Origin of the sequence: Paraburkholderia tropica (assembly GCF_914484835.1) — a bacterium.
GTDB lineage: Bacteria > Pseudomonadota > Gammaproteobacteria > Burkholderiales > Burkholderiaceae > Paraburkholderia > Paraburkholderia tropica_A.
Genome location: NZ_CAJZAR010000031.1, coordinates 57,129 through 110,046 on the forward strand (window position 1 = coordinate 57,129; position 52,918 = coordinate 110,046).

67 protein-coding genes and 4 tRNA genes (2 of these 71 only partly in view) are annotated in these 52,918 nt (G+C 64.4%); 39 read left to right on the plus strand and 32 right to left on the minus strand.

The features are described 5' to 3' along the window. Window positions 1-2: transfer RNA gene (locus tag LDO54_RS04355), tRNA-Leu, on the minus strand; it reaches 85 nt to the left of the window's first position. Window positions 3-211: 209 nt separating this feature from the next. Continuing rightward, window positions 212-298 (minus strand) — tRNA-Leu (locus LDO54_RS04360). A gap of 435 nt (window positions 299-733) precedes the next feature. On the opposite strand from LDO54_RS04360, the gene rnr reads away from it, so the two are divergent. The 4 genes from rnr to rpiA all read left to right on the plus strand — a co-directional run bounded on the left by rnr (window position 734) and on the right by rpiA (window position 5,894). After that, on the plus strand, window positions 734-3,208 hold the full coding sequence (rnr, locus tag LDO54_RS04365) for a ribonuclease R (protein WP_224006927.1): 2,475 nt from the start codon (window positions 734-736) through the stop codon (window positions 3,206-3,208). Window positions 3,209-3,351: 143 nt separating this feature from the next. After that, window positions 3,352-4,095, plus strand: a complete 744-nt coding sequence (rlmB, locus tag LDO54_RS04370; RefSeq protein ID WP_224006930.1) for a 23S rRNA (guanosine(2251)-2'-O)-methyltransferase RlmB — start codon at window positions 3,352-3,354, stop codon at window positions 4,093-4,095. 25 nt (window positions 4,096-4,120) lie between these two features. After that, window positions 4,121-5,026: an N-acetylmuramoyl-L-alanine amidase gene (locus LDO54_RS04375; protein WP_224006933.1), complete on the plus strand. Its 906-nt coding sequence runs from the start codon at window positions 4,121-4,123 to the stop codon at window positions 5,024-5,026. A 172-nt stretch (window positions 5,027-5,198) separates the two neighbouring features. Continuing rightward, window positions 5,199-5,894 carry a ribose-5-phosphate isomerase RpiA gene (gene rpiA / locus LDO54_RS04380; RefSeq protein ID WP_224006936.1) on the plus strand — a complete coding sequence of 232 codons (696 nt, stop codon included), beginning with the start codon at window positions 5,199-5,201 and terminating at the stop codon, window positions 5,892-5,894. A 271-nt stretch (window positions 5,895-6,165) separates the two neighbouring features. On the opposite strand, the gene LDO54_RS04385 is transcribed toward rpiA, so the two are convergent. Beyond that, on the minus strand, window positions 6,166-6,900 hold the full coding sequence (locus LDO54_RS04385) for a Crp/Fnr family transcriptional regulator (RefSeq protein WP_065063228.1): 735 nt from the start codon (window positions 6,898-6,900) through the stop codon (window positions 6,166-6,168). A gap of 892 nt (window positions 6,901-7,792) precedes the next feature. On the opposite strand from LDO54_RS04385, the gene LDO54_RS04390 reads away from it, so the two are divergent. From LDO54_RS04390 to LDO54_RS04400, 3 genes are all read left to right on the plus strand, one after another. After that, window positions 7,793-9,388 (plus strand): mannose-1-phosphate guanylyltransferase/mannose-6-phosphate isomerase, encoded by a 1,596-nt coding sequence (locus tag LDO54_RS04390; RefSeq protein ID WP_224006939.1) that lies wholly within the window; start codon window positions 7,793-7,795, stop codon window positions 9,386-9,388. 432 nt (window positions 9,389-9,820) lie between these two features. Next, the gene (locus LDO54_RS04395; protein ID WP_224006942.1) at window positions 9,821-10,543 is read left to right on the plus strand and encodes a FadR/GntR family transcriptional regulator; all 723 of its coding nucleotides are present in this window, start codon (window positions 9,821-9,823) and stop codon (window positions 10,541-10,543) included. Window positions 10,544-10,719: 176 nt separating this feature from the next. Further along, the gene (locus LDO54_RS04400) at window positions 10,720-11,697 is read left to right on the plus strand and encodes a Gfo/Idh/MocA family protein (protein WP_224006957.1); all 978 of its coding nucleotides are present in this window, start codon (window positions 10,720-10,722) and stop codon (window positions 11,695-11,697) included. Window positions 11,698-11,760: 63 nt separating this feature from the next. Here the strand turns inward: LDO54_RS04400 and LDO54_RS04405 are convergent, their stop codons facing one another. The 7 genes from LDO54_RS04405 to LDO54_RS04435 form a co-directional block, all read right to left on the minus strand. Beyond that, complete coding sequence (locus tag LDO54_RS04405; RefSeq protein ID WP_224006960.1) at window positions 11,761-12,420, minus strand: amino acid ABC transporter permease; 660 nt, start codon at window positions 12,418-12,420, stop codon at window positions 11,761-11,763. A 156-nt stretch (window positions 12,421-12,576) separates the two neighbouring features. Continuing rightward, window positions 12,577-13,374, minus strand: coding sequence for a cystine ABC transporter substrate-binding protein (locus LDO54_RS04410; RefSeq protein ID WP_224006963.1), 798 nt, complete (start codon window positions 13,372-13,374; stop codon window positions 12,577-12,579). A 165-nt stretch (window positions 13,375-13,539) separates the two neighbouring features. Next, entirely contained in the window at window positions 13,540-14,574 is a 1,035-nt protein-coding gene (locus LDO54_RS04415; protein ID WP_224006966.1) for a quinone-dependent dihydroorotate dehydrogenase, read from the minus strand. Between the two features lie 137 nt (window positions 14,575-14,711). Continuing rightward, window positions 14,712-15,482 carry an arginyltransferase gene (locus LDO54_RS04420; RefSeq protein ID WP_224006968.1) on the minus strand — a complete coding sequence of 257 codons (771 nt, stop codon included), beginning with the start codon at window positions 15,480-15,482 and terminating at the stop codon, window positions 14,712-14,714. Window positions 15,483-15,756: 274 nt separating this feature from the next. Continuing rightward, window positions 15,757-16,521, minus strand: a complete 765-nt coding sequence (gene aat / locus LDO54_RS04425; protein ID WP_224006971.1) for a leucyl/phenylalanyl-tRNA--protein transferase — start codon at window positions 16,519-16,521, stop codon at window positions 15,757-15,759. A 12-nt stretch (window positions 16,522-16,533) separates the two neighbouring features. Beyond that, a complete protein-coding gene (locus tag LDO54_RS04430; RefSeq protein WP_065063246.1) occupies window positions 16,534-17,079 on the minus strand; it encodes an NUDIX hydrolase in 546 nt (181 codons plus the stop codon). A 146-nt stretch (window positions 17,080-17,225) separates the two neighbouring features. After that, window positions 17,226-17,302, minus strand: a tRNA-Met gene (locus LDO54_RS04435). Window positions 17,303-17,517: 215 nt separating this feature from the next. Between LDO54_RS04435 and LDO54_RS04440 the strand changes: the two genes are divergently transcribed. After that, on the plus strand, window positions 17,518-18,015 hold the full coding sequence (locus tag LDO54_RS04440; RefSeq protein ID WP_224006974.1) for a heme-degrading domain-containing protein: 498 nt from the start codon (window positions 17,518-17,520) through the stop codon (window positions 18,013-18,015). Window positions 18,016-18,019: 4 nt separating this feature from the next. Further along, window positions 18,020-18,358 carry a DMT family transporter gene (locus LDO54_RS04445; protein WP_224006990.1) on the plus strand — a complete coding sequence of 113 codons (339 nt, stop codon included), beginning with the start codon at window positions 18,020-18,022 and terminating at the stop codon, window positions 18,356-18,358. A gap of 30 nt (window positions 18,359-18,388) precedes the next feature. On the opposite strand, the gene LDO54_RS04450 is transcribed toward LDO54_RS04445, so the two are convergent. Then, window positions 18,389-18,601: a hypothetical protein gene (locus LDO54_RS04450; RefSeq protein WP_224006993.1), complete on the minus strand. Its 213-nt coding sequence runs from the start codon at window positions 18,599-18,601 to the stop codon at window positions 18,389-18,391. A 208-nt stretch (window positions 18,602-18,809) separates the two neighbouring features. Here LDO54_RS04450 and LDO54_RS04455 point away from each other — a divergent pair, with 208 nt between their 5' ends. The 3 genes from LDO54_RS04455 (at window position 18,810) to LDO54_RS04465 (ending at window position 21,153) form a co-directional block, all read left to right on the plus strand. Continuing rightward, complete coding sequence (locus LDO54_RS04455; RefSeq protein ID WP_224006996.1) at window positions 18,810-19,094, plus strand: DUF1488 domain-containing protein; 285 nt, start codon at window positions 18,810-18,812, stop codon at window positions 19,092-19,094. Between the two features lie 40 nt (window positions 19,095-19,134). Beyond that, the gene (locus LDO54_RS04460; protein WP_224006999.1) at window positions 19,135-19,911 is read left to right on the plus strand and encodes a TetR/AcrR family transcriptional regulator; all 777 of its coding nucleotides are present in this window, start codon (window positions 19,135-19,137) and stop codon (window positions 19,909-19,911) included. Between the two features lie 69 nt (window positions 19,912-19,980). Further along, the gene (locus tag LDO54_RS04465) at window positions 19,981-21,153 is read left to right on the plus strand and encodes an enoyl-CoA hydratase/isomerase family protein (RefSeq protein ID WP_224007002.1); all 1,173 of its coding nucleotides are present in this window, start codon (window positions 19,981-19,983) and stop codon (window positions 21,151-21,153) included. Between the two features lie 120 nt (window positions 21,154-21,273). On the opposite strand, the gene LDO54_RS04470 is transcribed toward LDO54_RS04465, so the two are convergent. Then, entirely contained in the window at window positions 21,274-21,699 is a 426-nt protein-coding gene (locus LDO54_RS04470; protein ID WP_224007006.1) for a hypothetical protein, read from the minus strand. A 325-nt stretch (window positions 21,700-22,024) separates the two neighbouring features. Here LDO54_RS04470 and ssuD point away from each other — a divergent pair, with 325 nt between their 5' ends. From ssuD to LDO54_RS04505, 7 genes are all read left to right on the plus strand, one after another. After that, window positions 22,025-23,182 (plus strand): FMNH2-dependent alkanesulfonate monooxygenase, encoded by a 1,158-nt coding sequence (ssuD, locus tag LDO54_RS04475; RefSeq protein ID WP_224007009.1) that lies wholly within the window; start codon window positions 22,025-22,027, stop codon window positions 23,180-23,182. 65 nt (window positions 23,183-23,247) lie between these two features. Further along, the gene (gene ssuC / locus LDO54_RS04480; protein ID WP_224007012.1) at window positions 23,248-24,099 is read left to right on the plus strand and encodes an aliphatic sulfonate ABC transporter permease SsuC; all 852 of its coding nucleotides are present in this window, start codon (window positions 23,248-23,250) and stop codon (window positions 24,097-24,099) included. Next, complete coding sequence (locus tag LDO54_RS04485; RefSeq protein WP_224007015.1) at window positions 24,096-25,055, plus strand: ATP-binding cassette domain-containing protein; 960 nt, start codon at window positions 24,096-24,098, stop codon at window positions 25,053-25,055. Before ssuC ends, LDO54_RS04485 begins: the two co-directional genes overlap by 4 nt. A 100-nt stretch (window positions 25,056-25,155) precedes the next feature. Then, window positions 25,156-25,371, plus strand: a complete 216-nt coding sequence (locus LDO54_RS04490) for a TOBE domain-containing protein (protein ID WP_224007018.1) — start codon at window positions 25,156-25,158, stop codon at window positions 25,369-25,371. 129 nt (window positions 25,372-25,500) lie between these two features. After that, complete coding sequence (locus tag LDO54_RS04495) at window positions 25,501-25,743, plus strand: hypothetical protein (RefSeq protein WP_224007021.1); 243 nt, start codon at window positions 25,501-25,503, stop codon at window positions 25,741-25,743. 343 nt (window positions 25,744-26,086) lie between these two features. Then, a complete protein-coding gene (locus LDO54_RS04500) occupies window positions 26,087-26,791 on the plus strand; it encodes an SOS response-associated peptidase (RefSeq protein ID WP_224007024.1) in 705 nt (234 codons plus the stop codon). A gap of 205 nt (window positions 26,792-26,996) precedes the next feature. After that, entirely contained in the window at window positions 26,997-27,341 is a 345-nt protein-coding gene (locus LDO54_RS04505) for a hypothetical protein (RefSeq protein ID WP_224007027.1), read from the plus strand. Between the two features lie 307 nt (window positions 27,342-27,648). Here the strand turns inward: LDO54_RS04505 and LDO54_RS04510 are convergent. Both LDO54_RS04510 and dusA read right to left on the minus strand, forming a co-directional pair. Continuing rightward, window positions 27,649-27,724 (minus strand) — tRNA-His (locus tag LDO54_RS04510). A gap of 98 nt (window positions 27,725-27,822) precedes the next feature. Continuing rightward, window positions 27,823-28,854: a tRNA dihydrouridine(20/20a) synthase DusA gene (gene dusA / locus LDO54_RS04515; protein ID WP_290371062.1), complete on the minus strand. Its 1,032-nt coding sequence runs from the start codon at window positions 28,852-28,854 to the stop codon at window positions 27,823-27,825. A gap of 119 nt (window positions 28,855-28,973) precedes the next feature. Between dusA and LDO54_RS04520 the strand changes: the two genes are divergently transcribed. Beyond that, on the plus strand, window positions 28,974-30,050 hold the full coding sequence (locus tag LDO54_RS04520; protein WP_224007033.1) for a site-specific integrase: 1,077 nt from the start codon (window positions 28,974-28,976) through the stop codon (window positions 30,048-30,050). Here LDO54_RS04520 and LDO54_RS04525 read toward each other — a convergent pair. The 18 genes from LDO54_RS04525 to LDO54_RS04605 all read right to left on the minus strand — a co-directional run bounded on the left by LDO54_RS04525 (window position 30,035) and on the right by LDO54_RS04605 (window position 38,208). Then, window positions 30,035-30,295 carry a pyocin activator PrtN family protein gene (locus LDO54_RS04525; RefSeq protein ID WP_183038197.1) on the minus strand — a complete coding sequence of 87 codons (261 nt, stop codon included), beginning with the start codon at window positions 30,293-30,295 and terminating at the stop codon, window positions 30,035-30,037. The two genes, LDO54_RS04520 and LDO54_RS04525, sit on opposite strands and share 16 nt — an antisense overlap. Continuing rightward, window positions 30,292-30,666, minus strand: a complete 375-nt coding sequence (locus tag LDO54_RS04530) for a hypothetical protein (RefSeq protein WP_224007037.1) — start codon at window positions 30,664-30,666, stop codon at window positions 30,292-30,294. The genes LDO54_RS04525 and LDO54_RS04530 overlap by 4 nt, the downstream gene beginning before the upstream one ends. Next, window positions 30,653-31,279, minus strand: coding sequence for a DUF551 domain-containing protein (locus LDO54_RS04535; RefSeq protein ID WP_224007040.1), 627 nt, complete (start codon window positions 31,277-31,279; stop codon window positions 30,653-30,655). The genes LDO54_RS04530 and LDO54_RS04535 overlap by 14 nt, the downstream gene beginning before the upstream one ends. A gap of 12 nt (window positions 31,280-31,291) precedes the next feature. Beyond that, window positions 31,292-31,609, minus strand: a complete 318-nt coding sequence (locus LDO54_RS04540) for a hypothetical protein (protein WP_224007043.1) — start codon at window positions 31,607-31,609, stop codon at window positions 31,292-31,294. Then, the gene (locus tag LDO54_RS04545; protein WP_224007046.1) at window positions 31,606-32,358 is read right to left on the minus strand and encodes a PRTRC system ThiF family protein; all 753 of its coding nucleotides are present in this window, start codon (window positions 32,356-32,358) and stop codon (window positions 31,606-31,608) included. The genes LDO54_RS04540 and LDO54_RS04545 overlap by 4 nt, the downstream gene beginning before the upstream one ends. After that, a complete protein-coding gene (locus tag LDO54_RS04550) occupies window positions 32,355-32,726 on the minus strand; it encodes a hypothetical protein (protein ID WP_224007049.1) in 372 nt (123 codons plus the stop codon). Before LDO54_RS04550 ends, LDO54_RS04545 begins: the two co-directional genes overlap by 4 nt. 4 nt (window positions 32,727-32,730) lie before the next feature. Then, window positions 32,731-33,534, minus strand: a complete 804-nt coding sequence (locus LDO54_RS04555) for a PRTRC system protein A (RefSeq protein WP_224007052.1) — start codon at window positions 33,532-33,534, stop codon at window positions 32,731-32,733. Window positions 33,535-33,539: 5 nt separating this feature from the next. Beyond that, window positions 33,540-34,253: a PRTRC system protein B gene (locus tag LDO54_RS04560; RefSeq protein WP_224007055.1), complete on the minus strand. Its 714-nt coding sequence runs from the start codon at window positions 34,251-34,253 to the stop codon at window positions 33,540-33,542. Next, window positions 34,250-35,320, minus strand: a complete 1,071-nt coding sequence (locus LDO54_RS04565; RefSeq protein WP_224007058.1) for a PRTRC system protein F — start codon at window positions 35,318-35,320, stop codon at window positions 34,250-34,252. Before LDO54_RS04565 ends, LDO54_RS04560 begins: the two co-directional genes overlap by 4 nt. Next, window positions 35,317-35,499, minus strand: coding sequence for a hypothetical protein (locus tag LDO54_RS04570; protein ID WP_224007060.1), 183 nt, complete (start codon window positions 35,497-35,499; stop codon window positions 35,317-35,319). Before LDO54_RS04570 ends, LDO54_RS04565 begins: the two co-directional genes overlap by 4 nt. A gap of 4 nt (window positions 35,500-35,503) precedes the next feature. Next, window positions 35,504-35,890: a PRTRC system protein C gene (locus tag LDO54_RS04575; RefSeq protein WP_224007063.1), complete on the minus strand. Its 387-nt coding sequence runs from the start codon at window positions 35,888-35,890 to the stop codon at window positions 35,504-35,506. A 12-nt stretch (window positions 35,891-35,902) separates the two neighbouring features. Further along, the gene (locus LDO54_RS04580; protein WP_224007066.1) at window positions 35,903-36,427 is read right to left on the minus strand and encodes a PRTRC system protein E; all 525 of its coding nucleotides are present in this window, start codon (window positions 36,425-36,427) and stop codon (window positions 35,903-35,905) included. Window positions 36,428-36,462: 35 nt separating this feature from the next. After that, a complete protein-coding gene (locus LDO54_RS04585) occupies window positions 36,463-36,669 on the minus strand; it encodes a hypothetical protein (RefSeq protein WP_224007069.1) in 207 nt (68 codons plus the stop codon). A gap of 9 nt (window positions 36,670-36,678) precedes the next feature. Further along, window positions 36,679-36,825: a hypothetical protein gene (locus LDO54_RS04590; RefSeq protein WP_224007072.1), complete on the minus strand. Its 147-nt coding sequence runs from the start codon at window positions 36,823-36,825 to the stop codon at window positions 36,679-36,681. Then, a complete protein-coding gene (locus LDO54_RS04595; protein WP_224007076.1) occupies window positions 36,822-37,022 on the minus strand; it encodes a hypothetical protein in 201 nt (66 codons plus the stop codon). Before LDO54_RS04595 ends, LDO54_RS04590 begins: the two co-directional genes overlap by 4 nt. Before the next feature lie 3 nt (window positions 37,023-37,025). Continuing rightward, a complete protein-coding gene (locus tag LDO54_RS38875) occupies window positions 37,026-37,151 on the minus strand; it encodes a hypothetical protein (RefSeq protein ID WP_290371063.1) in 126 nt (41 codons plus the stop codon). A gap of 4 nt (window positions 37,152-37,155) precedes the next feature. Then, window positions 37,156-37,317: a hypothetical protein gene (locus tag LDO54_RS04600; protein ID WP_224007079.1), complete on the minus strand. Its 162-nt coding sequence runs from the start codon at window positions 37,315-37,317 to the stop codon at window positions 37,156-37,158. A gap of 132 nt (window positions 37,318-37,449) precedes the next feature. Continuing rightward, window positions 37,450-38,208, minus strand: a complete 759-nt coding sequence (locus tag LDO54_RS04605) for a LexA family protein (RefSeq protein ID WP_224007081.1) — start codon at window positions 38,206-38,208, stop codon at window positions 37,450-37,452. Window positions 38,209-38,279: 71 nt separating this feature from the next. On the opposite strand from LDO54_RS04605, the gene LDO54_RS04610 reads away from it, so the two are divergent. The 19 genes from LDO54_RS04610 to LDO54_RS04700 form a co-directional block, all read left to right on the plus strand. Further along, complete coding sequence (locus tag LDO54_RS04610; RefSeq protein WP_224007084.1) at window positions 38,280-38,594, plus strand: transcriptional regulator; 315 nt, start codon at window positions 38,280-38,282, stop codon at window positions 38,592-38,594. 163 nt (window positions 38,595-38,757) lie between these two features. Beyond that, on the plus strand, window positions 38,758-38,931 hold the full coding sequence (locus LDO54_RS04615; RefSeq protein ID WP_224007087.1) for a hypothetical protein: 174 nt from the start codon (window positions 38,758-38,760) through the stop codon (window positions 38,929-38,931). Window positions 38,932-39,149: 218 nt separating this feature from the next. Further along, entirely contained in the window at window positions 39,150-39,656 is a 507-nt protein-coding gene (locus LDO54_RS04620; RefSeq protein WP_224007090.1) for a phage regulatory CII family protein, read from the plus strand. Between the two features lie 28 nt (window positions 39,657-39,684). Next, the gene (gene dnaB / locus LDO54_RS04625; RefSeq protein WP_224007615.1) at window positions 39,685-41,052 is read left to right on the plus strand and encodes a replicative DNA helicase; all 1,368 of its coding nucleotides are present in this window, start codon (window positions 39,685-39,687) and stop codon (window positions 41,050-41,052) included. A 3-nt stretch (window positions 41,053-41,055) separates the two neighbouring features. Beyond that, a complete protein-coding gene (locus LDO54_RS04630) occupies window positions 41,056-42,090 on the plus strand; it encodes a helix-turn-helix domain-containing protein (protein WP_224007093.1) in 1,035 nt (344 codons plus the stop codon). Between the two features lie 11 nt (window positions 42,091-42,101). Further along, window positions 42,102-42,515 (plus strand): hypothetical protein, encoded by a 414-nt coding sequence (locus tag LDO54_RS04635; RefSeq protein ID WP_224007096.1) that lies wholly within the window; start codon window positions 42,102-42,104, stop codon window positions 42,513-42,515. Between the two features lie 190 nt (window positions 42,516-42,705). Next, window positions 42,706-43,026, plus strand: coding sequence for an HNH endonuclease (locus LDO54_RS04640; protein ID WP_436975501.1), 321 nt, complete (start codon window positions 42,706-42,708; stop codon window positions 43,024-43,026). 222 nt (window positions 43,027-43,248) lie between these two features. Further along, a complete protein-coding gene (locus LDO54_RS04645) occupies window positions 43,249-43,752 on the plus strand; it encodes a P27 family phage terminase small subunit (protein ID WP_224007102.1) in 504 nt (167 codons plus the stop codon). A gap of 77 nt (window positions 43,753-43,829) precedes the next feature. Then, window positions 43,830-45,467 carry a terminase large subunit gene (locus LDO54_RS04650; protein WP_224007105.1) on the plus strand — a complete coding sequence of 546 codons (1,638 nt, stop codon included), beginning with the start codon at window positions 43,830-43,832 and terminating at the stop codon, window positions 45,465-45,467. After that, complete coding sequence (locus LDO54_RS04655; RefSeq protein WP_224007108.1) at window positions 45,464-46,765, plus strand: phage portal protein; 1,302 nt, start codon at window positions 45,464-45,466, stop codon at window positions 46,763-46,765. The genes LDO54_RS04650 and LDO54_RS04655 overlap by 4 nt, the downstream gene beginning before the upstream one ends. 67 nt (window positions 46,766-46,832) lie before the next feature. After that, a complete protein-coding gene (locus tag LDO54_RS04660; RefSeq protein WP_224007111.1) occupies window positions 46,833-47,516 on the plus strand; it encodes a head maturation protease, ClpP-related in 684 nt (227 codons plus the stop codon). Window positions 47,517-47,584: 68 nt separating this feature from the next. Further along, window positions 47,585-48,847 carry a phage major capsid protein gene (locus LDO54_RS04665; protein WP_224007114.1) on the plus strand — a complete coding sequence of 421 codons (1,263 nt, stop codon included), beginning with the start codon at window positions 47,585-47,587 and terminating at the stop codon, window positions 48,845-48,847. A gap of 56 nt (window positions 48,848-48,903) precedes the next feature. Beyond that, a complete protein-coding gene (locus LDO54_RS04670; protein ID WP_224007117.1) occupies window positions 48,904-49,488 on the plus strand; it encodes a head-tail connector protein in 585 nt (194 codons plus the stop codon). Beyond that, a complete protein-coding gene (locus LDO54_RS04675) occupies window positions 49,485-49,814 on the plus strand; it encodes a head-tail adaptor protein (protein ID WP_224007119.1) in 330 nt (109 codons plus the stop codon). The genes LDO54_RS04670 and LDO54_RS04675 overlap by 4 nt, the downstream gene beginning before the upstream one ends. Beyond that, window positions 49,804-50,262, plus strand: a complete 459-nt coding sequence (locus tag LDO54_RS04680; RefSeq protein ID WP_224007122.1) for a hypothetical protein — start codon at window positions 49,804-49,806, stop codon at window positions 50,260-50,262. Before LDO54_RS04675 ends, LDO54_RS04680 begins: the two co-directional genes overlap by 11 nt. 9 nt (window positions 50,263-50,271) lie before the next feature. Then, a complete protein-coding gene (locus tag LDO54_RS04685) occupies window positions 50,272-50,868 on the plus strand; it encodes a phage tail terminator protein (RefSeq protein ID WP_224007125.1) in 597 nt (198 codons plus the stop codon). After that, complete coding sequence (locus LDO54_RS04690; protein WP_224007128.1) at window positions 50,861-51,094, plus strand: DUF2635 domain-containing protein; 234 nt, start codon at window positions 50,861-50,863, stop codon at window positions 51,092-51,094. Before LDO54_RS04685 ends, LDO54_RS04690 begins: the two co-directional genes overlap by 8 nt. Further along, the gene (locus LDO54_RS04695; RefSeq protein ID WP_224007130.1) at window positions 51,094-52,596 is read left to right on the plus strand and encodes a phage tail sheath C-terminal domain-containing protein; all 1,503 of its coding nucleotides are present in this window, start codon (window positions 51,094-51,096) and stop codon (window positions 52,594-52,596) included. Before LDO54_RS04690 ends, LDO54_RS04695 begins: the two co-directional genes overlap by 1 nt. A gap of 70 nt (window positions 52,597-52,666) precedes the next feature. Then, window positions 52,667-52,918, plus strand: partial view of a phage tail tube protein gene (locus LDO54_RS04700; protein WP_224007134.1) — the 5' portion only. It continues 96 nt past the right edge of the window; only the first 252 of its 348 coding nucleotides appear in the window; it begins with the start codon at window positions 52,667-52,669; its stop codon lies off the right edge, out of view.

The following is a 52,918-nucleotide window of genomic DNA, read 5'->3' on the forward strand; positions in this document are numbered from 1 at the left end:
GCACGTCTTCAAGCTAGACCGAGATTATAACGCGTTCCCGGCGTCTGTCAACCGATGTTTTCAAGAAAATTTCAAGAAAACGGTGCTTCGAGAAACATCTGCATCTTGCCGAGGGCAGGGCGCAGCCAGTTGAACTCAAAACCGCGCTGCCGTAGCAAGCGCTGACACTAAAAGAAAAAAGCCGGCATTAGCCGGCTTTTCTCATGAATCTTGGTGCCCAAGAGAGGACTCGAACCTCCACAGTGTTGCCACCGCCAGGACCTGAACCTGGTGCGTCTACCAATTCCGCCACCTGGGCAAGGTGTCGCTTACTACTTGCTGCTGCGCTGTGTCGTGCAGCAGAGAAACGAGATTCTAGCGTGTCCGTAGAGTCTGTCAAGCGGCTTTTGAAAAAATGTTTCAAGACGTCGTGGTCGGCGGTGTCGGCGAGCCGATCGGACACTGCCTTGTGCATGCATCGCGCGCAGCCGCCAGGCATCATCGTGCGCATGCGCCGGCAGCGAGTCTGCACAAGGCTGCACCGTGAATTGTCGCGTAGTGCGCGGGTGTTAGAATGCCTCGCAGCAGTCCCTGCGGAGCGGCGCGCGCGTTCGACGTTTCGACCCGGGGTCTGCGGCATCGCGCAACACTCGAACACGTAGATAGCAGCACTCGAAGACCGGGGCGCGGCACGACAGGCTCGGGCCACGCAAACTCCGACGTCCACGCAACGAGAACAACCATCGACAAGCCCTTGAGCAAATATCCGTACCCGATTCCCAGCCGCGAAGAGATCCTCGGCGTGCTGCGGACCAGCGAATCGCCCTGCACCGCGAACGATATCGCCGAGGCGCTCGCCATCAAGCGCCAGGAGCGCGAAGGGTTCTTCAGGCGGATCGCCGCGATGGAGCGCGACGGGCAGATCCGGCTCGACTCGCGCGGCCACTATCAGCTTGCGCATCCTTCCAATTTCGTCGCCGGGCGCGTGCAAGGCCATCGCGACGGCTTCGGCTTCCTCGTGCGCGACGACGGTCAGGACGATCTGTTCCTGCCGCAAGGCGAGATGCAGAAGGTCATGCACAACGACCGCGTGCTCGCGCGCATCGTCGGCTATGACCGCCGCGGCCGCCCCGAAGGGCACATCGTCGAGGTCACGGACCGCGCGAACCGCAGCGTCATCGGCCGTCTGCTCAACGAGAACGGCGCGCTGATCGTCGCGCCCGAAGACAAGCGCATCGGCCACGACATTCTGGTGACGCAGAATCCGAAGAAGGCCAAGGTCGGCCAGGTGGTCGTGGTCGAGCTGACCGACTTCCCGAGCCGCCATTCGCAGCCGCTCGGCCGCGTGGTCGAGGTGCTCGGCGACATCGACGATCCCGGCATGGAGATCGAGATCGCCGTGCGCAAGTACGGCGTGCCGCACGAATTCAGCAAGCGCGCGCTCGACGAAGCCGCGAAGCTGCCGGATGCGGTGCGTCCGGCCGATATTCGTTACCGCGTCGATCTGCGCGATGTGCCGCTCGTCACCATCGACGGCGAAGATGCGCGCGACTTCGACGATGCGGTTTATTGCGAGCCGATGCAGGTGGGCAAGGGCGAAGGCTACCGCCTGCTGGTGGCGATCGCCGACGTCTCGCACTACGTGACCCCCAGCGGCGGTCTCGACGTCGACGCCATCGAGCGCAGCACCTCGGTGTACTTCCCGCGCCGCGTGATTCCCATGCTGCCCGAGAAGCTCTCGAACGGTCTCTGCTCGCTGAATCCGCACGTGGATCGCTGCGTGCTCGTCTGCGACATGGTGATCACCGCGCGCGGCGAGATCAAGGCGTATCAGTTCTATCCGGGCGTGATTCACTCGGCCGCGCGGCTCACGTATACCGAAGTCGCCGCGGTGCTCAAGAACACCAAGGGACCGGAAGCGACGCGCCGCGCCACGCTGCTGCCGCATCTGCAGAATCTCTATGGCGTCTACAAGTCGCTGTTCGCGGCGCGCCAGAAGCGCGGGGCGATCGACTTCGACACCACCGAGACCTATATCGTCTGCAACGCGCAGGGCAAGATCGAGCAGATCGTGCCGCGTCAGCGCAACGACGCGCACAAGCTGATCGAGGAGTGCATGCTCGCGGCCAACGTCTGCGCCGCGGACTTCATGAAGCGCAACAAGCACCCGGGCCTGTACCGCGTGCACGCGGGTCCGAGCGCCGAAAAGCTCGAAAACCTGCGCACCTTCCTGCGCGGCATGGGCCTCACGCTCGGCGGCGGCGACACGCCGCACGCGAGCGATTACGCGGCGCTGATGGCGCATATCCGCGACCGGCCCGACGCGCAGATGTTGCAGACCATGCTGCTGCGCTCGATGCAGCAGGCCGTCTACAGCCCGGACAACATCGGCCACTTCGGTCTCGCGTATGAGGCGTACGCGCACTTCACGAGCCCGATCCGCCGCTATCCCGACCTGCTGACGCACCGCGCGATCTACGCGATCCTGCAGGGCAAGAAGTACCAGCCGGCCGCGCCCGAAGGCGTCGAACTCAACACGGCGCTGTCGCCGCGCGCCCGCGCGCTGCAGGCCGAGGACGAAGAGAAGCGCGGTCCGCGCCGCAATCGCGGCGGCAACACGGCGATCTGGGAAGAACTGGGCCTGCACTGCTCGGCCAACGAGCGCCGCGCCGACGAAGCCTCGCGCGACGTCGAAGCCTGGCTCAAGTGCTATTTCATGCGCGACAAGCTCGGCGAGGAGTACGGCGGGATGGTGAGCGGCGTGACGTCGTTCGGCATCTTCGTGCAGCTCGATTCGCTGTTCATCGAAGGGCTCGTGCACGTCACCGAACTGGGCTCGGATTACTTCCAGTACGACGACATCAAGAACGAGCTGCGCGGCGAACGCACGGGCATCCGCTACCGCTTGTCGGACCGCGTGCGCGTGCAGGTGAGCCGCGTCGATCTCGACGCGCGCAAGATCGACTTCCGCCTCGTGCGCGATACGCCGATCAAGGCCGGGATGAATCGCGGCGGTCCGGCGCAGCAGCATGATCGCGGCGCGCAGGACGGCGGCCCGCGCGTGCGTTCGATGCCGCAAGGCGACGACTCGCGCCGCAAGAAAGCGGCACCTGCGCCCACGGCGGCCGTGAAGGAAGCGCGCGCGGCGCGCGGCGCGGCGAAGACCGCGAAGAAGCGTCCGGCGTCGAAGTCGGCGGCCAAGAAGGCGCCGCCGCGCAAGAAGCGTTGATATCGCGTTGAAGCGGCGCTGAAATGGCGCCGACGTAGTTCCAGCAGCACCGCGCCGGTCACGACGACCGGCGCACTTATTTTTGTTCGCGGCGCACGCAGGAAGGCGCGCCGCGGGCCGTTCATCAGGGGTTGTATCCAGTCATGTCACGTCTCAAGGTTCTTTACGGTTTTCATGCGGTGACCGCACGTATGCGGCACGACGCGTCCACGGTCGAGGATATTTATTACGACACGACGCGGCGCGACCGCCGCATGCAGGAATTCCTGCACGCCGCGAAAGAAGCGGGCGTGCGCATCATTGCCGCCGACGAGACGCGCCTCTGGGGTCTCGCGCACACCGAGCGCCATCAGGGCGTGGTGGCGCGCGTGCACGACATGCCGCTCGCGCAGAACCTCGCGGAACTGCTCGACGGCATCCAGGGCTCGCCGCTCTTGCTGGTGCTCGACGGCGTGACGGATCCGCATAACCTCGGCGCGTGTCTGCGCGTAGCCGACGCCGCCGGCGCGCACGCGGTGATCGCGCCGCGCGACCGCGCCGTGGGCCTGAACGCCACGGCCGCGAAGGTCGCGAGCGGCGCCGCCGACACGGTGCCGTACATCACCGTCACGAACCTGGCGCGCGCGCTGCGCGAACTGAAGGACGCGGGCGTGTGGATCATCGGCACGGCTGGCGACGCGCCGACTGGCCTTTACCAGACCAAGCTCGACGGTCCTGTCGCGCTGGTGATGGGCGCCGAAGGCGAGGGCATGCGCCGTCTCACGCGCGAAACCTGCGACGAAGTCATGCAGATTCCGATGGCCGGCACGGTCGAGAGCCTGAACGTCTCCGTGGCGTCGGGCGTGTGCCTGTTCGAAGCCGTGCGCCAGCGCGCGGCGGCGCGCTAAGCGGCTGGATTCTGATCGACGCAGCATGACACTTCTGGGTTTTGCCCGGCGTTGTGCCGGGCGTGCCGCGCCGCTTGCCGCGCTCGGCGCGGTGCTGGCGCTCGCCGCCTGCGCGCCTGCCACGATGATCGACCGCGGCGGTTACGTCGCGGATACGCACTATCACGCGCGCAGCGCCGACTCGCGCATCCGCTTCCTCGTGCTGCACTACACCGAAGGCGACGAAGCTGATTCGCTCGAGGAGCTCACGCGCGAGAACGTGAGCGCGCATTACCTCGTGCCCGAGCATCCGCCGCTGCGCGACGGCAAGCCCGTCGTGCTGCAACTCGTGCCCGAGACGCAGCGCGCCTGGCACGCGGGCGTGAGCGAGTGGCAGGGCACGACCGAGCTGAATGCGGCGTCGATCGGCATCGAGAACGTCAATTCGGGGCCGCACGATACGCCCGCCGGGCGCACGTGGGCGCCGTGGCCGCCCGATCAGGTGGCGGCGATCATTTCGCTGTCGAAGGATATCGTCACGCGTTACGGCATTCCGCCGACGCGCGTCGTGGGGCACAGCGACATCGCGCCCCAGCGCAAGATCGATCCGGGTCCGGCGTTCCCGTGGAAGCAGCTTTACGACGCGGGCGTGGGCGCCTGGCCCGACGACGCGACGGTGCAGGCGGACCTCGCGGGCCGCGCGCCCGATGCGCCCGCCGACGTGCGCGGTCTGCAGATGAAGCTCGCGCGCTACGGCTACGAGGTGGCCACCGACGGCGTGCTCGACGAGCGCACGCGCCGCGTGTTCGCCGCGTTCCAGATGCACTTCCGGCCGAGCGACTATTCGGGCACGCCCGACGCGCAAACCGACGCGATCGCCCAGGCGCTGCTCGACAAATACGTCGACAAAACCGCGCCCGCGCTGCCTGGCGCGACGGAAACGGCGCCCTGACGCTGGCGGCGGGTCGTTCCGCACGCCGTTCTGGCGCGCGGAACGACGGCCCGAATGTGGCTCGAATGCGGCCCGAATGTGGCGCATCTGCGCCGATCCCCGCAGGTCCCGGCCCGCAACTCCGGTAAACTATGCGTTTTCGGCGTTTTCTCTCCTCGGGCAGTCCCCCATCATGACTCAAGACGAACTCAAGCAACTGGTCGGCCAGGCCGCGGCCGACTATGTGAACGCGAACGTGCCGGAAGGCGCCATCATCGGCGTCGGCACAGGCTCGACCGCGAACTGTTTCATCGACGCACTGGCCGCCAGCAAGGGCCGCTATCGCGGCGCGGTGTCCAGCTCGGTGGCGACCACGGCGCGCCTCGAAGCGCAGGGTTTCCGCATTTTCGATCTCAACGACATCGAATCGCTGCCCGTCTACGTGGACGGCGCCGACGAAATCGACGCCTCGGGCGCGATGATCAAGGGCGGCGGCGGGGCGCTCACGCGCGAGAAGATCGTCGCGTCGGTGTCGGAAGTGTTCGTCTGTATCGCCGACGCGAGCAAGCTCGTGGACGTGCTCGGCCAGTTCCCGCTGCCGATCGAAGTCGTGCCGATGGCGCGCACGGCCATCGGCCGCCGCGTGACGGCGCTCGGCGGCGTGCCGGTGCTGCGCGTGCAGAAGGACGGCTCGCCGTTCATCACCGACAACGGCAACGAAATTCTCGACGTGAAGGGTCTGCGCATCAGCGACCCGCGCACGCTCGAAGCGCACGTCAATGCGTGGCCGGGCGTGGTGACCGTGGGTCTGTTCGCGGCGCGCGGCGCCGACCTGTGCCTGCTGGGCGGCGCGTCGGGCGTCGAGCGCATCGAGTACCGCAAGGCTTGATCGTTTAGACCGGCTGGCCGGGCGGTGGCGTGGCGCGAATCACGCCGCCGTCCGCGTGGTGTTTTTAGCGGTTAAAACGGTGCGTCTTGCGCGTTGTTTTATTCGGCATCCTGATTAATGTCGCTATTGCGGATGCACGATCGTTGCGCCATCAACCAGCTGAAAATCTTGGGGGCGGGGAAAAAGGCGAAACGCGCCGTCCCGGGCACGTTCCGCGAAGTCCTTCGGTTCACACGAGAACCGCGCGCGGCTCGCGCCGCGCGCCCCTTCATTACTCCACCGTTTCAGCCTGATGCAGACGCGGCAGCAGGCGGTCGAACTCGCGGCGCACGAGGCCGTAGCACTCGCAGGCGCGGCCTTCGAGGCCCTTGCGGTCGAGGATGCGGATGCGGCCGCGGCTATGGTGGATCAGACCTTCGTCGTGCAGCTTGCCGGCCGCTTCCGTGATGCCTTCGCGGCGCACGCCGAGCATATCGGCGATCAGTTGTTGCGTGACCGAGAGGTCGTTCGAGGCCACGCGATCGACTTCGATCAGCAGCCAGCGGCACAGCTGTTTGCTGAGCGAGTGATGGCGATTGCAGGCGGCGGTCTGTGCGACCTGCGTGAGCAGCGCGTGCATGTAAAGCAGCATCAGGCGGCGCAGGAAGTCCGAGCGCGCGAACTGCTGCTTGAGGCTTTGCGCGCTCATGCGATAGGCGAAGCCCGCGCACTGAACCTGCACGCGGTTCGGCATGGTTTCGCCGCCCGTGAGGACGGGCACGCCGGTCATGCCTTCGCGGCCCACTGCGGCGATTTCGACGGAGCTGCCGTCTTCCATCGTCGAGAGCATCGAGATGATGGCCGTGGTCGGAAAGTAGACGTGATGGATGCGCTGGCCGGAGTCACAGAGCAATTGTTCGGTGCGCAGATGAACGAGTTCGAGATGCGGTGCGAGAGCTTGCCATTCGTGCGACGGCAGGGCGCCGAGCAGGTGATTGCCGTGCAGGTCTGATTGAAGGGTCAACATGATTTGGTCCTCGTGCGAAGCGGCTTTCGTCGCCTCATGTTTTTTCGTTCCGGCCGCCGCGCATTTTGTGTTTGCCGCTTCCCGTAGCGGCTATGCGTTCGGCTTGCCGGCCCCATAGTCCCGAGTCGTTCGCGAGATCGTTGTGTCTGCGATACGCCTGTGTGGCGCACCTCTCAAAGCAGGGTGTGTGCCAGAAGACCTCGAATCGTTCTGCCGCGTGGCTTCGCGGGCGATGCGGCGCAAGAACGGGTAAGGAAACGGGGCTTTTTGTTTCAATTCTGTACGACGCCCCTGCGCACGCCTTGCGACGTCCACGCATTTTGTGTCGGTGCAAGTCATTGAATTTATTGGTGGTTTTGTGCTTTCGGATGGGGGTGAAAAAAATGACTCCATGCTGAAACATGCACGCGAGGGAAAAGGGGGCGCGGCATCCAGGCGCAGCCGAAAGCGTGAGGAATTGATTCATTCGTGTTGCACCGCGAGGGCCGTGCGAGGAAACGTTCGCTCCTGAAACATGGCCTGTGTGACCCCGCGTCACGTTACGTGGGCTGGCGCACATAAGCGCCTGGCGGGCTGCGAGAAGCTCGTGGCGTCCGTCATTTTTCAGCTTCTTTCCGCCTTTTTTCGTGGGGTTTCGCCTTGATGCAAGGCGCATGGCCCGTGCGGCTTGCGTTGCACGCGCAACGGCCTTGCGTGATGGACGTCGTGCATTGCCGGTGTGCCCGCTTGCGCGCTCGCGGCGTTGCTTCGTCAGCGCGCGATCAGTGTGGGTACGCGTACAGAATCGCCCCGTGCGCTTTGTTCCAATGGAGTCCGAAAACGAGGGTGCGACATGCGCCCGGAACCAGACCTATCGGAACATTCGACACAATCGGAACGGGGAGCTTCGCGCATGAACCAGATCGTGACGCCGGCCGGCGTGATTGCCGCTGCCAATGAACCCGAAGTCGCGCTCGTCGTCCAGCCCGTGGTGCTGGCGGGCGGATCGGGCACGCGGCTGTGGCCGCTTTCGCGCGAGCACTGCCCCAAGCAGCTGATCGATCTGCTCGACGGCGAGTCCTTGCTCGAAGCCACCGTGCGCCGTCTCGACGGCCTCTATGCAAGCGCCGGCAGCACGGTGCGCAAGGCCGCGCCGCTCGTGGTGAGCAGCGAGGAACTGCGCCATATGACCGCCGACCGCCTCGGCCGCAGCGGCATGGCGGCGCGCGTCGTGTTCGAGCCGGTCGCGCGCAATACGGCGCCGGCGCTGACCGTCGCCGCGCTGGCCGCGCACGCGGCGCATGCGAGCCACACCGTTGCGGCTGGCGCTGCCGGTGCTGCCGGTTCGGGCGGCGCGGTCAGCGACAGCGACCCGATCCTCATCGCGATGCCCGCCGACCATCTGATCGCCGACCGCAACGCGTTCGCCGCCGCGCTCGAAGAGGCCGTGACCTACGCGGCGCGCGGCGCGATCGTCACGCTCGGCGTGCCGCCGACGCGCGCGGAAACCGGCTACGGCTACATCGGCGCGGGCGCGGCGCTCGGCGCGGGCGGCGCGCGCAAGATCGAACGCTTCGTCGAAAAGCCCAGCGCGGAGGTGGCCGAAGGCTATGTCGCGTCCGGCGATTACTGGTGGAACAGCGGCATCTTCGTCGTGCGCGCCTCGGTGTGGCTGTCGGCGATCGCGCATTGCCGCCCCGAGATCTCGGTGCATTGCGCGCAGGCCTTCGAGCGCGCGGCCGTCGACGCAGACGGCGCCGTGCATCTCGATGCCGCGACGCTCGCCGCTTGTCCGTCCGATTCGATCGACTACGCGGTGATGGAGTCCGTGGGCGCCGACGCGCGTCTCGCGGGCGTGGTCGTGCCGCTCGTCGCGGGCTGGTCGGACGTGGGCGCGTGGGACGCCGTCTGGCAGGTCTCGCAGAAGGACGCGGCGGGCAACGTCGCGCGCGGGCGCGTGCTGTTCGAGGACTCGACCGAAACCTTCGCGCACTCGGACGGCCGCCTGGTCGCCTGCGTGGGCGTGCACGGCGTGGTGGTGGTGGAGACCGCCGACGCGGTGCTCGTCGCGGCCAAGGATCGCGTGCAGAACGTCAAGGCGATCGTCGGCAAGCTCAAGGCGCAGCGCGGCGAGGAAGCGCAGCACCATCGGCGCGTGGAGCGTCCGTGGGGCTGCTACGACTCGATCGACCGGGGCGAACGCTTCCAGGTCAAGCGCATCGTCGTGAAGCCGGGCGGCGTGCTCTCGCTGCAGATGCATCACCATCGCGCCGAGCACTGGATCGTCGTGCGCGGCACGGCGCGCGTCACGCGCGGCGACGACGTGTTCCTGCTCTCGGAAAACGAATCGACCTATATCCCGCTCGGCGTGAAGCACCGCCTGGAAAATCCGGGCAAGACGCCGCTCGAAATCATCGAGGTGCAGTCGGGCGGCTATCTCGGCGAGGACGACATCGTGCGTTTCGACGATCAGTACGGCCGCGCGCCGTCGTCGGTCACGCGGAGCTGAATCCACGGTGTGAATGAAGCCTCGATGAAGTCTGCATGAAGAGGTCATGAGGACGGCGGCGGCGCTCATCGCTGCATATGCACAGACGAGCGCCGTTTCGCTGGGCCATAAAAAAGAGCCGCAAAAGAAGCGGCAAAAGAAGCAGCAAAAGAGAACGTAGGACGTTTAAGCCAATGCTTCATACAGAAGCCTGACAAAACGACGGCAAATAACTTCAAAACAAAACAATCGGGCAACCGAAGGGCCAATGGCAGTGTGCTTTCGAGTTCTGGATGGAGTTGGGCGTGAGTCGTGTGCTTTTCATGTCAGGAAATATCCTGGCTGGCGAAATATGCAATACGCATGGCAACGTACGCTTGAGTTCGACGAAGCTTGAGGGCCCGTGCACTAACCGGCAAACAGGGCGATAACGCCGCATCGGGGGGAGGGGTCATGGAACTGGGAAACAAAGAACGATCGCTGGTGAGCAAGGTCATGGATGGCCTGATCTCGGGCATAGTCGAGGAACGTTACGGCGCGATTCTGCCGCCGCAGGACGTGTTGTCGAAGGAGTTCGACGTCAGCCGCACCGTCATGCGCGAAGCGCTGTCGATGCTGCTCGCGCGGCACATGCTCGACGTGCGTCCGAAGATCGGCACACGCATACGGCCGATGCGCGACTGGCGCATGATCGACGAGGACGTGGTGAGCTGGCGTTTTCGCGCGAAGCCCGACAAGACGTTTCTGCGCGACGTGATCGAGTTCCGCGCGCTGATCGAGCCGGCCGCGTGCGCGCTGGCCGCCGAACGCGCGAGCGCGGCCGATCTCGCCGGCATCCGTGACGCTTACGAAGCGCTCAGCCAGACGAGTCCCGGCGACGCCGGCTGCCAGGCCGCCGACACCTTGCTGCACACGCGCATTCTCGCGGCGAGCGGCAATCAGTTTTATCAGCAGATGGCGGCGATCATTCGCGGCGCGCTGACGCTCGTGAATCCGATCGTTAGCGAACGCGACGGCGGCTGGGCCAACATCGTCGCCGGACACGGACGCGTGGTCGATGCCATCGAGCGGCGCGCGCCCCAGGAAGCGCAGGCCGCGGCCGCCGCGATGATCGAATTCACCGCCGACGAACTGAATCTCGCACTCGCCCAGGAAGCGATCGAGCAGCCGCGCTGAGCGCGCTTTTCGAACGAGACGATTCGCTTTCGTTTCACCCTGCACCCGGCCCCGTCATGCGCGGCCGGGTTTTCGCCTTGTGCAGCGCACCGCGCCAGATTGCTCTCTCGCGCGCGAGCCGGTATCGTGCTTGGCTTCGAACGCACGATACGGCGACAGAGGCAGGAGGGAGGCACATGAGCGAGATTCAGACGATCCGTTGGGGCATCGTGGGCGCGGGCCGCATTGCGCGGCGCTTCGCGCAGGGCGTGGAGCACGTGCCGGACGCGCGCGTGAGCGCGGTCTGGTCGCGGCGCGCGGCGCCCGCCGAAGCCCTGGCGCAGGAGTTCGGCGCGACGGCGTGCGAGAGCTTCGAGGCCTTGCTCGCGAGCGGCATCGACGCCGTCTATATCGCCACCATGCAGGACAGCCACGCGCACTACGCGATCGCCGCGCTCGAAGCCGGCTTGCCCGTGCTCTGCGAAAAGCCCGCCACCGTGAACGCGGCGCAGCTCGAACGCGTGCTGGACGCCGCGCGCGCCGCGCAGCGTCTGTTCATGGAAGCGATGAAGCCGCCGTTCTATCCGCTCTATCGCGCGTTGCGCGCGCATCTGGAAGCGGACCCGATCGGCCCCGTCGGCCTCGTGCGCGCGGGCTGCTCGGTCGCCAGCGTGCCCGCCGATCATCCGTCGTTGTCGTTCGAGCACGCGGGCGGCGCGCTGCTCGACATCGGCGTGTACGAGATGTTTCTGGCGGTGGACTGGCTCGGCGCGCCGCGCGAAGTGCAGACCGTCGGGCGGCTCGGCGGCACGGGCGTGGACACCTTCGCGAGCCTCAATTGCCAGCACGAAAACGGCATCGCACAGCTATTTTGCGGGCTCGATCTGCACGGCTACGGCGACGCGCTGCTGGCGGGACCGCTCGGCAACGTGACGATTCATGCGAACTGGTGGAATCCGGTGCGCGCGACCATCCGTTACGTCGATGGCCGTGTCGCGGAGCTCGACGAGCCCTTCGACGGCGGCGGCCTCAACTACGAGACCGCGCACTTCTGTGCGCTGTTGCGCGAGGGCGCGCTGGAGAGTCCGATCATGACGCACGAGACGTCGCGGCGCATGATCGCGATGGCCGATTCGGCGCGCGCGGCGCTCGGCCTGAAGTTCGACTGCGAGTGAGGTGAATGAGGTGAAAGCGCCGCGCCGCGCGAGCTTCGTTCGCGGCGCGCGCTTCACGCAGTCTCAGTGGCGCGACGGCAGCGCGAGGCGCTTTTCGTACCAGTGCTGGACCCATTCGAGGACCTGGCACAGGATCCAGTAGACCGCGGCGGCGGCGAGATAGAGCGGCAGCGGCTGATAGGTCGAAGCGATGATTTCCTGCGCGCTGCGCAGCAGCTCCGTCACCGTGATTACCGAGACGAGCGAGGTGTCCTTGATCAAACTGATCAGGCTGTTCGACAGGCTCGGCACGGCGATGCGCAGCGCCTGCGGCGCGATCACGTAACGCAGCGTCTGGCGGCGCGAAAGACCGAGACTGTAGGCCGCGAGCCATTGACCGTGGTGAATGCCGAGAATCGCACCGCGCATGCTCTCGGACAGATAGGCGGCCACGTTCGCGGAGAGCGCGATCACGCCGGCCGGCGTCGGGTCGAGCGAAATGCCGATGCTCGGCAATCCGTAGTAAATCACGAAGATCTGCACGAGCAGCGGGGTGCCGCGCATGATGCTCACGTACACGCGCGCGATCACGGGAAACGCGCGGTTCGTGCTGATGCCCATGAGCGCGAGCACGGCGCCGCCGATGAGGCCGAAGATCATCGACAGGATGGCGAACTTGATCGTCAGCACCGCGCCCTGCGCGAGCACCGGCAGCGACTGGATGATGAGCGTGTAAATGGGCATGTTGGAAAACGCGCGAGACGCGGGTTAGGGGCGCGGAACGCGCCGTGAAATAACAAGGGGCGGCATCGTGCGATGCCGCCCCGCGCGAATCACCTCACGCACGGTTGCCGCGCGTTCAGCACGATGCGCACGATCCGCACGATGAGCCGGACGCGCTTACTTCGTGACCGGCTTGGTCACGTCGATGCCGAACCACTTGTCGGAGATCTTCGCGAAGGTGCCGTCGGCTTCGAGTTGCGTCATCGCGTCGTCGATGGCCTTGGCGAACTTCGGATTGCCCTTCTTGAACGGAATGCCCGACGGGTTGCCGTTACCGACGATCGAACCCGTGCGCAGCGGCAGCTGCGAGTTCTTCAGCAGGTAAGCGAGCATCAGGCGGTCGTTGAGCGCCGCGTCCAGACGGCCGGCGGCCAGGTCGCGCAGATACTCGGGCGCGCCCGGGTAGGTCTTCACGTCGATGCCCGGCACCGACTTGGCCATGTCCATGTAGTTCGTGCCCAGACCCACGCCGAGCTTCTTGCCCTTGAGGTCGTCGAGCGAGTTGAACTGACGCGTGTCGTCCTTGCGCTGGATGAGCTGCGCCGCCGAGTACGTGTACGCCGGCGAGAAGTCGAGCACGGCCTTGCGCTGATCGGTGATGCCCACCTGGTTCACGATCACGTCGAACTTGCCTGCCTGCAGACCGGCGATGATGCCGCTCCACTCGGTCGTGACGAACTCGGGCTTCAGGCCCATCTTCGCGGCCACGGCCTTGGCGATGTCGACGTCATAGCCGACCAGATCGCCGTTGGGCGCCTTCGAGTTGAACGGCGGGAAGGTGCCTTCGAGACCGATGCGCAGCGTGCCGCGTGCCTTCGCCTGGTCGAGCAGGTCCTCGGCGTGGGCGCTCGCCGCGACGAACGAAACACCGACGAGAGCGACGGCAAGGAGCTTCTTCAGCAAGGATGCTTTCATTGTTTTCCTCTTGTGTTGCTGCGATGTGGCGGCGTTCCCGGCGCTGCATGGCGCGTGCCTGGCAAGGCGTTCGGGAAGCCGCTGCTTTCAGGCCGGGCGGCGCCTCCGATGCGCCGCACATAGCCAGAAATCATAGGTCAGAAACCGTGGGGCAGAAATATAGCCTCAGGCGCGGCCCGAGGCCAGCGCCCGCGCACATTCGGCGACGAGCGCCGGACCGCGGTAGATGAAGCCGGTATAGACCTGCACGAGCGCGGCGCCCGCGGCGATCTTCGCGCGCGCGTCCTCGCCCGAGAAAATGCCGCCCACGCCGATGATCGGCACCTGCTCGCCGAGTTCGGCGCGCAGCTTGCGGATCACCTCGTTCGATGCGTCGAACACCGGACGGCCCGACAGGCCGCCCGTTTCGGCCGCGTTCGGCAGCCCTTCGACGGCCGCGCGCGAGAGCGTGGTGTTGGTGGCGATCACGCCTTCGATCTTGTGGCGCAGCAGCGTGTCGGCGATTTCCTTGACCTGCTCGTCGTCGAGATCGGGAGCGATCTTGAGCGCGAGCGGCACGAGCTTGCCGTGCATGTCGGCCAGACGCTGCTGCTTGTCCTTGAGTGCCGCGAGCAGGGCGTCGAGTTCGCCGCCGCCCTGCAACTGACGCAGGTTCTTCGTATTCGGCGACGAGATGTTGATCGTCACGTAGCTCGCGAACGGATAGACGCGCTCGAGACAGAACAGATAGTCGTCGGCGGCGCGCTCGATCGGCGTATCGGCGTTCTTGCCGATGTTCAGGCCGAGAATGCCGCGATAACGCGCGGCCTGCACGTTCTTCACGAACTGCTCGACGCCGTGGTTGTTGAAACCCATCCGGTTGATGATGCCGCCCGCCTCGGGCAGACGGAAAATGCGCGGACGCGGATTGCCCGGCTGCGGACGCGGCGTGACCGTGCCCACCTCGATGAAGCCGAAGCCCAGCGCGGCGAATCCGTCGATGGCGGCGCCTTCCTTGTCGAGACCCGCGGCAAGACCCACCGGGTTGCGGAACGTGAGGCCCATCACGGTGCGCGGCGCATCGGGCACGCGCGGCGCGAGCAGGCCGGCGAGGCCGGAGCGGCCCGCCGCGCCGATCATGCGCAGCGAGAGATGGTGGGCGTCTTCGGCGTCCATGCGAAAGAGCTGGTCGCGGACGAACGGATAAAGGGTACTGAACACGGGAGGAAGGCGCGCGCGCCGGAAAATGGGAACCCGCTATTTTAGCGAGAAAGCCGGGCGAGGGAGACGGCCGAACGGGCGCGGGGCGCGCGCGGCGCCGAAAAACCCGCGCGCCAGCCCGTGTGCCGTAGCGTCTCCTAGACGCCGGGCACCGGTTCGAGCGCGCGCCAGACGCCGTCGAAGAGGCCTTCGAGCGGCTGAAAGCGCGCCTTGTACGCCATCTTGGGACTTTCGCGAATCCAGTAGCCGAGATAGACATACGGCAGTTGAAGGCTGCGCGCCTGCTCGATCTGCCAGAGGATGTTGTAGGTGCCGTAGCTCGCGTGCGGATCGTCGGGTTCGAAGAACGTATAGACCGACGAGAGCCCGTCGCCGAGGATGTCGATCATGCTGACCATGCGCAGCGTGCCGGGCTCGTCGGGCTGCTCCGGGTCGGGCTCGCGGAACTCCACGAGGCGCGAGTTGATACGGCTTTGCAGCAGGAATTGCTCGTACTGGTCGCGGCTGTCGCGGTCCATGCCGCCGCCCGCGTGACGCGCCGACTGATAGCGCATGTAGAGCGCGTAATGCGCTTCGTCGTAATGCAGCGGCGCGACGGTCGCGACGAGCGCGCCATGCTGTTTCCAGGTGCGCCGCTGCGTGCGGCGCGGCGTGAAGCGCTCGACCGGCACGCGCACCGGCACGCAGGCGCGGCAGCCGTCGCAATACGGGCGGTAGGTGAAGACGCCCGAGCGGCGAAAGCCCGCTTTCACGAGATCGGTGTAGACGTCGGAGTTGATCAGATGGCTGGGCGTTGCGACCTGCGAGCGCGCGATGCGCCCCTCCAGATAGCTGCAGGGGTAGGGCGCCGTTGCATAGAATTGCAGCGCGGAAAGCGGTGAAAGCGGCAGCTCGTTGGGATGCGTCACGTTGGCAGCTCTCGTAGCGGTTCGGATCGTCGCGGATCGGCGTGATCGCCGCGCGCGTGGGCGCAAGCGGTGGCGCAGGACGCCGGATCGCCGTGCCGGGCGCGCCGCAAAGCCGCGCAGTGTCTCGCTCTGCGGGCCGCGAATGCGACGTGTTCTGCTTGCATACTAACATCGACGCCAGGCCGGAATCCATCGAATTGCACGCGGCTGCGTGAAGCCGGGCGCGTGTCCGGTCCGCGAAACCGCCCGCACGAACAGACGACGCGGCGGCGTCTCAGACGGCCGGAACGGCGGACTCCGGCGCGCTGCGATGGCCGGTCCAGTCGGCGAGCACCTGCTTGTCGAAACGCCAGCCGATGGACGGCGCGGCCACGGTCTCGCGCACGTGCGCGATGAAACTTTTGCGCGCGATTTCGTGGCCGCCGAGCGAGGCGAGATGCGCGGTGTTCTGCTGGCAGTCGATCAGCGCGACGCCGTTGCGGCGCAGATGCGCGACGAGCGCCGCGAGCGCGATTTTGGAGGCGTCGGTCATGGCGGCGAACATCGATTCGCCGAAGAACATCGTGCCGAGCGACACGCCATAAAGACCGCCCACGCGCCGGCCCTCGAACCAGGCCTCCACGCTATGGGCTTCGCCGATGCGATGCAGCGTGGAATAGGCGTCGATCACGTCGTTGGTGATCCAGGTGCCGCGCTGGCCGCGGCGCGGTGCGCTCGCGCAGGCGCGCATGACCGCAGCGAAATCGTCGTCGACGCGGATTTCCCAGGCGGGATCGCGCAGCACGCGCTTGAGCGTTTTCTTGAACGACGGCGAGACCTTGAAGTCGTCCGGGCGCAGAATCATGCGCGGGTCCGGGCTCCACCAGAGCACCGGCTGGCCGTCGGAGTACCACGGAAAAATGCCGTGCCGATAGGCGTTGACGAGCCGCGAGGGCAGCAAGTCGGCGCTCGCGGCGAGCAGGCCCGGCGCGCCGCTCGTCGCGCCCAGGGCGCGCTCGACGGGCGGGAACGGTTCATCGGGCGAAAGCCAGGGCACCATGGCCGCGCCGACTCAGCCGTCGCGCAGCGAGCGCAGGACGTCGCCGGTATGCAGGCCGTAGCTGCCCGACTGGCGATCGGCGAAGAAAAAGCGCAGGGTCTGGCCGACCGTGGGGAAGGCAATATCGTCCCAGGGGATTTCGTGCTCCTCGAAGAGGCGCACTTCGAGGCTTTCCTCGCCCGCCGCGATGTCGAGATCGAGCAGACGCGCGAGATAGAACAGATGCACCTGATGCACGCGCGGCACGTTCAGCAGCGAAAAGAGGCTCTGCACCTCGACGCGCGCGCCGGCTTCCTCGAGTGTTTCGCGCGAAGCGGCCTCGGCAGTGGTTTCGCCCATCTCCATGAAACCCGCGGGCAGCGTCCAGTAGCCGTAACGCGGCTCGATCGCGCGGCGGCACAGCAGCACCTTGTCTTCCCAGACGGGCACGGTGCCGACCACGTTGCGCGGATTCTGATAGTGGATAGTGCCGCAATGCGAGCAGACGTAGCGTTCGCGGTTGTCGCCGGGCGGAACGAGCAGGCTGACCGCCTGACCGCAAGTCGAGCAGAATTTCATGGGCACGATAGGGGGATGGGTGATGCGAGTGTATCACCGCGGCGCGGGGTGACGGGGGAGGGTACGGGAGGGGAAAAACAAAAAAGGGTTACACGCGAATGCGTTGTAACCCTTGCTTGCTTCTGACGAATAAGCGTAAAGCTTATTGGTTGCGGGGACAGGATTTGAACCTGTGACCTTCGGGTTATGAGCCCGACGAGCTGCCAGACTGCTCCACCCCGCGTCCGTCAGAGAAAGCTATTATGAAGGCACATCGACTTGCTGTCAACAGCAAATAACGAAAAGCCTGCTAAACGGTTGCAGAAAGTTTGCGCCGCCTCGTCGGCGGATCGGCGAAAGGGCGCATCCAGACAAGTCCAGGTGCCTTCAGGCACAGCCAGCGCCCCAAACCGCCAGGCTAGAATCAGGGCTCAATTCCCTCTGCCTGACACGCCACATATGGACATCGCACACGATCTGCAATCGGTTGCCGCGCAAGAGCGCGCGCTGGTGTTTCCCCGTTTCGACGCCGATCGCGCCTGGCAGCTCGGCGCCTGTCTGCGCGAGCTCGCCGTCGCGCGTTCGCACGCGGTCGCCATCGACGTGCGCACGTTCGGCCACACGCTGTTCTTCTGCGCGCTGGCCGGCACCTCGCCCGATAACGCCGACTGGGTGCGCCGCAAGTCGCGCGTCGTCGAGCACTTCCGCCGCAGTTCGTATGCGATCGGCCTGCGCATGCAGCAGTCGGGCACGACGCTCGCCGAAAAGCACGGTCTGCCGCTCGCCGAATTCGCGACGCACGGCGGCGCGTTTCCGCTGACCGTCGACGGCGTGGGCGTGATCGGTTCGGTGACTGTCTCGGGGCTGCCGCAGCGCATGGATCATGAACTCGTCGTCGAGGCGCTGTGCTCGCAGCTCGGCGCCGACTACAGCCAGCTCGCGCTCGCGAAGGCCTGACGCGATGCGCTCGTCTCCCTGGTTTCTGCTCGCGATCGCCATCGTCGCCGAAGTGATCGCCACGTCCGCGCTGCGCGCCTCGAACGGTTTTTCGCGGCTCGTGCCGTCGGCCGTGGTGGTGGTGGGGTATGGCGTGTCGTTCTACTGCCTTTCGCTCACGCTCAAGAGCTTGCCCGTGGGCATCGTCTATGCAGTCTGGTCGGGCGTCGGCATCGTGCTGATCACGCTCGTCGCGATGCTGTTCTTCAAGCAGGTGCCCGATTTGCCCGCGCTACTCGGCCTTGGTCTGATCGTGTCCGGCGTGCTCGTGCTGAATCTGTTTTCGAAGATGCAGGCGCACTGATCCGCGCTTTTTTCTCCCATCGCGCGCCGCTCAGACTTCGGGCGGCTCGATGCGGATCCCACACCCCGCCACGGTCGCGCGGCTCGTTTCGCCTTCGAGCGTGGCGGCGTCCTCCCAGACGCTGATCGCGCGCGCCACGTCGATGCCGTGCTGCTGCGCGTAGCTGAACCAGCGGTTCGCCGCCTGCGGTTCGGGGATCTCGTGGTCGTCCACGAAGTATCGGCCGTTCAGATGCGGTGTCATGTGTGAGCTAGCCTGCTTGCGAAAATGAAAGGGCGCGAGCGGCGGGGCGCTTGCGCCGACACCGCAAATCGCGCGGATTTTTCGCGATTCTCGCACGCGTACCGTGCATCCAGGCGTCGAATCTGCTGTGCCGCGAGTAACATGAAGCGCTCTTCCGTTTTCCGCCGGAGCGGGTTTTCTTCTGCAAAATCGTCGAGCGGGGCTGCATATGGATATTCGATTTCCCGGTGACGCGCCAGTCTGGCGCGACGCCAATCTCACCGTGGTGTTTCCCGCGCTGGTCGACGGCGCGCGCGTGCCGTGCGCGATCTCCGTCGAGGCGCTCGAGGACCATTTCGGCGCGAACGCCGCCGTTCGCGGCGCGTGGATCGAGGCCTTCGACGCGGGCCGTCCGCGCATCGAAGCCGTGGCGCGCGCGCATCTCGAACTGAGCAACGGCACGCCCGTGCTGCTTAAAAGCGGGCATTTTCCGCCGGGCAGTCTGTTGTCCTGATCGTTTTCCCGCATCGTCTCACGTGCCGCGAATCGGGCAGATGGCCCTCACCGAACCGAAACATCGCCGCGCCGCCGCGCAGCGCCTCGAACTGCGCGAACGCATTCTCGACGCCGCGCGCCGCATCGTGTTGCGCGAGGGCGTCGCTGCGCTGTCGATGCGCAAGATCGCCGAGGCGATCGGCTATTCGCCCGCGTCGCTCTATCTGCATTTCGCGAGCCGGGACGATATCGTCCGCGCGCTGGGCCGCGAAGGCTACGCGAAATTGCTGGCCCATCTCGCGCACCTCGCGCCGCGCATCGACCCTCACGACGACCCGCATAACGACGATCCGCGCGCGCGTCTGCAGGCGCTCGCGCACGGCTATGTGAGCTACGGCTGCGGGCATCCGCAGGCGTACCGGCTGATGTTCATCGAGCCGGATCATGCGCCCGCGCGGGATTCGAGCCGCGATGCGCCGGCGGCTGGCGACGCCGATCCGCACGTCGAGCGCGCCGCGTCCGTTTTTGCGGCGCCGCTTCGGGCCTTGACCGAAGGCGCGCATCCCCATGTCGATCCCGCGCCGCTCGCGAGCGCGCTCTGGGCGATGCTGCACGGCGTGGTCGCGCTCGCGTCGCGCGATCCGGCGTTCGCGAGCGAGGCGTGGCGCAGGCAAACCGTCGATGCCGCGCTCGACGCCTGGTTCGGTCCGCAGGTTGCAGCGGGAGCGGCGCATCGCGATGGCGCTGATGTTCCGGAAGGCGCCGATAATTCCGAGACCCCCGAAACGCCAGTCGCCGCGCCAGCCCGCAAGCCGACGAAAACCGGCGCGACGTGATAGCCTCGCGAGGCGCAGTCGCGTGCCCGCGCGCCTCATTTCATCGTGCTTTCCGTGTTGCCGATCGCCATGTCCCAGCCCGCCTCGTCGTCGTCCCGTGATTTCGCCGATAACGATCGACACGTGCTCACGCGCGTCGCGAACCGCATCGGCTATATCGAACTCGACCGCCCGCAGGCGCTCAACGCGCTGACGACCGCGATGGTCGACGCCATGCAGGACGCGCTCGACCACTGGCGCGACGATCCGAACGTGCTCGCGGTCGTCGTGCGCACGGCGCATCCGCGCGCGTTCTGCGCGGGCGGCGATATCCGCTTTCTCTACGAGTCGTATCGCGCGGGCGATCAGGCCGCGCTCGACACGTTCTTCATCGACGAATATCGGCTCGATCACGCGATCTTCAGCTATCCGAAGCCCTATATCGCGCTGCTCAACGGCGTCGTGATGGGCGGCGGCATGGGCATTTCGCAGGGCGCGCATCGCACGGGCGGCCTGCGCCTCGTCGGCGCGGCCACGCGCATGGCGATGCCCGAAACGCGCATCGGCCTGTTTCCCGATGTGGGCGTGAGCTGGATGCTCGCGCGCACGCCGGGCGCGCTCGGCCGCTACCTCGCCGTGACGGGCGAGACGATCGACGCGGCCAGCGCGCTCTATGCGGGGCTCGCCGATGTGTTTCTCGACGAATCCGCGTGGCCCGCGCTGCTCGACACCTTGCAGAGCGAGACTTTCGTGACGGGCGCCGAGGTGGTCGAGCGGATCCGGCGCGCGGCGCTGCCCGCGCAGGAGGCGCAGCGGCGGGCGGCGGAATCGGCGCTGGCGAGCGCGCGTGCCTGGATCGACCGGCATTTCTCGCAGCCGGACGTGGCCGCGATCCTTGCCTCGCTCGAAGCGGTCAAGGACGCGAACACCGAAGCAGGAAAGGGCGCCGAAAGCGAATGGGCCGAGCAGACGATCGGGGCGATGCGCGAGCGCTCGCCGTTATCGATGGCGGTCTCGCTGGAAGCGGTGTCGCGCGCCGAAGGGTCGATGGCCGACGTGCTGCGCCGCGATCTCGATCTGACGCGTTCGAGTTTCGCGCGCGGCGACGTGATGGAAGGCATCCGCGCGCGCATCATCGACAAGGACAATCATCCGCAGTGGCGTTTCGGGCGTATCGAGGACGTGCGGGCCGCGGAGGTGAACGCGATGTTCGAGAGCCCGTGGAGTGTGACGGATCATCCGTTGCGCGCGTTGCCGGATTGAGGCGAGCGCGCACGCAGCGTTGCCGTGAGACGCGCGCGCGTGAGGCGCCGCTGACTTCACATACGTCATATGGAGCAGGTAGGGCACGTAGGGCACTTAAGCCACGTGCGCCGGCGAGGCTCAGTCCTCGTCGGTTTCGCTCATGAAAGCGCGCATGAACACGAGCGCGCCCCATCCCCAGACCGCATTCGACGCAAAGCCGGTGGCGAGGCGCGGCAGCATGTTGCCGCTCGGCCAGATGCCGCGCAGCGGATCGATTGCGAACACCATCGCGGCGGTCAGCACGAGGCCGCCGAACACGAAGGCCTGCACCCACGGCGCGGGCCGCGACGGCGACACGCGCAGCAGCCACGCCATCAGGATCGCCCACAACGCGCTCAAGATCGCATTGACGAGGAACTCGGGCAGGCCGAGCGGCGCGAACGGCTCGGTCGAGAAGCCGGTGATGTCGACGACCTGCGCCGCGTGCAGCAGCGCGAGGGTGGCTTCGCGGAAGAACAGCGACGCGAGAAAGCCGGAGACGAACGGCAAAATCAGTTTTTGCATGTGAACGGGCGAGAGTGGCTGAGGCCGCGCGCGGCGCGCATGGGGCGCGCACCGGTGACGCCGGGCACGAATAAGGAACCCATAAGGAACCCGTAAGGGCGCGCCGGACGGCCTGAATCGTTGTCGCGCCATTATATCGGCGCGCGCCGCGCGTCCGTATGCCGCGTACGCTAAAGCGTCGCGTAAAGCACGAAAGTGGAAAACCTAAGCTCAAAAAAATCGTTCGCAACCCCAGGGCCGATCCCTAGACTGAGTTCCCATGTAGACGGCGCGGCCGTCGTAATCCCTTTCGACTCACGTCTCGAACGATTAGCAGGAGCTTCGCATGAATGTGTTCTGGTTCATCCCGACCCACGGTGACAGCCGCTATCTGGGCACCACCGCTGGCGCGCGCGCAACGGATCTCGCTTACTTCCAGCAGGTTGCGGTGGCGGCCGATTCGCTCGGCTACGAAGGCGTGCTGCTGCCGACGGGACGTTCGTGCGAAGACGCGTGGGTCGTGGCATCGAGCCTGATCGCGGCCACGCGGCGCCTGAAGTTTCTCGTCGCCGTGCGTCCGGGCCTGTCGTCGCCGGGGCTGGCGGCGCGCATGGCCGCCACGTTCGACCGTCTGTCGAACGGACGTCTGCTGATCAATGTGGTGACGGGCGGCGACACGGCCGAACTCGAAGGCGACGGTGTGTTCGTCGATCACGACACGCGCTATGAGATCACCGACGAATATCTGCATATCTGGCGCAAGCTGCTCGAAGCCTCGCATACCAATGAGGCGATCGATTTCGAGGGCAAGCATCTGCAATCGAAGGGCGGCAAGGCGCTTTATCCGCCGGTCCAGCATCCGCATCCGCCGCTGTGGTTCGGCGGCTCGTCGCCGGCCGCGCATGAGATCGCGGGCGAGCACATCGACACCTATCTGACGTGGGGCGAGCCGCCCGAGGCGGTCGCGAAGAAGATCGCCGACATTCGTGCGCGCGCAGCGGAGAAGGGCCGCACGATCCGCTTCGGCATTCGCCTGCACGTGATCGTGCGCGAGACCGAAGAGGAAGCGTGGGCGGCCGCCGACAAGCTCATCAGTCATCTCGACGACGAGACCGTGGCGCGCGCCCAGGCCGCGTTCGGCCGCATGGATTCGGAAGGGCAGCGCCGCATGGCCGCGCTGCACGGCGGCAAGCGCGGCTCGCGCAAGGAACTCGAGGTCTACCCGAACCTGTGGGCGGGCGTCGGCCTCGTGCGCGGCGGCGCGGGCACGGCGCTGGTCGGTAATCCCGAGCAGGTCGCGGCGCGCATGAAGGAGTATGCGGATCTCGGTATCGAGACCTTCATTCTTTCTGGTTACCCGCATCTTGAGGAATCCTACCGTTTCGCCGAGCTGGTGTTCCCGCTGCTGCCGGGCCGCCAGGCGAAGCAGGTGGACGGTCCGCTGTCGGGTCCGTTCGGCGAGGTCGTCGGCAATCACTATCTGCCGAAGGCGAGCCAGAGCTGAGGCTCGATTCCCGCGTGTTTGATCCGCGCCGCGCGGCGGCGCGATGCAACAAGGAGGCCCTTCCGATGACTCAATCTGCTGCAAGCGCCGCGGTTTCCGCGAGCGTGGCGCCGCGCGGCGCGCGCGCCAATACGGCGCTGCTGCGCAAGGCGTTCGCGCGGCTCGCGCCGTGGCTCCTGCCGCTCGCGATCCTCGCGGCCTGGGAACTGGCCGCGCGCGTCGGCGTGCTGTCGACGCGCGTGCTGCCCGAACCGCTCGCCGTCGTGAAGGCCGCATGGTCGCTGATCGAGTCGGGCGAGATGTGGCAGGACGTGCGCGTGAGCACGTGGCGCGCGGTCTCGGGTTTCGCGATCGGCGGCGGCATCGGGCTCGCGCTCGGGCTGGCCACGGGCTTGTTCAAGCCGGTCGAAACCGCGCTCGATTCGACCATCCAGATGATCCGCAACATTCCCGCGCTCGCGATGATTCCGCTCGTGATCCTCTGGTTCGGCATCGAAGAGGAAGCGAAGGTGTTTCTCGTCGCGCTGGGCGTGTTCTTTCCGGTGTACGTGAACACGTTTCATGGCATCCGCTCGGTCGACCAGAATCTCGTCGAGATGGCGCGCAGTTATGGCCTCAAGGGTTTCGCGCTGTATCGCGAAGTGATTCTGCCCGGCGCGCTGCCGTCGATTCTCGTCGGCGTGCGCTTCGCGCTCGGCCTGATGTGGGTCACGCTGATCGTCGCCGAAACCATTTCCGCGCAGTCGGGCATCGGCTACATGACGATGAACGCGCGTGAGTTCCTGCAAACCGATGTGGTGGTGGTCGGCATTCTGCTCTACGCGGCGCTCGGCAAGCTCGCCGACTGGCTCGCCAAATGGCTCGAGCGCGTGGCGCTGCGCTGGCACCCCGCCTATCAACGAGGAAGCGACGCATGAACGCAAGTACCTTGACGTCCGGTCTGAGCGGTATCGCGGGCCGCGATCTCGAAGCGGAGATCGAACAGCCGCGCGTGCAGGCGCGCGAGGCGAACGAAACGACGCGTGAATTGGCGCGTCACCATGAGCGAGAAGCCGTGGCGACGGCGCGCACGCAGGCGCAGCCGCATGATCCGTCGGTCGAACTGCGCGGCGTGGGCAAGCGCTACGGCGATCGCGTCGTGCTCGACGATTTCAATCTCTCCATCGAGCGCGGCAGCTTTGTCGCGATCGTGGGCCGCAGCGGTTGCGGCAAGTCCACGCTGCTGCGCCTCGTCGCCGGACTGGAGCAGCCCGACGCGGGCCAGCTGACGCGCCGCGGCGAAGCGGGCGCGGCGCTCGACACGCGCATCATGTTTCAGGACGCGCGCCTGCTGCCGTGGAAGACGGTGCTGCAGAACGTGATGCTGGGCCTCGGGCGCGGCGCTCGCGACGATGCCCGCGCGGTGCTCGACGAAGTCGGCCTGCTCGCGCGCGCCGACGAATGGCCGGCGCGGCTGTCGGGCGGTCAGCGTCAGCGTGTGGCGCTGGCGCGCGCGCTGGTGCATCGGCCGAGCCTGCTGCTGCTCGACGAGCCGCTCGGCGCGCTCGACGCGCTCACGCGCATCGAAATGCACGCGCTGATCGAGCGTCTGTGGCGCGAACATCGCTTCACGGCGCTGCTGGTCACGCACGACGTGCACGAAGCCGTGGCGCTTGGCGACCGCATTTTGCTGGTCGAGCAGGGGCGTATCGCGCTCGATCAGACCGTGCCGCTCGAACGTCCGCGTGCCCGCGCCGATGCGCGCTTCGCGGCGCTCGAGGAAAGCGTGCTGCAACGCGTGCTCGGCAGCACGCCGGGCGCGGCGGCGCAGACGCCGCATGCGAACACGCGGCCGTTCGGACTGCATCCGACCGATGTGCGCTGGGCGCTTTGATCGCTTTGCATCCGCTGAATCCGTTGAATTTGTCGAGTCTTTCGAATCGTTTGAACCTCAACCCCCCGTCTTTTCAGAACGAACTTTTGGAGTCGAACTCATGAGCATTTCCGCCATCAACGTGCGCAACCAGTTTCGCGGCAAAGTGAAGGAAATCATTCGCGGATCCGTGGTGTCCGAAGTCGACGTCGACACGCCGTTCGGCGTGGTGACCTCGGTGATCACGACGCGCTCGATCGACGAACTCGACCTCAAGGTGGGCTCGGAAGTCGTCGCGCTGGTGAAGTCGACGGAGGTGTCGATCGCGCGTCTTTGAACGATCGGTGTACGACCTGTGAGCAACCCGTGAGCAACCCGTGAGCGCCCCGCGCGGGCGTCCGTGCGGCGGCGCCCCGTCGAGGCGGAAGTGCTAGGATGGATCGGCCAGCCACGACGGAGAACGATCATGGAGCCGAAGGGCATCGACATGGGCGACTACGAGGAGCGCTACAACGGCTACGACATCGAAGTGGCCGTCGAGCAGATTCTCACGGGCGTGAAGGCGCACTATCGCGTGCTCAAGGACGGCGCCGTGCGCCAGGATTGGCAGCTTGTCCATATCGAGCGGCTCTGGCCGACCGAGCATGCCGCCGCCGAAGCGGGTTTCGCCGCCGCGCGCGCCTGGATCGATAGCGGGGCCGCGGCGTAACGGCGTCCGCCGATCTCTCGATTTCCCGATCGCACAAAGCGGACGCGCAAAAAAATGCCGCGCCCGCAGGACGGGCACGGCCGAGAAGAAGTCAGGGCGACCAGCAACGCGAGCGATACTGGGGAGAGGGCCCTTGCCTTCGATCAGGCTAAAAAGTACCAAAACGTCGGTTCGCTGTATATAGGCAGATATTTCGAATCATTACTATCGGCGAGTCTTGGCCGATTGATCGTGGGCGCCTGTCTAGCTGTCTATCTTTCTGGCTGACGGGCGAATTCCGGCTTGCCGTGCTCCGATGCCGCACAGCGACTAAGATGGGCTGATCTGACGGAGAGAGCCGCCCATGTGCACGAACTACGCCGCCGCGCGCCGTGATCGACTGTTTCGGCATTTCGGCGTCGAGCCGCCAGACAGCCCGTGGCGCGACGAGATCTACAAGGACTATGCCGCGCCGATCATCCGCCGTATCGACGGCACGGCGCAGGCGAGTCTCGCGACCTTCGGCATGGTGCCGCGCAAGCATATTCCGCCCGGCGTGCGCGTATTCGACACGATGAACGCGCGCTCGGAATCCGTGGGAGAAAAGCGCTCGTTCAGCGGGGCTTGGAAGCGGCTGCAACTGTGTCTCGTGCCTTGCGAGGCGTTTTTCGAGCCGAACTACGAGAGCGGCAAGGCGGTGCGCTGGCGCATCGGTCTTGCATCGGGTGAGCTGTTCGCGATCGCGGGTCTCTGGCGCGAATGGGAGGAAGAGACGGGCAAGGTGTTTTCGTTCACGATGCTCACGGTCAATGCCGATCCGCATCCGCTGTTGAGTCGCTTTCACAAGCCCGGTGATGAAAAGCGCGCAGTCGTGATCGTGCCGCCGGGCGAGTATGAAAACTGGTTGGGAAGCCGCTCGATGGACGAGGCGCGGTCGTTTTTTACGCTTTATCCCGCGCAGTCGATGATGGCTGAACCGTTTCCTGCGCCGCCGCGTGTGGCGAAATCGGATGAGGGCGGGGTGGATTTGAAATCCGAAGCTGGTCTTGGCGACGCGGCTTCACACTGATGGGATAGGGCGTAGGCGCCGCGGTGTTTTCAGCTCTTGCCGTGGCGCTTAATCAATATTTGCTTAGTATGGCGAATAAAACTGCGCAGAGTGTGCTGAAGATGGCGCACCGAAATGCCTTGAGATCCGGACGACAGATGCACTCCGTGCAGCATCGTGAACTGCTGTTGTCGGCCATCGCTATGCCGCTACGCAGGAGGATGACATGGCGGTGAATGTACTGAACGCTGCCTCTAGCCTTCTCGAGTGTTTCTGTCACGGCGCTGTGGTTAAATCCCTCGCGCTTTCGCCGAGAGAGTCGATAAAGCAGGCGAGTTCGGCCGAAATATCACAAGAATCATTACTAATCGCCGGGGAGAGGATGGAGAGGATTGACCAGATGGGAACGGCCTACGAGGCGTGGGTTACTGCCCGCGAAAAGGTGGCAAAGGAACTGCCGCCGCTGATCCTTGAAAACCCGAATGACGATTTGATACGTGCATTGATCGCGCAGGAGGTTGTCGCTCATCGGCACTTCATTGCTGCGCGCGATCAGAAAAACGGCGCGTAAGCTGCGTGTGGAGCGCGCTCAGCGGTGACTTTGCGCGCGACGCGGAAGAGGTCATGCAAGTGCGCGAGCTCGTCCAGGCAAGTAGTTGAGATGCCGCCCGGAAACTTAGCGGGCGAATGCTGGCACGTTTCGCCGCAACCTTTGTTGATTTGCTCGCGTCGACAAATACCCTCGGTGGAGACGGCCTGTCATTTGTCGTCGAGTGAACGCAAAAAAGCCCGCAACGGTGTGCGGGCGCAATTCCGAATTTCGAGTCTTAAAAGCAAAAAGCCCAGTTCGATGAACTGGGCTTTTTGCTTGAATTCTTTGGGGTGGCTGATGGGACTCGAACCCACGACGACAGGAATCACAATCCTGGACTCTACCAACTGAGCTACAGCCACCACTGTTACTGCTTTCCTGCTAGCGCTGCTTTGTGAGCGGCGTCAATCAAGAAGCAAGATTATATACATACCCTAATGGGCTTGCCTAGCCCCTTTATTCAAATATTTTCAGAAGAAAGTTCGACGGAGGCGTCGAGCGGGGCGCGCAGATGCGAACGCGCCTCTTCGAAGATCGCGAGATCGCCTTTCTGCAGCTTGCGGCTGTCCGACAAAATGCGGCGCCAGCCGCGCGCACCCGCTTCGCCGCGATAGAGGCCGAGCGCGTGACGCACGATCGCGCCGAGATACGTACCGCGCTTCAACTCCGCCGCGCAATACTCGATGAGCTTCGCTTCGACTTCGTCGCGCGTCAGTGCCGGACCGCTCGCGCCGTAGAAGCGCGCATCGACATCCGCGAGCACGTAGGGGTTGTGATACGCCTCGCGGCCAAGCATCACGCCATCCACGTGTTCGAGATGCGTCGCCACTTCATCGAGCGTCTTGATGCCGCCATTGATGATGATTTCGAGATTCGGGAAGTCGCGCTTCAGGCGGTACGCGTAGTCGTACTTGAGCGGCGGGATTTCGCGGTTCTCCTTCGGGCTCAGGCCCTTGAGGATCGCGTTGCGCGCGTGGACGATGAACACCTCGCAGCCCGCGTCGGCGATGGTGCCGACGAAATCGCGCACGAATGCGTAGTCCTCGACTGCGTCCACGCCGATGCGGTGCTTGACCGTCACCGGCACCGACACCGCGTCGCGCATCGCCTTCACGCAATCGGCCACGAGCTGCGGCTCGTTCATCAGGCAGGCGCCGAACGCGCCGCGCTGCACGCGCTCCGACGGGCAGCCGCAGTTCAGATTGATCTCGTCGTAACCCCATTGCTCGCCGAGCTTCGCCGCACGCGCGAGGTCGTCGGGTTCGCTGCCGCCGAGTTGCAGCGCGACCGGCGCCTCGTCGGGCGTGAAGGCGAGGTGGCGCGGCACGTCGCCGTGGAGCAGGGCGCCGGTCGTCACCATCTCTGTATACAGCCACGTGTGCCGGGAAATGAATCGATGCAGCGAGCGGCAATGGCGGTCGGTCCAGTCCATCATCGGCGCCACGGACACGCGACGAGGTGTTGATTTCATTGAATTTTGTTGGCTATTCATAGACTTACAGGCGATTCTAGGTTGCGTGATTCGCGCTGCAAATCCGCGTTTTTTGCTGGTTTTTACCCCGAAGTGCTACGATGTTGCACCGGAAAACTTGATGTAGCACTGGGGAAGCAATGGGGACAATTTCGTCGCGCGCGCGCGCGGATGGAAGTATAGGCTACACCGCCCAGATTCGTTTGAAGGAGCGGGGTGTCGTAGTGTTTACGGAAGCCAGGACGTTTGACCGCCGCCCGGCCGCACAAGCTTGGCTCGACAAGCGCGAGCGAGAGCTTGCGCAACCGGGCGCGCGCGAATCGGTGAAGCAGGAGGATCCGCCGCTGGGTGACGTGATCGATCGCTATATCCGGGAATCGAAGCGCGATCTGGGGAGGACCAAGAAGCAGGTACTCGGCGCGATAAAGGCGGCGCCAATAGGCGAGTTGCGCTGTAGTCAGCTCAAGAGCCAGTCCTACGTGACCTTCGCGCAGAATCTAGAGGTGCAGCCTCAGACGGTCGAAAACTATTTGTCGCACCTAAGTCCCGTGGTAACGATCGCGCGGCCCGCGTGGGGCTATCCGATCGACGAGAAAGAGTTTGCTGACGCGCGCGTCGTTTTGAAGCGGCTGGGGCAGGTGGGGAAGTCCAAGCAGAGGGATCGCCGACCCACGGCGGATGAACTGGATCGAATTTTGCGCCACTACGCGGATATGGAACAGCGCGAGCGTGCGGAGATTCCGATGCAAAAAATTATCGTGTTCGCGATGTTCTCGACGCGCAGGCAGGAAGAAATTACAACCATCGAATGGCGCGACTACGAGCGCGACCGGGTACTTGTGCGCGACATGAAACACCCCGGGCAAAAAGTTGGCAACGATACGTGGTGCGACTTGCCAACTGAGGCTGCGCGCGTGATCGAGGCGATGCCCAAGGGAAGCGGCCCGATATTCCCCTTCAACCACCGGTCGATATCAGCGAGCTTTACTCGGGCGTGCAGCTTTCTGGCGATCGAGGATTTGCACTTCCACGATCTGCGTCATGAGGGAACCAGCCGACTCTTTGAAATGGGGTTGAACATTCCGCACGTGGCGGCCGTCACCGGCCATCGCACATGGAATTCGCTGAAGCGGTATACCCACCTTCGCCAAACGGGCGATAGGTGGGCGAAATGGAAGTGGCTTGACATTATTGCGCCACTTCAAGAGCACAGCTGAGTGCACTCCTTGACGGCCGCCGCGCGGCGGTCGTCAATGTACTTGGCGAGATCTTCAACGTGCACGCCCTTTGCGCCCTTTTGGGATGCTTCCATTCGCACAAGCGGCAGTCTGATTTCGCCAGCGGAAATTTTGCGCTGGAGCGTCGGAGACGTGAGCGGCGCAAAATAGTCACGGCAAACTACGTCGAGTGGAATCACAGCTTTTGCGCCGTACTGAGCGAGAAGCAAAAAGGTCGTGTTCATTTTGTGTCCCTCGTGGTGCGATCTGTTCTTGCGGCTGCGGCCTGTAAGGCGGCGAGGATTTCGGCGCCGCGAAATTTATAGGCCTGGCGAGTGGGAGCGTCACCAGCGACGCACCAGAGTTCATCCATTCGCCCGCGCGAACTGAGCGCCTTGAACGATTCGACTTCACCAGCTGCCTCAGCACTGCCAAGGGCTGATTGAACGATGCGCGAAACGGTGCGCATGGCAACGATGATTCGTTTCTTCGGAAGCGGGCCTGTTGTGCGAAGAAACTCAACGATGTCTGCGCGCAAAATGGCAAGGTCGCGGACCTGTTGCGTCTTCCCGTTTCGCGTCGCCGGGCTGTAGCGCCGCTTTTCAGTGCTCGCCATCGTGGTCACCTTCTATGGGAGCGCGGTTACCTTCGTTGCTCGCGTGCGCGCGGTCGAGGCGCTCGATCTCGGCAAGGATCAGTGCGCCTGCTTTGATGAGGTCGCGTCGCGGTGTGGTCGGCTTCCACCACGCCGGATCCCACGGCCAAAAAGCTGGCATGAACCGTTTCCCGGTGCGGAGCGGGACTGCTGCATTCAGTGCATATTGCGATGCGGCGCGCGCCATTTCGCCGGCGCTATGTTGATCGTCATGCGCTGGAGTCCAACCTTCTTCGCTGACCTGCCGCGTGCGCTCGGCGAGCACATCGCGCGCGGCGGCGGTGAGGCGCTCGCGATTCGCTGTGCCCGGCTTGAGCGGCATCTGCATCCAGTGAGTGACAGCCGGTCCGAGATGCTCAATAAACTCTCCTTGCTCGTCTTGCCAACGCTCGGAGGCTTCAAAGTGATCGCCGGAAGCGAGGCAGCCGATTCCGGTCCAGCGCCCGTTATGCAAAAGGACGTAGGCATCGAAGGGCGGAAGCCGGTCATTAACGCTGATCCACGATGCTCCCGCGCCTTCGGAGAGAGCTGCGCAAAGCTCGTGCATCGTCTGGTTCATTTTTTCCGTATTCATCGTTTTCTCGCTTCAGCTGTATTGCGTGCAGAACAAGACCGGCATGTTGAATCGGCCGCCGTCGGTGAGTGCGTAGAGGTCGTACAGATTTCCGTTGATCAGTCCGCGCGGTCGCTCGTTTTCATCGCAATCCCACATCCACATGCGCATCGTATTGGGGTCGAGCTCACCCCATTCGATCTCTTCGCCGTCGTCGTCCAGTGCGGCGCCGTCGACAACGGACTCAATGCCGGTGCCGCACTGGCCCTGATCAGCCAGAATCTGTTGCCACGACTCGGCCACAAAGATTTCCGACGTTTCTCCAATCCAGAAAAAGCGTGGCGTTTTCATTTCGGGTTATCCACAGGCAAGGGCCGCACGTGGCCGGTTTTGAGGTTGACGAACGCCCCGCACCAGCTGATGCGGCCGTGCCGGAAAAGCTCCCACAGGATCGCGAGGGCGGGTGTGACGATCGCCTGATTGATGAAAAGCTCCTGTCGCGCGAGTGCTTCGGCCAGGCCGCAACTCGGCGTGTCGTCCTCGGGTAGCGACGTGTCGATCAGTTCGGGCAGTACGTCATACGGCCAACGAAGCGGGGCGCTGTCTTTCGCAAGCCCAACGTTTTCGCTCATGCCGAGAATCACCTGCCCGTCGCTCGCGCGATTGCCTAGATCCATCACGTAGGCGCCCGCGCGTCGCAGCCACTTCGCCATTGCCGCGCGCGCCGCGATGCTGTCGACGCACAGCACGACGAGATCAAGGCCGCCTCGGATGAGTTCATCCGGGCCGGCGTGAATCGGGCGTGCGCACCAGTCGAGCCCAAAGAACGCATTGAGGCGGTGGACGAGCACGCAGCTTTTGTGTTGACCGACGTCTGCAGGGCTGAACATCTGGCGGCCGATATTCGACTCGCTGACCGTATCCCCGTCGAACGCGGTGACGTGCAGCCCGGAATGGCCGAGGTTGACGAGCGCGTGATTCAGGCGCGCGAGCCCCGTCAGCATTTGCGAGCCATTGCCGCCGCAACCTACCAGCGCGACATTGACTCGGCCGCGCGAGTCGAGGAATCCGGGCGGCGTGACGTGGAATGCGCCGCTCATGCAGCGCCTCGCGCGGCTTGGCCGATTTTCGCAGCGCACTCCGTCACAGCGCGGCGCACTGCACGTCGGCGCTGCGTGGTTTCGTCATCGTCCTTGCCGACGTAAACCTCGTCGAAAGCGAATTGGCGGGTCGCCGGGTCACTGCCGCCGCCACCCGCTGCGATGTGCATCGAAAAGTGCGTGACGTCGATGCGCAGAATTGACGAGAGTTCCGCCATGTCCGCGTCACGGTTGATCGGGTCGAAGAAGCGCCATGATCGGGCGCCGACTGCGCGCACGTGGATCGCTTCGACGTCTCGCACCCGATGGCGCCGGTGTTCAAATTTCGCGGCGCTGGCCGCGAGCTCGATCAGGGTCAAGAGATCCATTCCCTCAAGCCTCCGGCTGCTTGAAGATCGCGGACGCGGGCACTTTCAACGGAATGAACATGCCGAGCACGCAGAGCCGGAACGCGACGTCGGGTGCGCATCCATCGCCGAGGCTGCCGAACACGCCGGAAATCTTCACCTCGCCGGCGTCGTCGACGTCATCCGTTGCGCTGAAAAAGGCCGAACCGTTCCCGTGGCTGTGGAGGTCGATAGCGAGGCTCTCGTGCTCGGCGAGCGCCGGGCGCTCGAAGGTGATCGAGCCGGGCGTCGCGCTCGTAGCGAGGAGGGGCCGATACTGCAGCTTCTGCTTTTCAGCGTCCCAGACGATCCAGGCTGCGTATTCGTTAGGGAGCGCCGCGCGCGCTTCGGCCGCGAATGCCTGCAGCTCCTGCAGTGCGCTTCCAAGGCGGCCGAACGCGAACTCGACCTTCTCTTCCACCGTGCCATAGGGCGGCACCGGGCCCGCGGTGGGGATCGCACCGTCGCGCGTCCACGCGAGACGCTGGATGATGTGCAGCCACGGGCGGCGGATTTCCACGAAAACGCCTTCGGCCGTCATCAGGAACCGGTGGCCGATTTCCTTAAGGGCGGCAAACTTCGCGTGCTTCGGCACGGCTACCGTTGGCGCGCTGTCGAAGAGTGCGACATCGAGGTGCAGCTGCTCGTCATCCTCGGATGCCGCGATCGCGCGCGGTTTGGCGCGTGCGATTTCGTCGGTGACGCCCTTCGAGAATTGGTCGAGCGCTGCCGCAATGTTTTGCAGTCCTGCGTGTGCGGCGGTTTGGAATGCGTTGAGCAGTTGTTCCATGTTGGTCAGTCCTCGGTCGAGATGGTTTTGACGACGTCGGCGAGCGTGCACTTGGCGTCGATCAGTTGATGGAGAGGGAACGGCGAGCCGTCGAGCAGTTGCTTCCAGAGCCGCACGGCGCCGCCGCGGCCTTTGATCAGCTTGTCGGCGTTCGCATGCGTAAACCGGCTGCGGAAAAAGGCGTCCTCATACGGCTTGATGCTGTCGCTGTTGAGCGTGTCGGGAGTGACGACGTTGCCGACGCAGATGCGTCCGTCCTCCCACACGTTGAAATACGGTGCGCGGTAGAGCGCGGTTTGCGCGTCCGGACGGGCGTTATCGCGAAGCGCAAAGACGGACCAGTTACCGCGCGTCGCGGCGAACACCAGTGGAGGGTGCTGGCAGTCGCCCGACGCGTTACCGAGTTCGCCTGCATGCTGAAACCACACCCGGCGCGTGCACGCGGGCACCCACCAGACAAGCATGTTCGGTGCTAAATAGACGACGCGCTCGTGCACGAAACCGCGATAGCTGGTGCGGCGCGCTGCGAGATCTGCAAATTCTGCGAGCGCTTCCAGCGTGAGTGGGACGCCCGGCAGCAACGCAGGGCGATCGTCGACCACGCGTACAGCGTGCTGTGTTGCGTATACAGCGCCGTTGGCGCGGGCGCGATAGAACAGCAGCGCGGCGTCGATTTCGAGATCCGTGTCGGACTCGCACGCAATCTGGACGTCATTCATGCGAACACCCGTACGAGAGCGCGAGGTTGGATGAAGTCGCGGGAACCGAGAAGCTCCAGCACACGTTCGGCGGCGCGCGCGAGCAACGCGGCGGAGTGCATCTTTTGGAGCCACTCGCGCAGTGACGAGTGTCCTGAATCGTCGTTGAGGCGGATCGGCGTCACGCTCGCGGCTTCAATGTAGTCGCCTTCATAGGCGAAGCGCGCATAGTCATCGATCACGCGGCCGGTCGAGTCGTCGTCGGACCAGCGAACGATCAGCGTGAAGTCGACCAGGTCCGCACCAAGGTCGCGAGCTGACAGGTCAGGGAACGGACCGCAGAAGGTCAACGCCGTCCACAATTCGTCCATTGCGTCGACGAGCTCACTCGCGAAGTGATCGCCTCGCGCTACGCGATTTACCTGTGCTCGCGTCAGGACGCGTTGCGGATTGCCCGCCCACTCGGGCATCGTGCCGAACAGATCCTTGTGGCTGACGAATTCGTGATCGGTCAATATCTCTTCGCGCGTGCAGTCGTAGACGGCCTGCAATTCCTCAAGCGCATCTTCCTCAGTTGCGCAGCCTTGCCAGTAGGCGTACTTGCCCATGTCTATCATCTTGCTGGTGGTGCAGACGAGCGGCAGCATGTCGAGCACGTCATACAGCGCGGCGAGAATTGTTTGACCGAGGCCCGTACGCAAACCCTCAAGCCATTCGACCGCGGGCCCGACGCATACGATCGGGCCGCTGACCGGCCCATTCTTCGTGGTGATCAGTGCCCACGCGGTCGCGTGCTTGATCGCGTCTTGCGACCTCCAGTGGAAGTTGTTCGAGCTCCGGTTCTCTTCGATCCGAAGGTTCCACTGGAACAGCGAGAGCCGATCCGCCACTTCGCGCCAATGGCGGTTGAGTGCCTTGGTGCAGAGCGTCATCGTCGACGCGGGGCGCCGCGCGACATCGGCGTCGTTGATGAGGCCGTCGTCGAGCATCGCCAGCGCGAGTGGGCGCAGGAACGAGTCGGCAGCCGGCACGGTGTAGCGCGTCGGAATGCCTTCAAGATTGGGTAGCGCGAGAGCCTGATTGGTCATGGCAGCACCGGCATCTGGTTGTGAGGCAGTTGCATGCGGGTTCTGCGCGCGCGCTGAGTCGCCAGTCGATAAAGCTTCTCAGTATTGGGGTCGCGTGCGACTGCAGGAGCGAGCGTCGTGGCGCTCACTTCGCCGGGCGCGTGCCCCTCAAGTTCGGCGCGGAGTTGATCGAGCGTCATCGCGTCAGCCTGCGTAACGCGCATGCAGCGCTTTGATGAACGCAATTTCCTCGTCGAGCAGCGGGCACACGTGCGCACTCGCGATCTGATCGAGTTCGTCGAGATATGCGCGGATCGGCTGCGGAACAATGCTTCCTGCGGCGAGCACAGACTCAATCTGTGCGCGCGCGCCGAGCACCTGGTCCGTGCAACCCTTCGTGCCTACGGCGCGGCGGAACGTGTAGACGTTCCTGTTGCCTTTAACTTCGGGCCCCTCGATCTCCGCATTGACAATCTCGGGGTACGTGTTCGCGTAGAAGTCGCGGACCTGTTGCAGTGAGAAGTTCGGCGCAGGGTCGGTCAGGCGCGCCCCGTTGTAGACGAATTCGCGTGCGAGCGTTTCGATTTGCATGTTGGGCGCTCCTTAGAAAACGTCGAGGCCTTCGGATTGCGCGGGCGCTGCGGCGGGCTGTTCAACGGGCGGTTGCTCTTGCGTCGGCGATTCGGCGAGCGGCGGCGTGTCTTGCGCGGCCGGCTCGTCGATCCGCATTTGACGCGGATCGACTTCGGATGCGCCGGTGGCGTCGTCTCCGGATGCTTTTTCGCCTTCGGCTTTCTCGGCCCTCGGCGGGCGGCCGCCCTTGCGCTTGGAGCCGCCGGGTGCGGGAAGCGCAGGGGCAGCGGTGCCGTTGTTCGCGGCGCTTGCGGCACGCGCCTGATCGAGAACCGACGCAATGCTCGGTTCGTAGATCGACACGGCGTCGGCGAATTCGGCGTCGAGTTCTTCTGGGGTCGCGAGCAGAGAAAGCGGGTAGAGCGTCTTTTCGCCCTTGGCGTCGTCGTTGGCGCGCGGCATCACGTTCACGCGCAGCTGGTCGCCTTCGGCGGTGATCAGCAGGGTGAGCGTCGTTCGGCGCGCGAGCGGGTGCAGCGATGTGAACAGGGACATGTGGTCACCTCGTTTGGTTGGTGGAGCGGGGCGGGTTAGCTGTCGTAGTCGCCTGCGGCGCGCAATTTCGAGTCGGCGCGTGTCGCGGCGCGGCGGCGGTCGCGTTCTTCGCGAGCGCGTGCCGAGGTTTCGAGCGTCTGGACGATCTCCGGCCGCCGGATTGCGGCGTCAAAGTCGCCAGTCATCCTGAGCAGCTGCCATTCGGCGCGAAGCAAGTGCCGCGGGAGATGTCCTCGTTCCATGTTCGAACCTCAGGCGGATCGTTCGGCGTGCTGCGGTTGTACGGGCGCGGCCTCGGGGTCCAGCGCAACCTGAATCGCGGAGAGCGCAACGAGTGCGATCGGCGCGATGATCCAGATCAGCCAGAGGGGCATGGTCTTTTGCGGTTTGCCGGTCATGCCGCCCCCGGGCGTGACGCGCGGGAGCGCGCGACATTTGCCGTAAAGAAGCCGGTGACAGCGGCGATGAAGAGTTGCGCGCGATCGTTGGCATCGTCGGCGCGCGAGTGCGCGTCGGCGAATGCCGCCGCAGACGTGATGCGTGCCTCGATCGTGGCCGGGGTCAGCCGCTTGTCGTTGATGTGCGTGGTCGTCATCGCTCAGGCTCCGCAGAGCGGTGCGATGGACGCGGCCAGCATGTAGAGCACGGCCAGCACGGCGAACGCATGCCAGTCGCGCTTGAACGGCCAGCCGTTCGCGAGTTTTTCGAGTTGCTCGAGCGTCATCGCGTTACTCGGCGATGCGCACGACTTCGGTCACGTGGGTGCAGCCCGTGACGCGCATCGCGAGTTGAGCGGCGCTGACAGCGTCAGCGGCCTGGAGCTGGACGAACGGCGTGACCGGGCTCGGCTCGTCGCCCTTCATCAGGTAGAAACAACGGTAGCTGCGCATGTGTCCTCCGTAGTGGATGGACGCATGTTAGTAAAAACTAAACTGAAAGTAAAGTAAAAACTAAACCGAGGGCGCAGACGTGCAAACGCCCCGGCTCGGCGGGGCGTATTACTTACTGTGTGCAGTGATTACTTAACGACGACGGTACCGGCGGTGCTCGACCATCGTTGCGATGATGCGCATGTGGTCGCGCTCGCTGTGCATGATCGGGAAATCGTCGTTTAGGGGGACGAGCTCGAAAACCATCTGGCCGTGGTCGTTGGTCCCGCGCGGACGGTACTTCTTGAAGGTCGCCTCTTCATGTCCGTTTTTTGCAACAACGAAGTCGCCGGGTAGGGGTTCCACTCGCGGATCTACGATCACGCGGTCGCCCTCAAAAAAATCCGGCTCCATCGACTTTCCCCGTATTTCCAGCCCGAAAGCACTCTCAGATACTTCGACATCGGTCATTATTGTTTCAAACCCTTGCCCGAGCGCATACGGATCGATTGCCTCCGTCATCAGGCCGGCTTGAACGTAGCTGATTACGGGAACCCGGCGATGATCGACGGGTGTCGGTCCGATGTTCGCATCGAATTGCTTTGACATCCGGCCGCCATTATCGGTCTTCATAAGGGCGCCCGTTTGCTTAATGTAACCTAGTTTTTCACCATTCGTCGGCGATTCGACAGCATTGTCGAGTGCTTCCCCGCCGATGGCGATGGCGTTGCTGTCGCTATCGAGATAGCCGACGCCCATCCGATATTGATCCTCGATGCGTCGCGCGGCGCGCTCGCCAAAAGAGGCGTTCGCGTTCAAGAGCTGTGAGAAGTAGCTCTTTTCCTTCTGCGGCGTGCCGTTGAGCGCTACCCACTTACGCAGCTGGGTGCGTCGCTTTTCCTGTATGTCCATTGTAGTAGTTTAGAGAACTATAAATTAGTATTCACTTGACCAATGGTTTAGTGATAACTAAACTCGCCGGCATGGACCTCAAAACCTACCTCGCCACTGCCGAGCGCGGAACGGCCACCAGACTGGCCGCGTTTCTGCACGTCTCGCCGTCCTATCTCTCGCAGATGGCGCACGGCACTGCTCCAATCTCCGAAAAGCGTTGCGTTGCGATCGAAAAGTGGACGCAGGGCGATGTCCGTAGACAGGACTTGCGGCCCGTCGATTGGCGAGAAATCTGGCCCGAACTCGACCCGGACTTTGTTGCGACGAAACGGTTGGCCTCGAGTGACGACACTCAGCCGCCGGTTGGTAGGCCTCCGCTTGACTGCGGCGAAAGCAGCAAATGAAGAAAGCGCCTGAAACGTTCGTCGTCGCGTCGCTGCTGCGCCGAGAGGGTGATGGCGACTTTCACGCGCCGTGCCGCAAGTCGTTGTCCCGCAACCCTGTTACGCATGGTGTACCTCCGCGCGGCGGATTCCGTGCGCCTGCACAACATCGAGAGGCGTTTTTATGAAACGGCTGTTTGCCCGACTGTTGCTCACGCTGCGGCGGCCTGCGCTCGAGTTGCACGACGAGCAGGGGCTGCGCGCTGGCGCCGAGCAGGCGCGGATCGATGCGCTGCAACCCGATCGGCTGCCGTGGCGAATTAACGAGGGGCGGGTGACGCTCGACCGAGTCGATTGATCGAAGCGCGAATGGGTGCGCTCGCCTACGCGTTCTAGTTGTTCTTTGCGCCATGCAGTAAGTCGGTGTGTGCCGTTTGGCGCCATTGTCGCATGGGCGTGTGTCGATTCATTTTTGTTGATCATCGCTGGCTCGGTGGGTTGTTGCTTGCGTGAATCGTAGGCGACCTGGGAGCCGGTTAACAGCATGAAAAGTAGTTATCCACAAGGGGATAGAACGTGACGTCGAGATATAGCGAGACTGCATGGACCGATGTGCTTTACACGTCCGTGCTCAAGACGCCGGGCAAGGTGGAGGAGGCCGCGCGCTTTCTGACCGAGCGCCGCGGGGTGCGCATCGGCGCCGAGTCGCTTCGCTTGAAGTTGCGGGAGGTCGAGGGCGCCCGGATTTCGGGCGAGATGTTCGAGCTGCTCGTCGAGTGGATGGTCGAGAAAAACCAGCCGCACGCACTGGATGCCGTGCATGCGTTCAATGCCCGCTTTGGCTTGATCGCCTCTGAAACGGTGGCCGACCCGGCTCGCGATGGCATTGGCGCGCTCGTCAATGCCGCGCTCGTCGTCAGCAACCGCACGGGCCAACTGGCTGACGAGATCCGCAAGGCGGCCGAGGACGGCAAGATCGAGCCGCGTGAAGTCGAGTCGATCGAGCGTATTGCGCGCGAAGGACAGCGACAGATCGAGCGCGCGGTGCAGACCGCGCACGCGCTCGTCGACGCGCAGCACTAACGACGCCTTTACGAATGCCGGGGGTTTAATGGGCGCCAGCTACGAAGCTGAAGCGCAAGGGGTCATTGCGTCCGTCGAATCCGAGCAGGCAGTGCTCGGTGCGTTGATGCTCGACAACAGCGCGTATGACCTGATCAGCGCCACGGTTACGGCCGAGGATTTCACCGTAGGTGAACACCGTGCGATCTTCAATGCGATCACACACCTCATTCTCGCGCAACGGCCCGCTGACGTCGTTACGGTCTATGAGCGGCTGACGTCGACGGTCGCGAAGGTCGAGCAGCCGCTGCGCTATCTCAACGACCTCGTCGGCTCGACGCCGAGCGCGGCGAACATCGTGCGGTACGCGGAGATCGTAAGTTCGCGCGCGCAGCTGCGCGGCGCGGTGCGCGTCGGGCGGCAACTGATCGAGAACTGCCACAACACGGCCGGGCGGCAATCATCCGAAATTCTCGACCAGGCGCTCTCGGGCATCCAGCGCCTGACCGAAACCGCCGCGCGCGGCGCTGACGAATTCCAGCCGATGTTGCCCGCGCTCACGCGCGTCATCGAGCGTATCGACGAGCTGTTCAACCGCGAGGACCGCGGCGGCATCACGGGCACGTCGACGGGCTTCGTCGATCTCGACGCGCGCCTTGACGGCATGCACGGCGGCGAGTTGATCGTCGTCGGCGGTCGTCCATCGATGGGTAAGACGTCCTTCGCGATGAACATCGCAGAGCACGTCGCCATACGGCTCGGTTTGCCGGCCGCGGTCCTCTCCCTCGAAATGCCCACAGAGCAGTTGACGATGCGCATGCTGGCGTCGGTGTCGCGAATCAACCAGCAGCGCCTCCGTACCGGTCGCCTTGAGGACGACGACTGGCCGCGGCTTACGCACGGCGTGCAGACGATGGCGGATGCGCAGATCGACGTGCTCGACAGTTCCGCGATCACGCCGTCTGCGTTCAAGGCGCGCCTGCGCCGCCTGCATCGCGAGCGCGGCCGGCTCGGCGTGATCGTGATCGACTACCTGCAGCTGATGTCGGGCGATAGCGCCGGCACCGAGATGCGCGCGAGCGAGGTCGCGGAAATCTCGCGTGCGCTCAAGCAGATCGCTAAGGAGCTCGATGTGCCGGTTATCGCGCTCTCGCAGCTTAATCGCGGCCTGGAGCAGCGTCCGAACAAACGTCCGGTCATGTCCGATCTGCGCGAGTCGGGCGCGATCGAGCAGGACGCCGACGTGATCCTCTTCATCTATCGCGACGAAGTCTACAACCCGGACAGTGCCGACCGCGGCACTGCCGAAATCATCATCGCCAAGCAGCGTAACGGCCCGATCGGCACCGTTCGCCTGGCGTTCCAGAACGCAATTACCCGGTTCGAAAACTTCGCCGAACCGGACACAGGTTATTGACGCATGAGAACCATTTCACCGTTTTTCACGTGGCGCCGCGCGATGGCGCGCAGCGAGCTGCCGTCGACGACGAAGCTCGTGCTGTTCGTGATCGCCGAATATGCCAACGCCGTTGACGAGATCGTGTGGCCGTCTGTCGAGACGATCGCCGAGCTCGCGAGCCTCACCGAACGCAGTGTCGGCACACACCTCACCGTTGCAGAGCAATCCGGCTGGCTGACCCGCTGGAAGTCGCGCAAACGCGGCCGGAAGTGGGCGCATGGCCACTATCGCCTGTCGATCCCCGAGAGCGCTGCGCGTACGCAGATGGACATGGCCGAATTCGACCTTGCAGCCAGTGATGCTGTGGATAACCTCGAACTGGAAGGAGATTCCGGTAAACCGGCCCAAAACCGGAAAGAGGAACCATTTTCCGGTAACGCCCAAAAAGCAGGCAGCGTACCGGAAGCACGTTCCAATTTTGCTCAAGAAATGAGCAGCGAAAGCGAAAGTTACCGGAACGACGTTCCTACTAGTAAACCAGTTAACAGAAGTACGTATACAACCTCCCTCTCTCATACCTCAGTGGTTAGTACCACGGGCGGCGATCAGAGAGAAAAACATGTGAACGAAGAGCGCTCGCTCGCGCTGTGGATGCTTGAGCGGATTCGCAAGCGCATGCCGGATCTGGCACAGCCCGATATCGGCGAATGGGCGGCTGAACTCGCAGCGATGATCCGCGACGACGGGCGCACGGCACACGAAATCGCGCGCCTCTTTGCGTGGGCTGACGTCGATCGCTTCTGGGCCGCCATCGTGATCGCGCCCGCGCGGCTGCGCAAGAACTGGGACGAAATCCGTCGACGGCGCAACGCGGCGATAGAAGCGAAGCGCGCGACCGGCGCGGCGAACGGTGCTGCGGCACCCGCTGCTGACGATCGCCAGTGCGCTCACGAAGAAAACGGCTGCCGCTGCGCGCGCAGAGCGACCACCATCATCGGCGCCGGGCTGTCCCGGCGCGGCTACTGCCGGGACCACATCGGCTATCACGAGGAATGAGCGAGGACCGCATGAAACTCGAAGATCGTTTGATTAATTGGGCGAGATGCCAGCGTGTGTCGCCGAGCGACGCTGGTGGCTTGGGGCTGACCGCCAACATCTATTTTCGCGATACAAGCGTGCCGGGCAGGACGATCGACGCGTCACTTGATGTTGAGGACGCGAATCGCATTGAGGTCGCGCTGCGAGGGATCATGCCGATGGATCGGCAACTGTTGCGGATGCACTTCGTGTGGCGCAAGCCGCCGTTCGTCATCTGCCGTCGCCTCGGTTTGCGCGTTCGACCAACGACGATATTCGATTTCGCGCTTGCGCACGCAGTGCGCGCAATCGAGGAGAAGCTTGCCGCGCCGCGCCGCGAGTTCGTGTCGATGCAGTCGATCATTGACAGCATGAACGAAAAGGCACTTGCGGAAACGAAATAGCTCGCATACACTCCGCTTCACAACTTGATTCCGGTTTCTACCGAGTGTGTGCGGCCCTGCCGGGTATCAGCACGCCAAGCGTAAGCCGAACACCTAAAGCCTCGAAGCGAAAGCCTCGGGGCTTTTTGCATTGGGTCGCGTCATGCCGAAGAAAGCACCAACGAAATGCCGGCATCACGGCTGCTGTCGATTGATCGATGAGCCGGGCTTCTGCGAGGCGCATGCGAGCGAGACAGCAGGCTGGAATCGAAACCCGCATCGCGGCTCGCGCCACGCACGTGGCTACGGTTCGAAGTGGGTCAAGCTGCGCGAAAAGATTCTCAAGCGGGACAACGGGCTTTGCCAGCCGTGTCTCGCGCTCGGTCGCGTGGCTGCGGCGCGCCACGTCGACCACATCGTGAGCAAGGCCGAAGGCGGAACCGACGACGAGTCGAACCTCCAGTCGATCTGCGTCGCGTGCCACAAGGCAAAGACGGCCGACGAAGGTGCGCGCGGGCGCGCCCGGCGCTGAGCAGGCGCGCGAGCACGAAATTTCGACAATTTTTCAGGACTGCTTAAATTTTAGGCAGGGGGGCGTGTTTTTTCCAGGCAAAACCGCTTCGGGACCGAACGCCCAGCCAAATTTTTTCGTGGCACGTTTTTCAGAGAGGGGGGGGTTAAAAACGCCGCCCGATAGAGCCGCTCAGACAAGGCGAGATGAAGTTTTTGTCGGCTCACGCACAGGAAAGGCTCTATGGCTTCGAATGAATCGAATACGCCGGCCCCGGGTGGCGTGGCTGCGCGACCTACCGTGGGCAACGTCGGAAAGGTGATTGAGTCGCCGCCGCCTCCGCCGGGCGTGCACTTCGAGTCGTCGCACCGCAAGGTGTGGGACTACCTGTGCCTCGCGCTGCGCGAAGAGGGTGTGCCGCACAAGACGGCGGGCGTGATCCTCGCGATTGTGTGCGTCGACTTTGTGCGCTGGGTGAAGGCCGAGCTTCAGCTGCGCGACTTCGAAAAGATCAACAACGGATCGTTCATGACGACGACGCCGAACGGGCACGTCCAGCCGCATCAACTGTACTACGCGGCGAAGGGCCTGAAAGACGGATTGCTCAAATGTCTGCCGGAAGCCTGCCTGACACTGCCATCGATGCTGATCGCGAAATCGAAGATGGAGGATCCGAATCCGCAGGACGATTTGTTCGATCAGATGCTGGAGCATGCACGGTCGCACCCGAGCGTCTCGCACGCCTGACGCCCGGCGACCTGCATGAGTGGGATGTCGCCTACGGCCTGCCGGTTTTGCGCGGCGATGTCGTTGTCGGCGAGTTCGTGTTCCTCGCTGTGCTTCGGCATTACGAGGATCTGGTCGATGGCCCGGCGCGCGCCCTGCTGTTCAGCGCGGCGCACGCATGGCACTGCATCAACTGGATCGAATCGCAGTTCCTGCACATCAAGGGCGCGAAGGCGGGTACGCCGCTCGTGCTCGATCCTTGGCAACGTTTCTGGACCGCGGTGCTGTTCGGTTGGCGTCGCGCGGATACGGGGCGGCGCCGCTTTCGAACGGGCTATGAAGAGGTCGCGCGCAAGAACGGCAAGTCGACCTGGAAAGCGGGCATTGCCGATTATCTGTTTCTGATGGACGGCGAGATCGGGCCGGAGGTGTACACGATCGCGACGACGCGCGAGCAGGCGATGAGCGTGTTCAAACCGGCGCTCGACAACTACAAGCGGCGCGTGCGGCGTTCGCGTAAGTTTGCAAAGTTGGTCAGGGTCTACGACGGCACGAATCAGGAGCGCATCGCGCTCGGCAGCGGCATCTTCAAGCCGCTGCCGGCGAACGCCGATTCGCTCGATGGCCTGAATCCGCATGTGTGTATCGTCGACGAGCTGCATGCGCACCCGACGCGCGAAGTGTGGGACGTGATGGAGTCGGCGCTTGGCGCGCGGTTGCAACCGTTGATCTCGGCGATCACGACTGCCGGCTACATCCTCGACGGCATCTGTACCGAGATCCGCGCGTACCTCGCGCTGATCCTGAAGGGCAAGAAGGTCGACGACAGCTTCTTCGGCTACATCTACACGCTCGACCCGAAAGACGATCCGCTCAATCCGGACGTCTGGGTCAAGGCGAACCCGAGCCTCGGGAGCGCCAAGACGCGCGAGTACATGGTTGCGCAGGCGGCGAAGGCCGCCGAGCTGCCGAGCGCGAAGGCGAATTTCCTGACCAAAGACCTGAACGTCTGGGTCAACTCGGCGTTGAGCTGGTTCGATATCGCGGTCTGGGATCGCGGAGGCGAGCCGTTTGTCGTGCGCCGGCTTGCAGGCCGCAAGTGCTATGGCGGCCTGGATCTGGCGAGCACGCAGGATTTGTGCGCGTTCGTGCTGGTGTTTCCGCCGCCCGACTTCGATGGCGACACGGTCGAAGCGCAGGACGAGGACGGTGAGTGGTTCGTGGTCGCGCGGATCTTCGCGCCGCAGAGCAAGGTCGACGAGCAGTCAAAGAGCGATGCCGCGCCGTACGCGAAGTGGGCGGCAGAAGAGTGGTTGACGGTGACCGAGGGCGCGGTGGCGGATTACGGCGCGGTGCGTGACGCCATCGTCGAGGCCTGCGATGTATTCGACGTGCAGGACATCGCGTTCGATCCGTGGAATGCGACGCACGTTGTGAGCGAGCTGCTCGAACGTGACGTGCCGATGGTGCAGCTGGCGCAGAACATGGCGGGCCTGTCGCCGGGCGCGAAGCTGCTCGAGCGGCTCGTCTACAGCGGCGCGCTGCGGCACGGCGGTAATCCGGTTTTGCGCTGGTGCGCGAGCAACGTCACGCTGCTGATCGACACCAACGAAAACATCCGGCCGAACAAGAAAACGTCGAACGGGCGCATTGATCCGATCGTCGCGACGTGCATGGCGCTCACTCGGGCACTCACGCACGAGCCCGATCCCGAACCGGAAATCTACATCCTATGACGCATAACGCGAACAGTGCGGGCCGCGCCGATCCGGGCGGCTCGCGCATCCTCAATGAGTGGAACGCCCAGCGCCAGGCGCAGCGTGTAAATGCGCAGGGCACGGTCGGGCCGGTGCCCGTGAGCGAGATCACGCGCGGCAGCGAAGCATATAGCTGGCTGACCGGCGCGCCGGGCCGCGGGCGACCGATCAGCGAGCGCGGCGCAATGAGCGTTGCGACCGTGTATTCGTGCGTGTCGCTGATTGGCGGCGCGATCGCCGCGACGACGATCGAGGAATTCGAATCGGTCGGACTGGATACGCTGCCGGTGAAATCCGACTTCTGGTATCTGCTCAACGAACAGATGCACCCGCGCTGGTCGGCGGCGGTCGGCTGGGAGTTTGGCATTCAGGGGCTGTTGCTGCATGGCGATATGTTCATGCGGATCCGGCGCGTGACGCCGTGGTCGTCAAAGATCGAAGCCTTCGAGCCGTACCACCCGCTGGCTGCGTTTCCCGACATCGTCGACGATCGCCTCGTCTACACGCTCTGGAACGAGACGACGGGGACGATCGAGGTTGTCGATCAGGACGACATGATCCACGTTCCCGGCCCGGGTTTTGACGGGCGGCGCGGCATGTCGCAGATCCGGCACGTGTTGCGTCAGCCGGTCGGCATGTCGGCGGCGGCCGGCGAACTGATCGAAGCCCTGGTGAGCGACGGTCTGCGACCCGATCTCGTGCTGAAAGCAGAGGGCAAGCTGGATGAAGCGAAGGTCCTGCTGCTGCGAAAGCAGTGGATGGAGCGCTACTCGGGGCTGAACAACAGCAACGCACCGATTGTCCTCGGCGGCGACATGGACGTGAAAGAGATCAGCATGTCCGTCGCTGACGCGCAGCTGATCGAAAGCCGCAAGCTGACTGATGACGACGTCTGCGGGATTTTCGGTGTGATGCCCTACATGATCGGCCGGCCTGAAAAAACCACGACGCTCGGTTCGAGCGTCGAGCAGTTCGGCATCAGTTTCGTGAAGTACACGTTGCAGCGGCACATGGTGAAGATCGCGCAGGAACTCAACCGCAAGGTCGTGCGCAGTGGAAACCGCGGCGTGCGCCATGACGTGTCGTCGCTTGAGCGCGGTGACACGAAATCGCTCTACGAAACGTTGCGCCTTGCGCGCGGTCGCGCTGGCGAGCCGGGAATCATGACGCTCAACGAGGTGCGCCGCCGCTTGAACCTGCCGACTGTGCCGGACGGTGACACCATTTTTCAGGGAACCAAAGATGCGCAAAAACCAGATCCTGCAGCTGCTCAATGACAACCGCGGGCGCGCGCAGGGTTTGCGCGTTCAGGCGTCGGCCGACGCCACCGAAGTCACGGTTTATGTGTACGACGTGATCGTTACCGACGACTGGTGGGGCGGCGTGTCCGCTGCCGCGTTCGTGCAGGCGCTTGCGTCGATCACTGCCGATGTGATCCATCTGCGCATCAATTCGCCGGGCGGCGATGTGTTCGCGGCGCGTGCGATGGAAACGGCAGTGCGCGGCCATTCGGCAAAGGTCATTGCACACGTTGACGGCGTGGCGGCCAGCGCCGCGAGCTTCCTGATGCTCGCGGCCGACGAGGTCGAGATTACCGATGGTGCCTTCGTGATGATTCACAAGGCCTGGTCGTTCGCGATGGGCAATGCGGACGAACTCAAAGAAACCGCGAACCTGCTCGACGCCGTCGATGCATCGCTGGTTCGCACCTACGCGAAGGAGACTGGGCAGGATGAGGCCGACATTGCAGCGTGGATGGCCGCTGAGACGTGGTTTTCCTCGGCCGATGCCATTGAAAAGGGCTTTGCGGACCGGCTCGCCGGTGGCGACCCGGGTGCGAATGCCTCCGCGTGGAACCTCTCGGCGTATAGCAACGCGCCGGCGCCGACGCAGCAGCGCACGCCGCCGGCAGCGCCTGCACCTTCGGACGCTGCGCCGCCGGCGCCGAGCGCGAGCAGCGAACCGGTTTTACGCGTTCCCGATCTGGCCGCGATGAAGCGCCGGCTCGACCTGTCGCACCGTCTCTGACGCTCTCCCGCGTCGAATCCCGGGGCCGCTTTCGAGCGGCCTTTTTCTATTTCATCAGTGGAGCATTTATGGCTATTGCACAAGGCATTCAGGCATTGCGGGAGCGTCGCGATGCGCTCGCAAAGAACCTCAACAACCTGCTCGAAAACCATCCGGGCGACAAGTGGGGCGCCGATCAGCAGAAGACCTACGACGACGGCATGAAGGAAATCGACGACGTCTCGGCCGAGATCAAGCGTCACGAAGGCCTCATGGCCCGCCTCGCGGCCGACGCGCTGAACGGCAACACCGATGGCCTGCGCAACGCCGTCACGAAAACGCAGGGCGCGCACAACGAAGGTACCGCCTCGTTCCGCGCGTATCTGGCCGGCGGCATCGCGGCAATGTCGGCGGAAGATCTGTCGGCGATGCGCGCCCGCCAGACGCCTGACGTCCGGGCGGCGATGTCCACGACGACGGGCACGGAAGGGGGTTATACGGTCGCGACCGAATACTACCGCCAACTTACCGAGGCCATGAAGCAGTATGGTGGCATTCGTGATCTCGCGACGACGATCCGCACGGGTACTGGCGCGCAGATGAATTTCCCGGCCGCCGACGCGACGGCCGAAGAAGGTCAGATCGTCGGGCAGAACGTGAAGACGGACGCGCTGGATACCGGTTTCGAGAACATCACGCTCGACGTCTACAAGTATTCGTCGAAGTCGATCGCGATCCCGTTCGAGCTGATCCAGGACAGCATGTTCGACATCGACGCATACATTCAGGCGCTGCTCGCGATGCGCGTCGGCCGGATCACCTCGCGCCACTTCATGACCGGCACCGGCAACGCTCAGCCGATGGGGCTGATGGTTGCTGCTGCGGTCGGCAAGACGGCGGCGTCCGCGACCGATTACACCTACGACGATCTCGTAGATCTGGAGCACAGCGTCGATCCGATCTATCGCGCGCGTCCGAAGACGGGCTGGGCGATGAACGACGATTCGCTGCGCGCCGTTCGCAAGATCAAGGACGAGCAGGGCCGCCCGATCTTCGTGCCGGGCTACGAGCAGGGCAACCCGGGTGGCGCGCCCGATCGTCTGCTGAATCGCCCGCTCACCATCGTGCAGGAAATGGACTCGGCCGCTGCGGGCAAGAAGCCGCTCGCTTTCGGCGACTTCTCCAGCTACTTCATCCGCGAGGTGATGGACCTGACGATCTTCCGCATGGTCGACTCGGCGTACACGCTGAACGGTCAGGTCGGCTTCGTCGGCTTCAACCGTCAGGGCGGCAACCTGATCGACGTGGGCGGCGCGGTCAAGACGTTGCAGATGGCGGCCGCAGCGGGTTAAGTGCAGTAACGGGCGGGCCGCCGCGAAGATGGCTCGCCCAGTTTTTGAGGATTCCTATGTTGCGCGGCGAATTCTTTCCGGACGTGGTCGGGGCCGACACGCCCGAGGTTACGGAGGTGCCAGCTGAAGAGGCGCTCACGCTTGAGCAGGCGAAGCTGCATCTGCGCGTTGACGGCAGCGCCGACGATGAGCTGATCGAAGCGGCGATCGTTGCCGCGCGCGAGGCGCTCGAAAAGGAGCTCGCCCGGCCGCTGCTGCCGCAGACCTGTGTCGTGCGGCTCGACGAATTTCCACGCGAGCGGATCCTGCTGTGGAGCGACGTCAGCGAGGTCGTGTCAATCAAGTACACCGACCCGACCGGGATGGCGCAGCAGATCGACGTCGCTGAAGTCCGCCTGCGCCGCCGCGCGTACATCGTGCCGCGCAACGGCTGGCCGAAGGGAGAGGGCGTCGAGATTACGTTCAGATGCGGGGCTTTCGGCTCGCCTGACGCGGTGCCGGAATCGTGCTGCAGCTGGATGAAGCTGATGCTCGGCACGCTTTACGAGCAGCGCGAATCCGACACGGCAGAGCAGACGTACAGCCTGCCGGGCCGCTTTGTCGCTGGTCTGATCGATCGATACAGGAATGAATCGCTATGAGCGCGAAGCCGGGGCGCATGCGTGATCGCATCACGCTGCGCGTGCGTACTGATGCGCCGACGCTCGATATGGGCGTAGAGGCGGGCTACTCGGCGCAGGTCGATCGCTGGGCAGAAGTGACGCCGGTCGGCGCGGTGGCGTACGCCGCGTCTGTCCAGGCCGACGCGCGCGTGACGCATCGCATGCGCATGCGCCTGTTCGACGAGATCACGACGCAATACGAGGTGGTCTGGAACGGATGGGTGTATCGCGTCAGGCGCGCCAAGCATGAGCACGCGAAGCGCGAAACAACGCTCGAGGTGGAGGAGCAGCACCGTGGCGAATAAACCGGGCATCTACTGGCACCTCGACGGCTTCGATGGTTTTGACAAGCGCATCGACTTCGACAAGCGAAAGATTCGTGCCGCCATGCGGCGAGCCGGTGCGATCGTGCGCACGCGTGCACGCGCCGATCTCGCGAGCGGCACGTCGAGCGGCGCTGGTTATCCGGCTGTGCGCAAGGGCAACCTGCGCCGCAGCATTCGCGTCAAGGTCAGCCGCTCGGGGTTTCTGGTGCGCGTCGCGCCGTACAAAACGGCGGCGATGGGCGCGCACTTCTATCCGGCCTATCTGCACTACGGCGTGCGCGCGAAAACGAGCGCGCATCACAGCGCAGTGGGCGGATGGCGGATCGAGCCGCGCGAGAACTTCATGGCCGACGCGTTGCAGGAGTCGGCCGGGCAGGTCGAGTCGGTGCTGCGCGCAGCGTTCGAATCGGCATTCGCAATCAGGTGAGGCCGCACGATGAAAGTTACCCCCGTAGTGCTGCAGCTGCGCACCTACGTTCCGTTCTTCGAGAAGCGCGTGGCGGCGGCGATCGACTTCGACGCCGTGCGCGACGAAGCGCTGCTGCCCGTGCCCGCGGCGTATGTCGTGCCGACGCATGACGACGCGGGCGAGAACCAGACGCAAAACACGGTGCGTCAGGACATTACCGACGAGTTCGACGTGGTCGTTGCGATCGCGACGACCGACGCGCGCGGGCAGTCACGCATCGACCAGCTGCACGACGTGCGCGCGATGTTGTGGAAAGCGCTGGTCGGCTTCGAGCCGGTCGCGGACTGGCTGCCGATCCAGTACGTCGGCGGCGGTCTGCTGCTGATGAACCGGGAGCGGATCCTGTACCGCTTCACGTTCTCGACCACTTTCACGCTCGGCGGCGGCGATACGCCCGAGACGTGGCATGAGCAATACCTTGCGGGCCTGCCGGACCTCAAGGGCATCACGGTGAGCACCGACGTTATCGATCCGATCGTCGACGCGAACCTTCTGGAGCCCGGCCAGAAAACAGGTCCGGACGGGCGTATCGAATTCACCATCAGAGAGGATTTCAATGGCTAAGACGATGACCGTCAAGCCGGCCGAGGGGCGGGTCGTGCCCGATCCCGACCGGGGCGACGAACTGCCCGCCGGCGGGCGGGCTGTGCCGCGCAGCGCCTACTGGCGTCGGCGCGTCGCGGCGAACGACGTGATCGAAGTTGGCGCGGCGAGCGCGGAGACGGCGCCCGCCGTGCCCGCGGGCGACGCGTCGGCTGCGGCTAACACCGACGACAAGGGAGCCCAGTAATGCCCGTCTCGTTCAGCAATATTCCGGCTTCGGACCTGCTCACTCCACTGTTCTACGCGGAGATGGACAACTCCCAGGCCAACACGTCGACCGGCTCGGAAACGCGCCGCCTGCTGCTCGGGCAGGTCAACGACGATGCAACGGGCGAACTCGGCACGTTGCAACTCGTGACGAGCCTGAGTCAGGTGCAGGCGATTGCCGGCGTCGGTTCGATGCTCGCTGCGCAGTTTCAGGCGCTTCGACGCACCGATCCTGCCGGCGAGGTGTGGGCGGTTCCGGTCAAGCTTGCCACGGGCAGCGCGGCCGAGGGCACCGTCACGATCGCCGGCACGGCGACGGCCGCGGGCGTTCTCAATCTGTATATCGCGGGCAAGCGCACGCAGGTGACGGTCGCGAGCGGTATGACCGCGAGCGAGATCGCGGCGGCCATCGTGACCGCGCTCGCCGACTCGTCGACGATTCCGGTCACCGCTGCGGCTGAAGAGGCGGTCGTCACGCTCACCACGCGATGGAGAGGCGAGACCGGCAACGACATTACGGTCGCGATCAATAGCAAGGGCACCGCGGGCGGCGAGAGCACGCCAGCTGGCATCACGGTCACGATCGCGGCAATGTCGGGCGGCACGGGGCAGGTCGACGTCGCGGATCTGCTCGCCGCGGTCGGCGACGAGGCGTTCGAGTTCACGAACTCCGGATGGAGCGACGAAACCGCGCTCGACGATCTCAAGGAATGGATGAACGATGTCTCGGGGCGTTGGGCATGGTCGTCGGGGCTGTTCGGTCACGTCTATACGGCGCGCCGCGGCGCACTCGGTACGCTCGTCGCCGAAGGCAAGCTGCGCAACGATCAGCATGTCACCGTGCACGGCTTCGAGACCGGTGTTCCGCAGCCGGCGTGGGAGGTCGGCGCCGCGTGGATGGGCATGACGGCCGTATTCATTTCTGCAGATCCGGCACGGCCGACGCAGACGGGCGCGCTGGTCGGAGTGGATCCCGCGCCGGCCGGCTCGCGCTTCATCCTGACCGAACGCAATTCGCTGCTCAAGTATGGCGTGGCGACTGCGGTGTACTCGGGCGGCTACTACCGCATCGAGCGCGCCGTGACAACGTACCAGCGCAACGCACTCGGGCAGGCTGACGATTCGTATCGCGACAGCGAGACGATGCACCAGTCGGCCGCGATCATCCGATACCTGCGCACGGCGGTGACGAGCAAGTACCCGCGTCACAAGCTGGCCGACGACGGTACGTCGTTCGGGCCGGGCAACGCGATTCTCACGCCGAGCATGGCGCGCGCCGAGATGATCTCCGCGTATTTCGCGATGGAGGAGCTCGGCTGGGTGGAGAACGCGACCATGTTCGCGAAGTACCTGGTCGTCGAGCGCGATGCGAACGATCCGAACCGGCTCAACGTGCTGTTCCCGCCGGACTACGTGAACCAGCTGCGTGTGTTCGCGCTGCTCAATCAGTTCCGCCTGCAGTACGCAAGCGAAGTGAGCTGATCGGGCGTTGCCCCTGCACTGAACCGGATGGCCCGCCGCGCGCGGGCCATCCACGTTATGGAGGCCCGATATGGGTAAGAGAACCGCCGGCACCTGCTATTTCAAGGTCGCCGGAAAGCAGCTGGAAATCACGGGCGGCGTCGAAGCGCCGCTCAGTGATACGGAGCGCGAAACGATCAAGCCGGGCTACTACTCCGAAAAGGAAAAGACGCCCTACGTGAAGGTCGACGCGCTGTTTACGCCGGATTTCCCGATCGACGACATCGTCAGCGGCACGGACATGACGATCACCGTGGATTTCGCGAACGGCAAAACGTATGTG

Excerpts from the sequence above, each read along its gene's own strand:
- rlmB (WP_224006930.1), top strand. The coding sequence starts at position 3,352 with ATGTCACGTCTCAAGGTTCTTTACGGTTTTCATGCGGTGACCGCACGT.
- LDO54_RS04375 (WP_224006933.1), top strand. The coding sequence starts at position 4,121 with ATGACACTTCTGGGTTTTGCCCGGCGTTGTGCCGGGCGTGCCGCGCCG.
- rpiA (WP_224006936.1), top strand. The coding sequence starts at position 5,199 with ATGACTCAAGACGAACTCAAGCAACTGGTCGGCCAGGCCGCGGCCGAC.
- LDO54_RS04385 (WP_065063228.1), bottom strand. The coding sequence starts at position 6,900 with ATGTTGACCCTTCAATCAGACCTGCACGGCAATCACCTGCTCGGCGCC.
- LDO54_RS04390 (WP_224006939.1), top strand. The coding sequence starts at position 7,793 with ATGAACCAGATCGTGACGCCGGCCGGCGTGATTGCCGCTGCCAATGAA.
- LDO54_RS04395 (WP_224006942.1), top strand. The coding sequence starts at position 9,821 with ATGGAACTGGGAAACAAAGAACGATCGCTGGTGAGCAAGGTCATGGAT.
- LDO54_RS04400 (WP_224006957.1), top strand. The coding sequence starts at position 10,720 with ATGAGCGAGATTCAGACGATCCGTTGGGGCATCGTGGGCGCGGGCCGC.
- LDO54_RS04405 (WP_224006960.1), bottom strand. The coding sequence starts at position 12,420 with ATGCCCATTTACACGCTCATCATCCAGTCGCTGCCGGTGCTCGCGCAG.
- LDO54_RS04410 (WP_224006963.1), bottom strand. The coding sequence starts at position 13,374 with ATGAAAGCATCCTTGCTGAAGAAGCTCCTTGCCGTCGCTCTCGTCGGT.
- aat (WP_224006971.1), bottom strand. The coding sequence starts at position 16,521 with ATGGTGCCCTGGCTTTCGCCCGATGAACCGTTCCCGCCCGTCGAGCGC.
- LDO54_RS04430 (WP_065063246.1), bottom strand. The coding sequence starts at position 17,079 with ATGAAATTCTGCTCGACTTGCGGTCAGGCGGTCAGCCTGCTCGTTCCG.
- LDO54_RS04440 (WP_224006974.1), top strand. The coding sequence starts at position 17,518 with ATGGACATCGCACACGATCTGCAATCGGTTGCCGCGCAAGAGCGCGCG.
- LDO54_RS04445 (WP_224006990.1), top strand. The coding sequence starts at position 18,020 with ATGCGCTCGTCTCCCTGGTTTCTGCTCGCGATCGCCATCGTCGCCGAA.
- LDO54_RS04450 (WP_224006993.1), bottom strand. The coding sequence starts at position 18,601 with ATGACACCGCATCTGAACGGCCGATACTTCGTGGACGACCACGAGATC.
- LDO54_RS04455 (WP_224006996.1), top strand. The coding sequence starts at position 18,810 with ATGGATATTCGATTTCCCGGTGACGCGCCAGTCTGGCGCGACGCCAAT.
- LDO54_RS04460 (WP_224006999.1), top strand. The coding sequence starts at position 19,135 with ATGGCCCTCACCGAACCGAAACATCGCCGCGCCGCCGCGCAGCGCCTC.
- LDO54_RS04465 (WP_224007002.1), top strand. The coding sequence starts at position 19,981 with ATGTCCCAGCCCGCCTCGTCGTCGTCCCGTGATTTCGCCGATAACGAT.
- LDO54_RS04470 (WP_224007006.1), bottom strand. The coding sequence starts at position 21,699 with ATGCAAAAACTGATTTTGCCGTTCGTCTCCGGCTTTCTCGCGTCGCTG.
- ssuD (WP_224007009.1), top strand. The coding sequence starts at position 22,025 with ATGAATGTGTTCTGGTTCATCCCGACCCACGGTGACAGCCGCTATCTG.
- ssuC (WP_224007012.1), top strand. The coding sequence starts at position 23,248 with ATGACTCAATCTGCTGCAAGCGCCGCGGTTTCCGCGAGCGTGGCGCCG.
- LDO54_RS04485 (WP_224007015.1), top strand. The coding sequence starts at position 24,096 with ATGAACGCAAGTACCTTGACGTCCGGTCTGAGCGGTATCGCGGGCCGC.
- LDO54_RS04490 (WP_224007018.1), top strand. The coding sequence starts at position 25,156 with ATGAGCATTTCCGCCATCAACGTGCGCAACCAGTTTCGCGGCAAAGTG.
- LDO54_RS04495 (WP_224007021.1), top strand. The coding sequence starts at position 25,501 with ATGGAGCCGAAGGGCATCGACATGGGCGACTACGAGGAGCGCTACAAC.
- LDO54_RS04500 (WP_224007024.1), top strand. The coding sequence starts at position 26,087 with ATGTGCACGAACTACGCCGCCGCGCGCCGTGATCGACTGTTTCGGCAT.
- LDO54_RS04505 (WP_224007027.1), top strand. The coding sequence starts at position 26,997 with ATGGCGGTGAATGTACTGAACGCTGCCTCTAGCCTTCTCGAGTGTTTC.
- dusA (WP_290371062.1), bottom strand. The coding sequence starts at position 28,854 with ATGAATAGCCAACAAAATTCAATGAAATCAACACCTCGTCGCGTGTCC.
- LDO54_RS04520 (WP_224007033.1), top strand. The coding sequence starts at position 28,974 with ATGGGGACAATTTCGTCGCGCGCGCGCGCGGATGGAAGTATAGGCTAC.
- LDO54_RS04525 (WP_183038197.1), bottom strand. The coding sequence starts at position 30,295 with ATGAACACGACCTTTTTGCTTCTCGCTCAGTACGGCGCAAAAGCTGTG.
- LDO54_RS04530 (WP_224007037.1), bottom strand. The coding sequence starts at position 30,666 with ATGGCGAGCACTGAAAAGCGGCGCTACAGCCCGGCGACGCGAAACGGG.
- LDO54_RS04535 (WP_224007040.1), bottom strand. The coding sequence starts at position 31,279 with ATGAATACGGAAAAAATGAACCAGACGATGCACGAGCTTTGCGCAGCT.
- LDO54_RS04540 (WP_224007043.1), bottom strand. The coding sequence starts at position 31,609 with ATGAAAACGCCACGCTTTTTCTGGATTGGAGAAACGTCGGAAATCTTT.
- LDO54_RS04545 (WP_224007046.1), bottom strand. The coding sequence starts at position 32,358 with ATGAGCGGCGCATTCCACGTCACGCCGCCCGGATTCCTCGACTCGCGC.
- LDO54_RS04550 (WP_224007049.1), bottom strand. The coding sequence starts at position 32,726 with ATGGATCTCTTGACCCTGATCGAGCTCGCGGCCAGCGCCGCGAAATTT.
- LDO54_RS04555 (WP_224007052.1), bottom strand. The coding sequence starts at position 33,534 with ATGGAACAACTGCTCAACGCATTCCAAACCGCCGCACACGCAGGACTG.
- LDO54_RS04560 (WP_224007055.1), bottom strand. The coding sequence starts at position 34,253 with ATGAATGACGTCCAGATTGCGTGCGAGTCCGACACGGATCTCGAAATC.
- LDO54_RS04565 (WP_224007058.1), bottom strand. The coding sequence starts at position 35,320 with ATGACCAATCAGGCTCTCGCGCTACCCAATCTTGAAGGCATTCCGACG.
- LDO54_RS04570 (WP_224007060.1), bottom strand. The coding sequence starts at position 35,499 with ATGACGCTCGATCAACTCCGCGCCGAACTTGAGGGGCACGCGCCCGGC.
- LDO54_RS04575 (WP_224007063.1), bottom strand. The coding sequence starts at position 35,890 with ATGCAAATCGAAACGCTCGCACGCGAATTCGTCTACAACGGGGCGCGC.
- LDO54_RS04580 (WP_224007066.1), bottom strand. The coding sequence starts at position 36,427 with ATGTCCCTGTTCACATCGCTGCACCCGCTCGCGCGCCGAACGACGCTC.
- LDO54_RS04585 (WP_224007069.1), bottom strand. The coding sequence starts at position 36,669 with ATGGAACGAGGACATCTCCCGCGGCACTTGCTTCGCGCCGAATGGCAG.
- LDO54_RS04590 (WP_224007072.1), bottom strand. The coding sequence starts at position 36,825 with ATGACCGGCAAACCGCAAAAGACCATGCCCCTCTGGCTGATCTGGATC.
- LDO54_RS04595 (WP_224007076.1), bottom strand. The coding sequence starts at position 37,022 with ATGACGACCACGCACATCAACGACAAGCGGCTGACCCCGGCCACGATC.
- LDO54_RS38875 (WP_290371063.1), bottom strand. The coding sequence starts at position 37,151 with ATGACGCTCGAGCAACTCGAAAAACTCGCGAACGGCTGGCCGTTCAAG.
- LDO54_RS04600 (WP_224007079.1), bottom strand. The coding sequence starts at position 37,317 with ATGCGCAGCTACCGTTGTTTCTACCTGATGAAGGGCGACGAGCCGAGC.
- LDO54_RS04605 (WP_224007081.1), bottom strand. The coding sequence starts at position 38,208 with ATGGACATACAGGAAAAGCGACGCACCCAGCTGCGTAAGTGGGTAGCG.
- LDO54_RS04610 (WP_224007084.1), top strand. The coding sequence starts at position 38,280 with ATGGACCTCAAAACCTACCTCGCCACTGCCGAGCGCGGAACGGCCACC.
- LDO54_RS04615 (WP_224007087.1), top strand. The coding sequence starts at position 38,758 with ATGAAACGGCTGTTTGCCCGACTGTTGCTCACGCTGCGGCGGCCTGCG.
- dnaB (WP_224007615.1), top strand. The coding sequence starts at position 39,685 with ATGGGCGCCAGCTACGAAGCTGAAGCGCAAGGGGTCATTGCGTCCGTC.
- LDO54_RS04630 (WP_224007093.1), top strand. The coding sequence starts at position 41,056 with ATGAGAACCATTTCACCGTTTTTCACGTGGCGCCGCGCGATGGCGCGC.
- LDO54_RS04635 (WP_224007096.1), top strand. The coding sequence starts at position 42,102 with ATGAAACTCGAAGATCGTTTGATTAATTGGGCGAGATGCCAGCGTGTG.
- LDO54_RS04645 (WP_224007102.1), top strand. The coding sequence starts at position 43,249 with ATGGCTTCGAATGAATCGAATACGCCGGCCCCGGGTGGCGTGGCTGCG.
- LDO54_RS04655 (WP_224007108.1), top strand. The coding sequence starts at position 45,464 with ATGACGCATAACGCGAACAGTGCGGGCCGCGCCGATCCGGGCGGCTCG.
- LDO54_RS04665 (WP_224007114.1), top strand. The coding sequence starts at position 47,585 with ATGGCTATTGCACAAGGCATTCAGGCATTGCGGGAGCGTCGCGATGCG.
- LDO54_RS04670 (WP_224007117.1), top strand. The coding sequence starts at position 48,904 with ATGTTGCGCGGCGAATTCTTTCCGGACGTGGTCGGGGCCGACACGCCC.
- LDO54_RS04675 (WP_224007119.1), top strand. The coding sequence starts at position 49,485 with ATGAGCGCGAAGCCGGGGCGCATGCGTGATCGCATCACGCTGCGCGTG.
- LDO54_RS04685 (WP_224007125.1), top strand. The coding sequence starts at position 50,272 with ATGAAAGTTACCCCCGTAGTGCTGCAGCTGCGCACCTACGTTCCGTTC.
- LDO54_RS04690 (WP_224007128.1), top strand. The coding sequence starts at position 50,861 with ATGGCTAAGACGATGACCGTCAAGCCGGCCGAGGGGCGGGTCGTGCCC.
- LDO54_RS04695 (WP_224007130.1), top strand. The coding sequence starts at position 51,094 with ATGCCCGTCTCGTTCAGCAATATTCCGGCTTCGGACCTGCTCACTCCA.